The sequence below is a fragment of the Microbacterium sp. BWT-B31 genome (assembly GCF_041379855.1).
Taxonomy (GTDB): domain Bacteria; phylum Actinomycetota; class Actinomycetes; order Actinomycetales; family Microbacteriaceae; genus Microbacterium.
The window spans coordinates 1-56,053 of the sequence record NZ_JBFECU010000007.1 but is presented as its reverse complement, the minus strand read 5'-3'; the positions used below and the strand labels follow the sequence as shown (position 1 = coordinate 56,053).

Genomic DNA, 56,053 nt, shown 5'->3' with positions numbered 1-56,053 from the left:
TGGTCTGCCCAGCGAGCTCGCGCGGGTTCACCGACGGAGCGGCCCCGAGCATCGCCGTCGTCGCGATCCTGTCAGCGTGGCGGTCCCAGACTGCCACCGAGTGCTCCGCCGCGATAAGACTCTCGCTCAACGCCCTGCCCATCGTCCCGAGTCCGACGACTCCGACATGTTCAATGTTCATAGGTATTACCCTTCATGCGCCATTTCTTGCAGGATACAGAACTCGTTTCTGTTCAGCAATCTTCTTGGATTTGGTTGGTGCACCAACGAAGCGCCGATTGACCATAGTTGACAGACGATCTGACGATTGTGTACGTTCTCTGGCTAGAGAAGCTTTCTGTACTGTGACAACCGTGACGAACAGGACAGCACCTGAGGCATTTATGATCCTGGCGAAGGAGCCAGAGAGGAGTTGCGCATGCCTGAAGCGATCTGGATTGCGCTCGGTCAAGCGCTGAGCCCGATGTCGCTCTTGATGCTGCTCGTCGGTGTCGCGATCGGCTTCGTGGTCGGAATCCTCCCCGGCCTCGGAGGAGCCGTAACTCTCGCGCTGCTGATCCCCGTCACGTTCGGCATGGATCCGGTACCGGCGTTCTCGTTGCTGCTCGGCATGTACGTGGTGTCTGCGATCGCGGGCGACTTCACGTCGATCCTCTTCGGCATACCCGGCGAACCGACCTCCGCCGCCATGGTGCTTGACGGTTATCCGCTCAAGAAGAAGGGTCAAGCCGGCCGGGCTCTGGGTGCCTCGCTGTCCAGTTCCGCGATCGGGGCGATCTTCGGCGCACTGTTGCTGATGGCAATGATTCCGGTGATGCGGCCCCTCATGATGGCGGTCAGCGCACCCGAACTGTTCGCCGCGGGCGTGCTCGGCCTGACGTTCATCGCGTCACTCTCCAGTGGAAGCATCAACAAGGGCGTTATCATGGCGGTCATCGGCGTCCTGATCTCGCTCGTCGGGATCGACCCGAACCTCGGCATTCCGCGCTACACCTTCGGCAGCCTCCACCTCTGGGAGGGCATCGGCATCGTCCCGGTCGTCGTGGGACTCCTCGGTGGTGCTGAAGTGCTCCAGACCATGCTCGAGAAGTCGGGCCACACGAAGAACGACGCCCCCCTCCGCCTCGGCGGCGTCCTGCATGGCGTCAAGGACAGCTTGCGCTACTGGTGGCTGACACTGCGTGCGAGCGCGATCGGCGCTGTGCTCGGCATACTGCCGGGTCTCGGCGGCTCTGTGTCGCAGTTCATCGCGTACGGTCACGCCAAGCAGACCTCGAAGCACCCCGAAGATTTCGGCGAGGGATCGATCGAGGGCGTCATCGCCTCCGGTGCGACCACCACTGCAAAGGACGGCGGCCATCTCGTTCCAACAATCGCCTTCGGCGTCCCCGCCGGTGCGAGCATGGCGGTGCTGCTTGGGGCCTTCCTAATCCAGGGCCTGAACCCCGGTCCCGAGATGCTCGACGAGCATCTCGACGTGACCCTGTCCCTCGTGTGGATCATCGTCCTCTCTACAATCGTCGCTGCCATCATCGGCTTTCTGCTTATCCGGCCCCTGGCCAAGCTCACGTCAGTGACCGGTCGCATCTTGGTGCCATTCCTGGTCACGATGCTCACGATCGGCGCCTTCGCTGCGACGGGGGCGATCGAAAACGTCTGGACCATGCTCGTCTTCCTTGCCATCGGTGTCCTGGCGACTCGATTCAAGTGGCCGCGGATCCCGTTGCTTCTCGGGCTTGTGCTCGGCGAGATCCTCGAGCGCTACTTCATCGTCAGCTATTCATTGTTCGAATGGGGCTGGCTCAACCGACCCGGCGTGATCCTCATCGAGTTCATCATCGCCGTGATGATCATCTTCACGGGGGTTCGTATCGCCCGGAAGCGGTATCGGGCACGGCTCGCCCGCAGCATGAACGGAACCCTGGTATGAGCACCGAAGCCATCCACACCGCGAACGACTCTTGGTGGCACCGCGTCAACAAGCCGGACCTCATCGTCACCATCATCATGCTGGCGATCTTCATCGCGGCTTTCGCGACCGCCGCCTCCTGGCCGTCGCTGGCGGCCTACTTCCCTCTCGGAGTGAGCAGCGCCGGCACCCTCTCGAGCGCGATCTTCGTGATCCGCGTCCTGTTCTTCCCCCGGAAGGTGGATGCCCCGAAGACGAACATACCCGAGGCCGCGACGCCGGTCGCCGACCAGGAATACGAGTTCTTCCGCAGCCTCACCCTGAAGGACTGGGTCAACTCGGTCGGCTGGCTGGGAAGCTTCTTCGTCTTCCTCGCGGTCTTCGGCATATATGTCGCGATGGTGGTCTTCACGGTCTGCTATCTGAGGTTCCAGGCCGCCAAGAGTTGGTGGTTCACAGCCATCTACACGGCGACCCTCGTCGGAACGATCTACGTCACGTTCGAACTAGTACTCAAACTCCCTCTTCCCGGCGGGCTCTTCGGCCTCGCTTGACATACACACAACAGAACCCTTGCCCGAACCGGTCGCCTACGACCGGAGTGCATGAACTTGAAAGGACACCCCATGCGCAAGACCGCAGCAGGGCTCGCCGCGCTCGCCGCTGTCGGCGTGCTGGCAGCCTGTACGCCCGCAGGCGTGACGAACGCCGCCGCCTCGCCAGAAGACGCCGTCAAGGCACTCAAGGGCCAGACGATCACCCTCGTGGTCCCGTTCGATCCGGGTGGTGGGTACGACGCCTACGCCCGCATGCTCGCGCCCGAACTCGGCGAAGAACTGGGGGCAACTGTCATCGTCGAGAACAAGCCGGGCGCTGGCGGAATCCTCGCGACAAACGAGGTCATTCACGCCAGGCCCGACGGGAAGACCCTCGTGCTGCTGAATGGCCCCGGTCACCTCGGTGCCGCGCTGGCCGGGGCCGAGGGTGCCTTGTACGACGCCGAGGCAATGAGCTATATCGGACAGATCAGCTCGGAGCCGGACGTCGTGGCAACCAGCAACTCCTCCGGCATCGGCTCCGCTGACGATTTGGCCGGCAAGCGCTTCGCCGCTACGGGCCCCGGCTCGAACGAGTACATCGACGCGGTGGTACTCAACGCCCTACTCGGCCTCGATAACGAGATCGTCACCGGCTTCGCATCAAGCAACGAGGCGAGCCTCAACGTCGTCCAGGGCAACATCGAGCTACACTCGCGGTCGTTCGGCAGCCAACTTCCCGGCATCGACGCGGGCGACCTCGTGCCCGTGCTCGTGATCGGCACCAACACGGGCGAGGAACAGATCGCCGACGTCGATGTCCTCGCCGACGTGGTGCCGTCGTCCAAGGCCAAGCTCGCAGAGTTGCACTCCGCCCTCGTCTCTAGCGGCCGCATTATCGCCGCGCCACCCGCGATGGGCGAGGCGACACTTCAGGTGATACGCGACGCGTTCGAGAGGGTCGTCTCCGACCCCGGGTTCCAGAAGACCGCCGCCGAAGCGGGACGTCCCGTCGTGTTCGCCAGCGGTGAGGACGTGCAGTCCCTCGTCATCGACGTGATGAACTCCTCGGCGGAGTACGTGGCGCTGATCAAGAAGGCCTACGGCAACTGACCAACTCCCCGGAGCGGGGTGACGCCTGGACGATCCAAGCCTCACCCCGCTACGTCGTTTTCACAGCCGGATACAGCGCGCTCCGTTGCCGCGATCTCGTGCTTCGTCGGCGTGTCGGTCGCCGCCCGGTACAGAGTTCTCGCCATCCTTCCGAAGCGGTCAACGACGAGCGGGAGTGGCAACCCAGACTGGCTGCGCACATTCTCGATCTCGACCGCTTCGAAGTCCGCTCGGAACTCCGCGCTGACCGCGTAGTCGATGACGCCCTCGGTCAGATCGACCCCATTGAGTTCGACCCGGGCGCACGCGCCGACGACGCCCATCGGCGTCCTAATGGCGCCGGTCGAGTCGACGCTCGCCTGAAGCCCAAGCTGACGCAACGACGCGAGCGGCCACTCTGCTGCCGCTTCCAGGGAACTCGCCGCACTCCCGGAAGCCAGCCGGCCCAGAGGTGCGATCACGGACCAGAGGATCACTGCCGGGTCCTGAGCGAGCCAGGCCGATCCCGACGTCGGACGCTCGAAGAAGCCGACGCCGCCTCGTTCCCTGTCCCCCTGTCCGTGGCCCACAATAAGGACCGGACGATCCGGCTGCCATACTCGCAGGGTTGGCCCGCGCTCCCCGCTCCCAACTGCCGCCGCGAGAACGCGGTCGAGAGCAATACCCCATGCCGGGTCACACGGCGCAGTGTCGACGATCAGGCTCCACGCAAGTCGCTGCTCATGCGCTGTCACCCTTTGGGTCGACCGACCGTCCTGCATTCCTCAAGTTTAAAGCTCTCCGCGGCGCTCCCGCCCGACTTCGCCCACGCGACGCTCGCGGAGAGGTTCGTGGATCGGGTGCATGCGGCTGGACTCACGACAGAGTCGACCAGCGTTCAGACTCAAACTCCGTCTACGCCGAAGTCATAGTTGTCGCGCCTCAGTCACAAGATCGATCATCTCGAGCGTGTCCATCACGGCCCATTCCTTTCGATCAGGCTGACCCAGAAACTCCGAATAGCAGACAGTCCCCTCTGAGGAGATTCGCTGAGCGCCGTCACACGTGCTCGGTGTCGGGCTGCGCGAAGATCGTGCGAATGATCGACGCAACCATCGGTCCAGCGCTCTTCGGGACGTTGGAAAGCAGGTTGCGCATGAAGTGGACTCGGCATCGCTGCCAACTGGAGCCCTGGAAGACGGTATCGATCGCGGCGATCAGTCCGGTGTGATCGTCGCTGATCACGAGCTTCATGCCATCGAGGCCGCGGGACTTGAGCGACCGCAGAAACGTGATCCAAACGGCTGCGACTCGGTGTCTCCGACTTCGAACCCGAGGACTTCCCTCCGCCCGTCGGCGGCGACTCGATCGCGACCACGACAGCCTGGGACACTGACGGCGCTCAGCGAATCTCCTCAGCGTTGCTCACCGAGGTTCTCCAGGTCGCCGGTCAGGTTAGCGCCGGGTTGTGCCGGTGGTGACGCGGCGGGGTTCGTCGGCTGCGGCGGTGTGGTTGCGGAGTCGGTAGGAGGCTCCGTCGAGGGTGACGACGACGCTGCGGTGCAGGAGCCGGTCGAGCATCGCCGCGGCGACCGTGGTGTCGCCGAGGATCTCGCCCCAGGCGCCGACCGGCCGGTTCGTGGTGATCGCGATCGAGGTCTCCAGGTAGCGCTGGTTGATGACCTGGAACAGCGCCGACGCGGCCTCCCCAGGCAGCGGCAGGTAGCCGAGCTCGTCGATGATGAGCAGGGTCGGGCCGGCGAAGAACCGCATCATGGTTGCCCATTTGCCTTCGATCGCGGCGCGTGGCAACGGGCGGCGAGGTCGGCGGCGGCGGAGTAGACCCGGTAGCCTGCCTTCACCACGGAGAGCGTAGTGTGCGTCGATGAGGGCCTTCCCCGAACCTCGCACGAATAGAAACTCGGCCGGCTCGCCCGTCGACCTTCTCAGAAAGGTCCAGATGGACATCGCGTGGACATTTCACCCGCGAACCGGACATCTCAGAAAAATCCCTACACTACTACTACCCGAAATCCCCCGGCGCCATATCCGCAAACCTCGAGAAGTGCCCCTGGAAGGCGACGGTGATGGTGTCGGTGGGGCCGTTGCGGTGCTTGGCGACGATGAGGTCGGCCTCGCCGGCGCGGGGCGACTCCTTCTCGTAGGCGGCTTCGCGGTGCAGCAGCACGACCATGTCGGCATCCTGCTCGATCGAGCCCGACTCGCGAAGGTCTGACAGGGCGGGCTTCTTGTCGGCGCGCTGCTCAGGGCCGCGGTTCAGCTGCGACAGCGCGATGACCGGCACGCCGAGCTCCTTGGCGAGCAGCTTGAGCGCACGCGAGAACTCCGACACCTCTTGCTGGCGAGACTCGACGCGCTTGCCCGAGGTCATCAGCTGCAGGTAGTCGATCACGACCATCTTGAGTCCGACGCGCTGCTTGAGCCGCCGGCACTTCGCGCGGATCTCGACGAGCGTCATGTTGGGGCTGTCGTCGATGTAGAGCGGGGCCTCGTTGATGCGGCCGCGGGTCGCGGCGATCGTCGTCCAGTCGCGTGAGTCGAGTGTGCCCTTGCGCATCGCCTGCAGCGGGATGGCGCCTTCGGCGCTGAGCAGACGCATCGCGATCTCGCTGCGTCCCATCTCGAGCGAGAAGAAGATCGTCGGCATGTCGTGCTTGATCGCCGCGGCGCGCGCGAAATCGAGAGCGAGGGTACTTTTGCCCATGGCCGGCCGCGCCGCGATGATGATCATCTGCCCCGGATGCAGGCCGTTGGTGAGCTGGTCGAGCCCTTGAAAGCCGGTGGGGATGCCAGTCATCTGACCGTCGCGACCGCGAGCGGCCTCGATCTCGTCGACCGCGGCATCCACCGCGATCGTCAGCGGCACGTAGTCCTCGGACTCCTGCGCGGTGCCGACGGAGTAGATCTCGGCCTGCGCGTTGTTCACGAGCTCGAGCGCGTCGCCCTGGCCCGAGTAGCCCATCTGCACGATGCGCGTGCCGGCCTCGACCAGGCGCCGCAGCAGCGCGCGCTCAGCGACGATCGACGCGTAGTAGCCGGCGTTCGCAGCGGTCGGAACGATGGATGTCAGCGAGTGCAGGTAGTCCGGACCGCCCGCGCGCTGCAGCTCACCGGTCTTGATGAGCTCGTCGGTCACCGCGACGACGTCGGTCGGCTCGCCGTGCGAGTACAGGGTGAGGATCGCCTCGAAGATCAGCTCGTGCTTGGGCACATAGAAGTCGGCGCCCCGCAGCGTCTCGATGACGTCGGCGACGGCATCCTTCGACAAGAGCATGCCGCCCAGCGCGCTCTGCTCGGCCAGCAGATCGTGCGGAGGGGTGCGCTCGTGTTCTCGGGGGCCACCGAGTCGGTCTTCGGAGATGTCAGCGATCGACACAGGCGCCATACCTCCACAATGTTCAGCCGGGTGTGCCCGGGGGTTCTCGACCGGCGCGTCTCAGGATCCGGGGGCCGCGCGACGGCAGGCTGCCGCCGTCGCGCTCAGCACACCACAGACGTACGACATCTGGCGCTGACGGGCCCCCGGACCGTCAACCACGACGGTCGGATCGCGCTCCTTAACGGGCCGACCCCCACCGTAGGGATCCGGTCATCCACACGCAAGACTGCCTGTGGATAACTATGTGGAATGTCTGGGCGAAACGCCGGGAGACCTGTGTACAACGTCTGTGGAAAACGCCCGGGATGATTCAAACGGAAGAATTTTTTCTGTACCCTGATCTGGAATTAATTCATTCACAGCCTGTGGATGAGCATGTGTTTGAAGTCCTCATTGAAGGTTGCTGTCTTGACCCTCGCCTGTGCATAGTTTCGGCGTCGGCGCAACCGGGCTCCACGAGGTGTGCACATCATCCGGCGGGGGCGCCGCGTTCGCAGGTTCAGGTCCCCCTCGGGCGCGCTTCGCGCGGAACGCGAAACGTCGTCGTGAGAGGCGAACGCGGCCGGCGGCGGTGATGCCGTCGCGCCCCGTGTCGCCGACTCCTCCCGCGACCGGCGCACGGGGCCCGTTCCTGACCGTGCGACTCCGGCAGCGTCCGGCGCAGGTCGCGGCATCCGCTGTTGTGATCGCCCGGTCGCCCTCGGTACGGTGCCGACATGAGCATCGCGTCGGATGAACACGCCCCGGTCACCAAGCCGAAGGGCCGCACTCGGCACGAGCTCGATGCGATCGAGACCCCCCTGCTGCGGGACGCGGCGAACTGGCTCGTCGTGTTCAGCGGCACGGCGAACGTCGTCATGCAGCTCGCGAATCGTCCCGTCGCGTACGGCGTCATGCAGAGCACCGTCGACGAGGGCAACCTCTTCAAGAACCCCCACCGCCGCGCCCGCACGACTCTCGCCTACATCGCCGTGTGCGTGCTGGGCACCCCCGCTGAGCGGGCGGCGATGCGCAAGGCGGTCAACGGCTCGCACGCCCACGTGCGGTCCGATGCCGCCGCCGAGGTCGCCTACAACGCCTTCGACCCCGCCCTGCAGAAGTGGGTGGCGGCCTGCCTCTATCGCGGGTCGGTCGAGTCGTACACGCTCGTACACGGGCAGCTTGTCGATGCGGCGGCCGAGGAGTATTACCAGCAGGCGAAGGTCTTCGGCACGACCCTTCAGCTGCGCGCCGAGGACTGGCCGGCCGATCTCGCGGCGTTCGACGAGTACTGGACGAGCACCCTCGCGGGCCTCGAGATCGACGAGCGCACACGCGCGTACCTCATGAAGGTCGTGCGCATGGAGTACGGCCCCCAGCGGCTGCCCGCGTGGTTCGAGCGCCTGCGCACCCGTCAGGTCGCAGGACACCTCGGCCCCGACTTCCGTCGCCTCATGCGCCTGGACTGGTCAAGCGACGACCAGCGCCGCTACGACGCCTTCAACCGCCGCATGCGCACGCTCACCCTGCTGTCGCCGCGCTGGCTGCGCGAGGCTCCGCTGCGGGTCCCGCTGCGCGACCTGCGCCGCCGCATGGCGCAGGGGCGCCCCCTGCTGTGACCATCACGCGATCGCGGAGATGACAGATGCCGCGGCATCCATCATCCGGCTCAATCGGGAGATCTCGGCTCGCCTTTCGAGCCGAGTTCACCCCGATGAGCCGACTCAACCCCGACAGAGCGCCAGAACGAGGGATGCCGCGCCCCGAGCCCTCAGGAGAGGGCCGGGTCGCGGCATCCGTCGTGCGCGAATTACTTGGCGGCGACCACCTGGAGGGTGATCACGGCGGTGAGCTCGTCGCCGAGGCGAACGGTCGCCTCGTGCTCGCCCACCGACTTGATCGGAGAGGTGATCTGGATCTTGCGCTTGTCGAGCTCGCCGAGGCCCGCGGCCTTGACGGCGTCGGCCACGTCGGAGGTCTTCACCGCGCCGAAGAGGCGACCCTCGTTGCCGGCCTTGACGGCGAGCTTGACGGTAGCGGCCTCGAGGGCGTCCTTGAGGGCCACGGCGTCTTCGTGGCTCGCGATCACGCGCGCCTCACGGGCGGCGCGGATCGAAGCGACCTGCTTCTCGCCGCCGCGCGACCACGCGACAGCGAAGCCCTGGGGAATGAGGTAGTTGCGGGCGTACCCGTTCTTGACCTCGACAACGTCACCGGCGCCACCGAGCCCGGCGACCTCGTTCGTGAGAATGAGCTTTGCCATGTCGGTACTCCTTAGCGGCCAGCGCCGGCGTAAGGCAGGAGCGCCATTTCGCGCGCGTTCTTGATCGCCTTGGCGATCAGACGCTGCTCCTGCACCGAGACACCGGTGATACGACGGGCGCGGATCTTGCCGCGCTCCGAGATGAACTTGCGAAGAGTGGCGACGTCCTTGTAGTCGATGACGCCGACACGGATCGCCTTCGCGGGGGCTGCGTTCTTCGCGCCCTTCCGCGGCTTCCGGCGGTCGCCGGTTGCCTTTCCAGCCATGGTGTTTCCTTACGTGTGGAAATCGGATGCCTCGTGGCGAGGCTTCTTGAATGGGGGGTCTCGATACGGCCGCTGCGCGGCCCACTCGACCGTGACCCGACCCGCATCAACGCCGCTGTGCGGCATTGCTCCGGGTCGCGTCAGAACGGGGTGTCGTCGCCGTAGGCGCCGGGCGCGCTCCACGCGTCGGCATTGCCGCTTGCGGTGGTCGAAGAACCAGGAGTCGACCAGGGCTCGTCCGCGACCTGCTGCTGAGGCCGTGACTGACCGCCTCCGGCGGCACGCGTGACCTGAGCGGTCGCGTACCGCAGCGAGGGGCCGATCTCGTCGACCTCGAGCTCGATCGAGATGCGGTTCTGACCCTCGCGGTCCTGGTAGCTGCGCTGCTTGAGGCGACCGGTCGCGACGACCCGCATCCCCTTGGTCAGCGATCCGGCGACATGCTCGGCGAACTCGCGCCAGACGCTCGCGCGAAGGAACAGCGCTTCGCCGTCCTTCCACTCGTTGGCCTGACGGTCGAAGTTGCGAGGCGTCGACGCGATGGTGAAGTTGGCGACGGGAAGCCCGTTCTGCGTGTAGCGCAGTTCGGGGTCGGCAGTCAGGTTGCCGACGACGGTGATGATGGTCTCACCGGCCATGGTCTCAAGCCTTCGCAGCCTTGGCGGTCTTGCGGGCCGCCTTCTCTTCGGTGCGCTTCTGCTCGGCGGCCACCAGCGCGATGGCCTCCTCCGCACGCAGAACCTTGGTGCGCATGATGCGCTCGTCGAGGTTCAGCTGGCGGTCGAGCTCCTGCGTGGCAGCGCTCGATGCGGTGAAGTTGACGACGGCGTAGATGCCCTCGTTCTTCTTCTGGATCTCATAGGCGAGACGGCGCTTGCCCCAGATGTCGACGTTGTCGATCGAGCCACCATCAGTGGTGATGACCTTCAGGAACTTGTCGAGGCTCGGGGCGACCTGGCGCTCGTCGATCTCGGGGCTCAGGATGACCATGAGCTCGTACTTGTGCGTCACTGACCCACCTCCTTCGGACTAGAACGGCTGCAAGGCATCTCCCTGCAGCAGGAGGGTGTTAGCACGTCATCCGCTCGGCGCGCGGGCGCACACCACCACGGACAACCCTCCTATGGTACCGGATGCCTGGTCGCAGGCCGAATCCGCTCCCGCGAGGCATCCCGCCCTCACCCTCACGCCCGCCCCCCGGAATGTCGAAACCGCGGTTTCTCGCCGAGAAGCCCCGCTGTCGACGTCGACGTCATGGTGTTTCGGCGAGTACGCGCGATGTCGACGACGCGGCCGGGGCGAGGAAGTTAACGTGAGCCGATGGAGTGGACTGCGGATGCCTCGAAAGGCGCCTGGCTGCGCGAGCGCATCGACGACCCGTGGCGCGGGACGATGCACGACTTCGTTCCACGGGGCTTCCCGGCGTACGCGCGCGTGTTCCACCCGACGGTGCGCGACCGCCCGGTCGGCCGGGCGTGGCCGCCTGAGCCCGTCGACACGCACCGCGCCGAGTGGGTGCAGTTCTCCCGCGCCGGCGTGCAGATCGAGACCGAGCCGGTGACGTGGGCGGAGGCATCCGTCGCCTTCGGCACCACCATGCACGCGGGCGCCCAGTGGCACCGGCTGGTGCGGAACGACCCGCTCTCCGAGCGGTCGGGGCAGTCGACGGATGCCGCGGGCTGGCGCTACTGGCCGCCGGAGGAGGGCCGGCTCGACGCGGCGGCGCTGGCTGGTCTCGCGGGTGTGCTCGCCTCCCACACCACAACGCCCGACGACGTGTACATCGCGGTGTGGGAGGGGTGGGGCGGGATCGTGGGGTTCACGGGCGAGTCTCCGGCGCGCGCCGTATTCGCGATGTCGTCGTCCGACGAGCAGCCGCAGGATATCGAGTGGGTGAGCCTGCGCGCCGCGGCGGAGTTCGACGTGCTCAACGGCGTGGTTCGCGAGAGGACCTGGCACCGGGGCGTGCTGCCGGACGAGATCTCGCGCGGTCCGCGGCTGTCGTTGCCGAACCGTGATCACGTGCTGTTCCACGGCGCGCTGTCGGAGCTCGCGACGCCCGAGTGGGCCGCGACCGTTCCGTGGGCCGAGGATCAGCCCCGGTGGACGCACTCCCCGAGCTGGATCTGGCCCGCCGACCACACGTTCGCCGTCGCGATCGAGATCGACTCGGACTCCACGATCGTCGCCGGTTCGCCCGAGCTGATCCGCGCGGTGTGCACGCATCCGTCGCTCGAGGCGCTCCCGCTGCGCGAGGGCTCGTCGCTCACGTGGGACTCCGACGACCTCAACCGCTGAGTCGGCCACCGCCTCAGCGGAACGCCGCGATGCCCGTCAGGTGCTGGCCCAGCACCAGGGTGTGCACCTCGTCGGTGCCCTCGTAGGTGCGCACCGACTCGAGGTTCGCGGCGTGCCGGATCGGCGAGTTCTCCAGAAGCACGCCGTCGAAGGCGAGCTCGCACTGGATCGACGTGCGCATCGAGCCCGCGCAGGCGGGGTTCGGTCAGCGCTCGACGGGCTCCGCGTCGGCCCATGCCGCCCGCGCCTCGGGCGAGGGTGCCGCGGGGATCGCACCGGCACCGTCGGGCTCGGGGATCGCGGCGAGCAGGGCGCGAGTGTACGGATGCTGCGGGTCGGTCCACACCAGCTCGGTCGGCCCCGACTCGAGGACGCGCCCGGCGTACATCACGTGGATGCGGTCCGCGATGCGACGCACCACGGACAGGTCGTGCGAGATGAAGAGCATCCCCGCGCCGAGCTCGGCGACGAGGTCGCGCATGAGCTGCGCGACGCTCGACTGGGTCGAGGCGTCGAGCGCCGAGATCGGCTCGTCGGCGACCAGCAGGCGCGGCCGGGCCGCGAGCGCGCGGGCGATCGCGATGCGCTGCTTCTGGCCGCCCGAGAACTGATGGGGGAACCGACGGGATGCCTCGGCCGGCAGACCGACACGCTCCAGCCACTCCTCGGGCCGCGTCGCCGCGTGACCGCGCGCTTTCGCGACGCGGATGCCGTCGGCGACCTGCTCGCCGACGCGGCGGCGCGGGTTGAGTGAGGTCGAGGGATCCTGGAAGACCATCTGGATCGCCGTGAGAGCCTGGGTGCGGCGCCGCAGACCGAGCGCGGGCACCGGGGCGCCGTCGAAGCGCACCTCGCCGCCGGCGATCCGCTCGATGCCGATGACGGCGCGCGCGAGGCTGGACTTGCCCGACCCGCTCTCGCCGACGAGCGCCACCGTCTGCCCGGCCGCGACCTGCATCGAGACGCCGTCCACCGCGATCACGGGCGGACGCCCGGGGTACTGCACGACCACGCGGTCGGCGTCGAGCACAATGCCGGCGATCATGCGTCGGCCTCCTCGTCGCCGGATTCTGCCGCGCGCTCTTTGAGGTCTGTCGATTGCGCGTCGGCCGAGGCCGGTCCGCCCTGCGAAGAGCCCGGCAGAGACGCGAGCAGCTCACGCGTGTACGGATGCTGCGGCCGCGCGAACAGGTCGGCGCGCGGCTGCGCTTCGACGATCAGCCCCTGCCGCATCACCGCGACGTCGTCCGCCACTGCGCTCATCACGCCGAGGTCGTGGGTCACCAGCAGCACGGCCAGATCGCGCTCGACGGTGAGATCGCGCAGCAGTTGCAGGATGCCGGCCTGCACCGTCACGTCGAGGGCGGTGGTCGGCTCGTCGGCCAGCAGCACGTCGGGGTCGCACGCCAGTGCCGAGGCGATCGCGATGCGCTGGCGCTGCCCTCCGGAGAACTGGTGCGGATACCTCGCGAGTGCCCCGTCGGGGTCGGGCACGCGCACGCGTTCGAGCAGCTCGGCCGCGTGCGCGTGCGCGGCCTTCTTCGACAGGCCGAGGTGCGTGCGCACGTGGTCGCTGAGCTGGTGGCCGATGGTCAGCTGCGGATGCAGCGCCGCCGACGGATCCTGGAACACCATCGCCACACGACGGCCGCGGATGCGATTGAGGCGGCGGCGAGGCATCCGCAGCAGCTCTTCGTCGCCGAGCATGATCGACCCGCCCACGCGCGCCTGCCGGGGAAGCAGGCCGAGTACCGCCATGGAGGTGAGCGTCTTGCCTGAGCCGGATTCGCCCGCGAGCCCCTGCACGCGACCGGCCTCGAGGTCGAGCGAGACGCCGCGCACCAGCGGGCGGCCGATGTCGATCGTGAGGTCGCGGAGGGAGAGCACGCTCATGAGGCAACCCCTGTCGGGCTCTGGGTCTGTTCGTGCGCGACCTCGGATGACGGGTCGAGCACGTCGCGCAGCGCGTCGCCGAGAAAGTTGAAGGCCATCACGACGGTGAGGATCGCAAGTCCGGGGAACACTCCCAGCCACCACGCGTCGAAGTTCTGCATCGCGGCTGAGATCATCGACCCCCACTCCGGCGTAGGGGGCTGCGCCCCGAGACCGAGGAACGACAGGCCCGACAGCAGCAGGATCGCCGCGCCGACATCGAGGGTGGCCAGCACGACGATGGGTCCGGCGACGTTCGGCAGGATGTCGGTCCACAGCGTGCGCACGGGCGAGAACCCGAGCAGGCGCCCGGCGACCACGTAGTTCTGCGTGCGAAGGCCCAGCACGACGCTGCGGGTCACACGTGCGTACTGCGGCCACGAGACCACGACCGCGGCGATCACCGCGTTGAACAGCGACGGGCCGAGCGACGCGGCGACCACCATCGCGAGGATCACGGTCGGGAAGGCCATGAACAGGTCGGTGATGCGCATGAGGGTCTCGTCGACCCAGCGCCCGTTGTAGCCGGCGACCGAGCCGATCACCGCCCCGATCACGAGTGCCGCGAGCACCAGGATGAGCGCGAGCGGGATCGTCGTGGTGGCACCGGTCATGAGCCGCGAGAAGACGTCGCGACCATTCGCGTCGGTTCCCATGAGGGTGTCGATGCCGGGCGGCTGCAGGCGCGGCAGCACCTGCGCGTTCGGAGGGTAGGGCACCCACCACTGCGCGGTGAACGCCACGATCACCCAGGCCAGCGCGATGACCGTGCCGATGACACCCAGCGGCGTGCGCCACGCGCGGGGCCAGCGCATCCGCCATCTCACGCTCTTGCGGCCCCCGACTTCGCCGGTCATGCGAGCCTCACCCTCGGGTCCAGCACTCCGTACAGCAGGTCGACGATCAGGTTGATCACGACGTAGATCACCCCGACGACGAGGCCGACGCCCATGATCGCCGACAGGTCGAGGTTCGCCGCGGCGTTGTAGGCGTAGGTGCCCAGGCCCGGCCAGGCGAACACCGACTCGACCAGCACCGTGCCCGACAGCAGCGCACCGAACGCGATGCCCGTCACCGTGAGGGTCGGCAGTGCGGCGCCGCGCAGGACGTAGTCGAAGACGACGCGCCGGCCCGAGAGGCCCTTCGAGCGCGCCGCGCGCACGTAGTCGCTCGAGAGCACCTCGAGCACCGAGGTGCGGATGAAGCGGGTCAGGAGGCCGATCGTCACGAGCGACAGCACGAGCACCGGCAGCGCGAGGTGGGCAAGCGCGTCGAAGAAGCCCACCGGGTCGCCGTCGATCAGATAGTCGACGGTGTACATGCCGGTCACCGTGGGCGGCGGCGAGATCGTCGGCGAGATCCGGCCGGAGCCGGGCGCGACGTGCAGCTGCAGGAAGAACACGTAGAAGCTCACCAGGGCGAGCCAGAACGACGGCACGCTCAGCCCGATGAGCGACACGAGGCGGATGACCTGATCCGACACCAGTCCGCGACGGTAGGCGGCGAGCGTGCCGAGCACGAGACTGACAGCGAAGCTCAGGATGATCGCGCACACCGCGATCTCGAGGGTCGCGGGCACGGCCGAGGCGAGGTCGGCGGCGACCGGCCGGCCGGTGACGATCGAGGTGCCGAGGTCGCCGTGCAGCAGGTTGCCCATGTAGATGAAATACTGCGCGACGAGCGGCTGATCGAGGCCGTGCTCCTCGATGAACGCCTGCCGGGTCGCGGGGTTCGACGCCGCCCCCTCGCCGAGTGCCGCCGACACCGGGTCGCCCGGCACGAGGTTCGTGAGCAGGAAGGTGACGATCGTCACGCCGATCAGCAGCAGCACCGAGATGCCGAGACGGCGCAGCAGGTACCCGGCCAGGGGGGACCTGGCCGGGTACCTGCGCACCGTCGGAGTGGTCGTCACAGAGGCGTGGACTTCAGCCTGCGGGAGTGATCTCGGCGATGTCGATCTCCCACACCGAGTTGTAGACCGCGCCCTGCACTGTGTCGACCGACGAGATGTTGCGACCGGGCACGATCAGCGGCACGAACGGTCCCCGCTCCTGCATCGCCTCGGCAAAGGCCGTGAAGCCGGCGGTGCGCTCGGCGGGGTCGGTCGCCGCCGCGGTGTCGGCCGCCAGTTGCGCGAGCTCGGGGTCGGCGTCCGCCGTCCAGTTGGCACGCAGGCCGACCTTCAGACCTGGGCCGAAGGGGAGGAAGTTCGCTGAGTCGGCGTAGTCCGGACCCCAGAACCACATGCTGAACGCCTCTTGGCCGTTCACGTACTTGTCGAGCTGCGTCGCGACCGGAGCGGGAGCGAGCTCGACGGTCAGACCGATCTGCGAGAGCTGGTCCTGCACGCGCTCGGCGAGCGAGGTGAGGTCGACGCCGCCGACCGGGTAGTCGTTCGGGAACTGCAGCGTGACCGTCTGGCCCGCGTAGCCGGACTCGGCGAGTGCGGCCTTGGCGTGGTCGAGGTCCTGCTCGATCCCGTCGGCAAGCGCGCCTTCGAAGCCGGCCGGGATCACGCCCGTCGCCTGGGTCGCGCCCGCGCCGGCGAGCTCGAGCAGCGAGTCGTAGTCGAGCCCGTAGCGGATCGCCTCGGCGATCTTGACGTTCGCGAGGTCGCCCGCAAGCTCAGGGGACTGGTTCAGCAGCAGGAAGATCGTCTGGCCGGACGGCACGGAGTCGACGGTGAAGCCGTCGCCAAGACCGGCGACCTGGTCGCCGTTGAGGTCCATCGCGACCATCGTGTCGCCGCCGCGCAGGTTGATGAGCTGGGTGGCCGCCTCGGTGACGTTGCGGATGACGACCCGGTCGTACGCCGGCTCCTCGTCGCCGTTGTACTCGGGGTTCTTGGTGAGCACGACCTGCGAGGTCACATCGAGCGTGTCGAGGATGTAGGGGCCGGAACCTGCCGACTCGCCGTCGAGGAACGCCTGCGCCGTGTCGCTGCCGTCGGTCGCGCCGCCGTTGTCTTCGACGACCTTCGAGTTGACGATGCCCAGCGCCGGGTTCGCGAGGATCGCCGGCAGCTGCAGCAGCGGGGTGTCGGTGGTGAAGCGCACGGTCGAGTCATCGACCTTCTCGATCGTCACGCCCGCGAGAAGAAAGTTCGGCTTCGCCTCCTCCATGCCCTGGATGCGCTGGAGCGAGAAGACGACGTCGTCGGCCGTGACGGGGCTGCCGTCCGAGAAGACCCGACCGTCTTCGAGGGTGAAGGTGAACTCGGTGGCGGCGTCGTTCGCCTCCCACGTGGCGAGTCCCGCGACCGGGGTCGAGACATCCGATCCCTCGAAGTCGACCAGGGTCTCGTACATGGCCTTCGCGACCATGTTGCCGGTGGGGTCGTAGGTGTGACCGGGATCCGCCGTCTCGATCGAGAACGCCGCGTCGATGACGAGCGTTCCGGCGGATTCGCCGTCGCTGTTGTTGCCCGAGTTGCCGCCGGAGCAGCCGGCGAGCACAAGAGCCGAAGCTGCCGCGAACGCGATCGCGACGGCTGTGCGGATGCGGGGACGAGTATGCACGGTACCTCCTGGGGATGGAAGGGACGTCGCCCCCTGAAGGTGCTGTGGACGACAGGGGATCAGATTGACACGCAACCACGCCATTTGTCCAAACGAGCGGGCGAGTGCGCGACAATATCGAGGAATGAGTCGCATGGGGGTCGCAATATGTCGACAGATCAGCATGCCGCCGTCACGGTGGCTGGACGAAGTGCGTCATCGCTCGACGCGGTCGGGTATCGCATTCTCGAGGTGCTGCGCGAGAACGGGCGCATCTCGATGGCGGCGCTGGCGGCTCGCGTCGGGATCTCTCGCGCCGGGGCGTACACGCGGGTGGAGGCACTCACGCGCGACGGGGTGATCACCGGCTTCTCGGCGCGGGTCGACCCCGCACGCGCCGGACTCTCGATCTGCGCGCTCGTCTTCGTCACCGTGCATCCGCAGTCGTGGCCCGACTTCCGCGCGGCGCTGGCCGACATGCCCGACGTCGAATACTGCGCGATCACCACCGGTGAGCACGACGCGATGCTCCTCGTGCGGGCGGTGGACGTCGGCGGGGTGCACGTATTCGCGACGGGCGTGGTCGCCCAGGTCCCCGCGGTCAAGTCCGTCGTGAGCGTGGTCGTGCTGGACGAGGTCGTGCGCAAGCCCTTCGTGCTGCCCTCGGACATCCCGGATCGACCCACCGACGTGCGCCTCGGAATGACACGGTGGACACCGGCTGCCGCCGGGCGCGGCGATATGGCGCGCCGGGGCTGACCGACCGGAGCCGCTCAGTCCAGGAGCACCTCTTCGCACACGCTGAGCTGGGCGCTGCCGTTCATCGTGTAGTGCTCGAGCAGCCGCATCCGTCCGTCAACGAAGTCGAGGTCGCTCTCGCCCGCTCCGGTCACGACGGTGCCGTCGGCGACCAGCACGTGAGCGAAGCTGATGCGGATGCGGTCGCCCTCGCGCGAGCCCACGAACCGGCCGATCGTCACCGTGTCGCCGGCGTAGTCGCCCCACACCAGGCTGTCCTGCTCGCGGTAGCGGAAGACGCTCGGGGCCTCGGCATCGACCGCCGAGGTCGTCGACGACACGAGCTTGAAGACGCGTCCGTCCAGCGACGGCAGCATGGGGGCATTCACCCGACGATTATGCATGCTCCGACGCCCCCTCTGCGCGCGGCGCCGTCAGCGTCCCGCGGCCACCGGCTCACGACGCGGTCGCGTTCGGCACAGAGCTCGCGGACGATCGGGATGATACGACTCCGTGTGACGCAATGGGTCAGCGGAACGCCGCGATGCCCGTCAGGTGCTGGCCCAGCACCAGGGTGTGCACCTCGTCGGTGCCCTCGTAGGTGCGCACCGACTCGAGGTTCGCGGCGTGCCGGATCGGCGAGTTCTCCAGAAGCACGCCGTCTCCGCCGAGCACGGTGCGCGCCTCGCGCGCCACGGCGATCGCGCCCCGCACGTTGTCGAGCTTGCCGAGCGAGATCTGCTCGGGACGCAGCGTGCCGGCATCTTTGGACCGCCCGAGGTGCAGCGCGACCAGCGCACCCTTCTGCACCTCGACGGCCATGTCGACGAGCTTTCGCTGCGTGAGCTGGAAGCCGGCGATCTTTCGCCCGAACTGCTCGCGCGCCAGCGACCAGCGCAGCGCCGCCTCGAACGAGTCGCGCGCAGCGCCGACCGCACCCCACGCGATGCCGTAGCGCGCGTCGGCGAGCGCCGCGAACGGGGCGCGCAGCCCTTGCGCGAACGGCAGGCGCGCGGCATCCGGCACCCGCACGCCGTCGAAGGCGAGCTCGCACTGGATCGACGCGCGCATCGAGCCCTTGGGCTCGAGAACCCGGATGCCGAGCCCGGCCGCATCCGTCGGCACCAGAAACCCGCGCACGCCGTCGTCGGTCTGCGCCCACACGACCGCGACCTGCGCGATCGCGGCCAGGCCGATCCAGCGCTTCGCCCCGTCGATCACCCAGTCGCCGCCGTCACGGCGCGCGAACGTCTTCATCGACGCGGGGTCGGACCCGGCGGTCGGCTCGGTCAGTGCGAAGCACGCGATCGCCTCACCCCGCGAGAGGCGCGGCAGCCATTCGGCCTTGTGCTCTTCGGATCCGCACCGGTCGATCGTTCCCATCGCGAGCGAGCCCTGCACCGACGCGAAGGTGCGAAGCCCCGAGTCACCGGCCTCGAGCTCGAGAGCTGCAAGGCCGTACTCGACGGCGGTCCCGCCGGGGCATCCGTACCCGTCGATCGTCATGCCCAGCACGCCCAGCCGTCCGAGTGCCGGCGCCAGTTCGGCGGGGAACACCGCCCGGTCGAACCAGTCCGCGATGTGCGGGCGGATCTCGGCGTCGACGAACGCCCGGACGCGGTCGCGCACGCCGCGTTCGGCATCGGTCAGCAGCGCGTCGATGTCCAGGATGTCGGATGCCGCGCGCAGCGTGTCCAGGTCGTCGGGGTCTCTCTCGGGCATGTCGGCCTCCTTGCGCGATCGGCCGCGGGGTCGCGGCGGTCCTGGGTCGATCATGCCTGACCGGCGGCCCGCGCCACTGCTCGGATGCGTTGCTCACCGCCGCCGATCCCGCCCGCACCGCGATCGCAGGACCGTGAACGCCGCGAATCGCAGCGGTTCTGCAGACGGTCCGCCGCCGCCCGGCGCCCGGGGCCCGCGGGTTCGGCGTCAGGTAGCGTGAATCGCATGACGTCTTCGATGCCGTTCGATGCGCGGCCTCTGACCGAACCCGTCGACCGCGCCGCCGTGACGCAGTTCGTGAGCACGCTGCGCGCTCAAGGCCGCGTTCCGAGCGGCATCCGAGACACCTCGGGCCTCATGATCGTGTTGGTCGTCGGCATGCTGGTCATGATGGGCGGCGGAACCCTGGTCACGCTGATCACCACGGTCACGGCCACCGTGGGGGCCCTCGGCTCAGGCGAGGGCCTGGGGTTCACCTCGTTCTTCGGGTTGCTGCCATTCCTGGGCGTCGGGGGGCTCCTCACCCTGGCGAGCGTCGGGTTCGTGCGCGCCCGGCGCAAGCAGAGGGAGCGCTTCTTCCGGCTCGACCGCTTCGCGCGCGCGAACGGAATGGCATTCGAGCCGCAGCTGGCGAGGCCGGCGCTGCCGGGCATGGTCTTCTCGATCGGCAGTTCACGCCTGTCGACCGACCTCGTGCGCGGAACAGTCCCCCGGTTCGTCGAGTTCGCGAACTACCGCTACACCACCGGGTCCGGCAAGAACCGCAAGACCCACCAATGGGGCTATGTCGCCGTCAAGCTCGACGTGCCGCTGCCGCACATCGTGCTCGACGCGCAGAGCAACAACCTGGCGTTCATGTCGAACCTGCCCGCCACCTTCACGAAGGACCAGCGACTCAGCCTCGAGGGCGACTTCGACCGGCACTTCGCGCTGTACTGTCCCGTCGGCTACGAGGCGGACGCGCTGTACCTGTTCACGCCCGACATCATGGCGCGCTTCATCGACAACGCCGCCGCCCTCGACGTCGAGATCGTCGATGACTGGCTCTTTCTCTATGCGCAGCGCGAGCTGTCGACCCTCGACCCCGCGACCTGGGCGTGGATGTTCTCGGTGGTCGCAGCCCTGCTCGACAAGTTCGCCCAATGGTCGCGCTGGCGCGACAAGCGACTGGCGGATGCCATGGCATCGGTCACCTCGACTCCGGCGGTGTCGCCGCAGGCGCCCGGCAGGACGGTCGGCGAAGGGACGGATGCCACGGCCCCCGCGCTCCCGTTCGCCGCACCGCGCCAGCCGCTCACGCCGCCTCCGCCCGGTGTCGCCCCGCAGGGGCGACGCCTCGCGCGTCGCACGTCGTGGGTGTCGATCGGGATCGCCGCCGTGATCGCGTTGTTCGTCGTGATGCACTTCGTCAGCGGAGGCTTGTTCTCGCTGTTGCGCTGACAGCCGCCCGCCCGCACCTCTTCCCGCCGCTGCGGCCTTCGCCGCCTCCATGCCGTCGACAACGCGGCTTCTCGCCGAGACTCCCCGCTACCGACGTCACCAACGTGGTGTCTCGGCGAGAACGCGGTTACTCGCCGGGCGGCGGGCACGACCGGCCACGCGGCATCCGTCCCCCCGCCCGTCACCGCCAGGTCGCCGGCCGCGGGGATCGACACCTGGATCGTGACCTGACCGACGTGCACCACGGCACCGGTCTCAGACGGTCGCGGCGGCGGCGATCCTGTACCGGTCGCCGCGGTGCTCCGGGGGCAACCGGTCGCTGCGGCCGTGGAGTCTATGCCGCAGTGTGCCCTCGGTGTACTCGGTGTACTCGGTCGAGTACACGCCGCGTCTCTGAAGCTCGGGCACGACCCACCGCACGATGTCTGCTCGACGGAGCCGCCCGCGCGCAAGACGAGCGGCTGCCCCGCGCAGCCTGTCCCGCCGAGGCAACCCGTCGACAACGCGGTTTCTCACCGAGACACCCCGACAGTTGCGTCGACAACGTGGTGCCTCGGCGAGAACGCGGTTACTCGACGCGCGCCTGGGGCGGGCGCAGCGACGGCGCAGCCGGGCGCAGCAGGGCGACCGGGGTCAGACCTTGTTCGCCGCGTTCCACGCCGCGCGGCGCGCGGCCTGCTCGGCCGGGTCGGGCACGGGCAGCGACGCGATGAGGCGCCGGGTGTAGGCATCCGTCGGCTGACCGAGCACTCGCGACGTCGGCCCGGCCTCGGCGATGCGCCCATGGTGCAGCACGACGAGCGTGTGCGCGAGCAGGTCGACCACGGCGAGGTCGTGCGTGATGAACAGCGTCGCGAAGCCGAAGCGCTCCTGCAGCTCGGCGAACAGCTCGAGCACGCGCGCCTGCACCGACACGTCGAGCGCGCTCGTCGGCTCGTCGGCGATCAGCAGCTTCGGGTCCAGCGCGAGGGCGCGCGCGAGGGACGCGCGCTGGCGCTGTCCGCCGGAGAGCTCGTGCGGGAACCGGTCGCCGAACTCTCCGCCCAGCTGCACCGCCCCGAGCAACTCGTCGACACGGTCACGGGTGGAGGCGGCATCCGTCTTCTCGGCGTGCACGATCAAGGGCTCGGCGACGTTCTGCGCGACGGTGAGCAGCGGGTTGAAGCTCGTCGCCGGGTCTTGGAAGACGAAGCCGAGGTCGCTCCGGCGCCCCCGGAACTGGCGTTCCTTCACCCCGTTCATCTCGGTGCCGAGCACGCGCAGCGAACCCCCGGCGACCGGGGTGAGGCCCGCGATCGCGCGGCCGATCGTCGTCTTGCCCGAGCCCGACTCGCCCACCAGCCCCAGCACCTCGCCCGGGCGGATCGCGAAACTCACGCGGTCGACAGCGCGGAACGCGGAGCGGCCGAAGCGGCCCGCGTACTCGATGACCAGCTCGTCGGCCGCCACCACCGGCTCGGCCTTGACCGACGCGGCCGGAAGCTGCCGGTCGGCGATCTCGAGCCGCGGCACCGCGGCCAGCAGTCGCTGGGTGTACTCGTGCTGCGGGGCGGCGAAGAGCTCGGCCACGGGGGCGGTCTCGACGACCTCGCCGTTCAGCATGACCGCGACGCGGTCGGCGAGGTCGGCGACGACGCCCATGTTGTGCGTGATGAGCACGATCGCGGTGCCGTACTGGTCGCGCAGGTCCCGCAGCAGGTCGAGGATCTCGGCCTGCACGGTCACGTCGAGCGCGGTCGTCGGCTCGTCGGCGATGATCACCGTCGGGTCGAGGGCGAGTGCCATCGCGATGACGATGCGCTGCTTCTGCCCGCCCGAGAACTGGTGCGGGTAGTCGTTGACCCTCTTGTCGGGATCGGGGATGCCGACCCGGCGGAGCATCTCGACGGCCTTGGCCTTCGCCGCGGCCTTCGAGTACGAACCGTGCACCCGCAGCCCCTCGGCAAGCTGCCAGCCGACCGTGAACACCGGGTTCAGCGCGGTCGAGGGCTCCTGGAAGATCATCGCGGCCTTCGAGCCGCGCACCTCGCGCAGCTGCTTGCCCGCGAGGCCGACCACCTCGGTGCCATCGAGCACCACCGCACCGCCGACAACAGCCGTCTCGGGCAGCAGCCCGATGATCGCGCGCGAGGTGACGGTCTTGCCGCTGCCGGACTCGCCGACGATCGCGAGCACCTCGCCTCGGCGCACATCCAGGCTCACGTGACGCACGGCGCGCACGTCGCCGCCGTCGGTCGCGAACGTGACGTCGAGGTCGCGGATGTCGACCGCGACGGAATCGGATGCCGCAGCCATCACTCCACCTCTCCCATGCCCTCGCGCGCGACCGGCTGCGTCGCCGCCAGGGCGTCGGCCGGAGTCTGACCCTTGCCGGCGCGGCGCCGAGCGCGCAGGCGCGGGTCGGCCAGGTCGTTCAATCCCTCGCCGATGAGCGTGATGCCGAGGATCGCGATCACGATCGCCAAGCCCGGGGGGATCGCCGTCCACCAGATGCCCGCCGACACATCGCCGATCGACTCCTTGAGGTCGTAGCCCCACTCGGCCGCGGCCGTCGGCTCGATGCCGAAGCCGAGGAACCCGAGCGCAGCGAGCGTAGAGATCGCCTCGGAGGCGTTGAGCGTCACGATCAGCGGCAGCGAGCGCGTCGAGTTGCGCAGCACGTGGCGGAACATGATGCGCCACGTCGAGGCGCCGATCACCTTCGCAGACTCGACGAACGCCTCGGCCTTCACGCGCACGACCTCGGCGCGCACGACGCGGAAGTACTGCGGAATGAACACGACCGTGATCGCTACGGCCGCCGCCATCACGCCCGGCACCAGTCCCGACTGACCGCCCGAGATGGCGATCGCCGCGACGATCGCCAGCAGCAGCGACGGGAACGAGTAGATCGCGTCGGCGATGACGACGAGCACCCGGTCGAGCCAACCGCCCAGGTATCCCGACACGAGTCCGAGCAGCACGCCGATGAACACCGAGAGGATGATCGCGACCACGATCACGAACAGCGCGGTCTGCGCGCCCCAGATGGTGCGCGAGAGCACGTCGTACCCGCCGACCGTGGTGCCCAGCAGATGCTCGGGGCTCGGCGGCTGCTGCGCGCCGAACAGGCCGTCAGGGCCGCGCAGCTGGTTGAAGCTGTACGGCGCGATCCACGGCGCGAGGACCGCCACCAGCAGGAACAGTGCCGTGAGCACGAGACCCGTCATGAGCATGCCGCGCTGCAGGCCGACACTCTGCCGCAGCTGGTGGACGACGGGCAGACGCGAGATGAGACTCTGCTTCGCCATGTCAGTACCTCACCCTCGGGTCGAGGAAGGCGGCTATCACGTCGACGATGAAGTTCGTCAGCGCGACGATGATCGCGATCATCGCGACGATCCCCTGCACCGCGACGAAGTCGCGAGACCCCAAGTATTTGGCGAGCTGGAAGCCGATGCCCTGCCACTCGAAGGTGGTCTCGGTGAGCACCGCTCCCGACAGCAGGATCGCGACCTGCAGGCCGATCACCGTGACGATCGGGATGAGCGCCGGCTTGTAGGCGTGCTTGCGAACGAGCCGGAACTCGCTCACTCCGCGCGATCGGGCCGCGTCCACGTACGGCATGTTGTACGTGCCGATGACGTTGGTGCGCACGAGCCGCAGGAACACGCCGCCGATCGCGAGGCCGAGGGTCACCGCGGGGAGCACGGCGTGCAGCAGGACGTCCTGGACGTACGCGGGGTTGCCCGAGACGATGGCGTCGATCAGATAGATGCCCGTGCCGTCGCCGCGGGTGAGGGCGAGCTCGGTGCGCACGCTCGCGCGGCCCGACACGGGGAACCACCCGAGCCACACCGAGAAGATGAGCTTCGCGACGAGGCCGGCGAAGAACACCGGGATGGCGTAGAAGAGGATCGCGGAGACGCGGAGGGCGGCATCCGGAGCCTTGTCGCGCTTGGCCGCGGCCACCAGGCCCAGCGGGATGCCGACGATGAAGGCGACGATGAGCGCGTAGACGGCGAGCTCGAGCGTGGCCGTGCCGTAGCGGATCAGCACGTCGGTGATGGACTGGTTGTCGGTGAGGGTCGTGCCGAAGTTGCCGGTGAAGACCTGGCCGAGGTACTCGAGGTACTGCACGATGATGGGTCGGTCGAAGCCGGCTTCGTGGATGCGCTGCTGCAGCTGGTCGGCCGGGAGACGGCCGCCGAGAGCGGCGGTGATCGGGTCGCCGGTGAGGCGGATCAGGAAGAAGACCACCGTGACCAGGATCAGCACGGTCGGGAAGATCAGCAGGAACCGCACGAGCAGGTAGCGGCCGAGCATTCCACCGCCGGACTTGGTCCGGTGGGCGGCGAGCAGCGGCGGTGGCTGATCGACCGGTGCGATGTCGCTGGTCGTGGTCATGGCAGGAGCCTATCTATCGGGATGGTGGCGCAGTGCGAGGGAGCGTGCGACGCGAAGGGGCGGCCCGGCGACCCGGACCGCCCCTTCGTCGATGCTCGTCCTACTTGGCCAGCGGCGCGAAGCGGAGCTTGAACGACGCGTCGAGGATGACCCCGTCGACGTCGGCTCCGGCAACAGCCACCTGAGCGCCCTGCAGCAGCGGGACGGTCGAGAGCAGCTCGGCGACACGCGCCTGGATGTCTTCGATCTCCTTCGTGCGGGCATCCGGGTCAGGGTTGACGGCCTGGTCGAGGATCATCTGCTCGACCTGGTCGTCGCTGAAGTGGTTGCCCAGGAAGTTCTCCGACAGGAAGAACGGCGTGAGGTAGTTGTCGGCGTCGGAGTAGTCCGGGAACCAGCCGAGCTGGTACGCGGGGTAGACGTCGGCCGTGCGGTCCTTCGAGTACTGCACCCACTCGGTCGACTTGAGGTCGACGGTGAACAGCCCGCTCTCCTCGAGCTGCGACTTCACCATGGCGTACTCGTCGCCCGACGAGGGGCCGTAGTGGTCCGGGCTGTACTGCAGGCTGAGTGCCACCGGCGTGGTGACACCGGCCGCCTCGAGGGTTGCCTTCGCCTTGGCGGCATCCGGGCCGCCGTCGCCGTCGCCGTACAGGCCCTTGAGCGCGTCGGTCGCACCGGCGAAGCCGGCGGGGACGTACGAGTACAGGGGGGTGTAGGTGCCCTTGTAGACCTGCTGCGAGATCGCGTCGCGGTCGATGAGGTCGGCCACCGCCTGGCGCACCGCGAGGGCCTTGGCCGGGTCGGCCTCGGCCGTGGTCGCACCGTACGGCTGCGTGTTGAAGTTGAACACGATGTAGCGGATCTCGCCGCCGGGGCCGTCGACGACCTTCACCTTGTCGTTGCCGCGCAGGTCATCGACGTCGGTCGCCGACAGGCTGCGGTACGCCACGTCGATGTCGCCCTCCTGGACGGCGAGCTTCAGGTTCGACGACTCGGCGTAATAGCTGAGGATGACACCGTCGTTGACGGGGGCGTCCAGCAGACCCTGGTAGTTCTCGTTCGGAGTGAACTCGACGGTCTTGTTGAAGTCCCACGACGTGATCGAGTACGGCCCGCCGAAGGCGTTCGCGTCGACGATGTCCTGGTCGGGCGTGACCGCGTCGGCCGAGAAGACCTCCTCGTCGACGATCGCGCCGGGGAAGCTCGTCAAGATGAAGGGGAAGACCTGGTCATTGGCGGTCTTCAGTTTGAACACGACGGTGGTGTCATCCGGCGTCTGGACGCTGTCGAGGTTGTAGAGCAGGCTGGACGCGCCGTTCGGGTCGGCGATTGCGATGTTGCGGTCGAACGAGAACTTGACGTCAGAGGACGTGAGGTCGTGGCCGTTGGCCCACTTGAGGCCTTCGGGAAGCTTCACCGTGTACTCGGTGTCGGAGGTGAACTCCGCGGACTCGGCGAGGTCGGGGACGACCTCGGTGCTGTTGTAGTCGGTGTTGACGAGGTACGGGAAGACCTGCGTCTGAACCGCGAGCGAGCCGTTGTCGTACGAGCCGGCCGGGTCGAGCGTGGTGACCTTGTCGGTGGTTCCGACGATCAGCGGATCGCCCGAGGCGTCGCCGCCTTTGTCGGTGTCGGTGCCGCCTCCGGCGCAGCCGGCCAGGAGGATGGCCGAGGCGCCGAACGCCCCGAGCGCGAGGCCGAGACGGCCGCGCGCGCTGTGATGCATTGACATACTGTACACCTCTGCTGTATAAGACAACCTCGCCGATGCCGACGCGGTCCAGGCCAATCATCACCCCGCCCCAGGCTGCGGGGCAATTCGGTGAAGATTTCGTAACCAGACTGAAACCGAGTCGCACGTCCGGTGAGATCGAGGACGGCTGCTGCGCGACGGCGCGCGCGCACGGCTCAGGCGTCGGCCGGACCCAGCCCGAAGTACTCCAGCTCGGCGGGGTTCAGCATCCGCGACCGGATGATAAACCGCTGACCAGTGGGCCCTTCCACCGAGAAGCCGGCGCCGCGACCGGGAACGACGTCGATCGTGAGGTGCGTGTATTTCCAGTACTCGAACTGCGCCTGCGAGATGTACACCTCGATCGGGTCGAGGCCGGGCACTTCGAGCGCGCCGAGGTTCACGTCGCTCGGGCCGGTGAGGAACATCCCCACGGGGTAGCACATCGGCGCGCTGCCGTCGCAGCAGCCGCCGGACTGGTGGAACATGAGGGGGCCGTGCTGCACGGTGAGTTCGCGCAGCAAGGATGCCGCGGCATCTGTCACATCGACGCGCTGATATTGCCCGATGCTGACCATGGTGACCTCCTTGTGAGCCCCTGCCGACGAGCATGGCCCGAAACAACGATTGCAGGGGCGGTCCGGGCAAAGCGAGACACGCAGCCGAAAGACCGGGACATGCCCCATCAGGGATGAAGGTGGCCGAGCGGGTGGCCTGGGGGCCACACCCGCCCGGCCGGTGCCGGTCCCCTGCAGGAGTCGACCGGCGCGCGCCCCGGGCCCCCCGGACCGGGACGACGCCTCTGGTTTCAGAAGAAGCCCATGGCTCCTTCGGCATATGAAACCAGCAGGTTTTTGGTCTGCTGGTAGTGGTCGAGCATCTTGAGGTGGTTCTCACGGCCGATGCCGGACTGCTTGTACCCGCCGAACGCCGCGTGCGCGGGGTACTGGTGGTAGGTGTTCGTCCAGACCCGGCCGGCTTCGATCGAACGCCCGGCGCGGTAGGCGATGTCTCCCGAGCGGCTCCAGACACCGGCGCCGAGGCCGTAGAGGGTGTCGTTGGCGATCGAGATCGCGTCGTCGAAGTCGTCGAACGACGTGACCGAGACGACCGGTCCGAAGATCTCCTCCTGGAAGATGCGCATGTCGTTCGTGCCCTCGAACACCGTCGGGGCCACGTAGTAGCCCTCGCTGAGGTCGCCCCCGAGGTCGACGCGCTCACCGCCGGCCAGCAGCTTCGCGCCGCCCTGCTTGCCGATGTCGATGTAGCTCAGGATCTTCTCGAGTTGGTCGTTCGAGGCCTGCGCGCCGATCATCGTGCTGAGGTCGAGGGGGTTGCCCTGCACGATCTTCGACACGCGGTCGAGGCCGTCGCCGAGGAACCGGTCGTAGATGGAGCGCTGGATCAGTGCGCGCGAGGGGCACGTGCACACCTCGCCCTGGTTCAGTGCGAAGAACGTGAAGCCCTCCAGCGCCTTGTCGTAGTAGGCGTCGTCGTTGCGGGCGACGTCTTCGAAGAAGACGTTCGCGCTCTTTCCGCCGAGTTCGAGGGTCACCGGGATCAGGTTCTGCGACGCGTACTGCATGATGAGCCGGCCGGTCGTCGTCTCGCCCGTGAAGGCGACCTTGCGGATGCGGCGGTGCTGCGCGAGCGGAGCGCCCGCTTCGATGCCGAAGCCGTTCACGATGTTCACGACGCCGGCCGGCAGCAGGTCGCCGATGATCTCGAACAGGAACAGGATCGACGCCGGCGTCTGCTCGGCGGGCTTGAGCACGACGCAGTTGCCGGCGGCGAGCGCGGGAGCGAGCTTCCACGTGGCCATCAGGATCGGGAAGTTCCACGGGATGATCTGGCCGACCACGCCCAGCGGCTCGTGGAAGTGGTAGGCGACGGTGTCGTCGTCGATCTGGCTGAGCGTGCCCTCCTGGGCGCGCAGCACCCCGGCGAAGTAGCGGAAGTGGTCGATCGCGAGCGGGATGTCGGCGGCCAGCGTCTCGCGCACGGGCTTGCCGTTCTCCCACGTCTCGGCGACGGCGATCTTCTCGAGGTTCTGCTCGATGCGGTCGGCGATCTTGTTGAGGATCACCGCGCGCTCTGCCGGAGTCGTCTTCTTCCAGCTCTCGAACGCCTTCCACGCGACCTCGACCGCGCGGTCGACGTCTTCTACGGTGCCGCGGCCGACCTCGCAGAACGGCTTTCCGGTGACCGGCGTGATGTTCTCGAAGTACTGGCCCTTCACGGGCTCCACGAACTCGCCGCCGATGTAGTGGCCGTAGCGGGCGCGGTACTCGGCCTTGGCGCCGGGCTGGCCGGGGGCGGCGTAGGTCGTCGACGTCTCTTCGACGATGGTCATTGTGAGTCTCCTTCGACTGACACGCGACGGCCGTCGCCGCGTTGGTCCGAAGGTAGGGCGGGTGAGGTTGCAACACGTTGCAGGGTGGCGAACGGATGCCCGGCAGGTCGGCCCGAGCAGCTCAGCGCCGGCGCAGCACCTCCTCGACCGCGCCGGTCAGGGCGACGAAGCGCGCGTTCGCGGCGAGGTCGTCCAGCAGCACGACCGCACCGGAAGAGTCCGCGAGCGGCACCTTCCAGTTCGGGTACTCCTTGTCGGTGCCGGGCTGGTTCTGCACGCGACGCTCCCCCACGGCGTCGACGAGCGCCACGCCGAGCAGCTCGGACGGTGCGGCCGCCAGGTAGGCGTGCAGGGCCGCGACGATCTCTTCGACGCTCGGGCTGTCGCCGATCAGGCCCCGCTCGCGAAGCACCTTCAGCACCGCGTCGCGCTCGGCGACGGCATCGGCCCGCTCCTGCTGTTCGGTGCGCGTGAGCAGCCCGAGCCGCGCGCGCAGGGTGACGTGCTCGCCCGCGAGGTACCCGGCCGTGGGCGGAAGGTCATGCGTGTTCACGGTCGCAAGCACCGCCCGGCGGTACTGCTCGGGCGGAGTGAGGCCGCCGCCCTCGAACCACAGCACCGACGTGCCGAGAATTCCGCGCTCCGACAGGTAGTCGCGCACCCACGGCTCGACGTTGCCGAGGTCCTCGCCGATGACGACCGCGCCCGCGCGGTGCGCCTCGAGCGCGAGCACACCGATCATCGCCTCGTGGTCGTAGCGCACGTAGGTTCCCGCGTCGGCACCGAAGCCGGAGGGGATCCACCACAGGCGGAAGAACCCGAGGATGTGGTCGACCCGCAGCGCCCCCGCGTGCCGCAGGAGGCCCCGCACGGTGTCGCGCAGCGGCGCGTACCCGACGCGGGCGAGGGCGTCGGGCAGCCACGGCGGCTGGTTCCAGTTCTGGCCCTGCTGGTTGTACATGTCGGGCGGGGCGCCGACCGTGGTGGCTGGCGCGTACAGGTCGCGCTGGGTCCAGGCATCCGCCCCTGAGGTGTTCACGCCCACCGCGAGGTCGTGCATGATGCCGATGCGCATGCCGGCTTCGCGCGCGTCGCGCTGCGCCCGCTCGAGCTGCTCGTCGGCGACCCACTGCAGCCACTGGTGGAAAGCGATGCGGGCCGCGAGCGTCTCGCGCAGACCCGCGACCAGGTCGGAATGCAGATCGGATGCCTCGCCCGGCCGGTCCTCGACAGGGGTCTGCGCGAAGTGCTCCTCGATCGCACACCACAGCGCGAAGTCCGCGAGCGCCTGGCCCCCGCGCGCGACGAAGGCCCGCAGCGACGCCTCGCGCGCCGGCGAGCGCGCAGCGGCGAACACCGATTCGAGCGCATCGCGCTTGGCCGCCCATACCAGGTCGCGGTCGATGAGATCGGGGTCGGTGTTCATCGCGGAGGTCTGCTCGCGGCGCACCGTCACCGCCGCGCGGGCCGACGGCGACAGGTAGGCGACCTCGCGGATGTCGTCGGGCCGCACGTACAGCGCCGCCAGGAAGCGCCGGGTCGAGGGACGGTACGGCGATGCCTCCACCGGCGAGACCACGTCGGCCGCGTGCACGGGGTTGATGAGCAGGAAGTCGGCCCCGCGCGCGCCCGCGATCGCGGCGAGGTCGCCGAGGTCGGCGAAGTCGCCCATGCCCCATGAGCTGCGCGAGCGCACCGAGTACAGCTGCGCCATGAGTCCCCACGCGCGGCCGGGCCGGCTGGGGGGCGGTGCGAGGGCCGGGGTGACGGCGAGCACTGCGGTGGCGGTGCGATCCTCGGCGCCGGCGCGGTCCCATTGGCGCGCGTGCAGCGTGTGCCAGCCGAGCGGAAGGTCGGCGGGCAGCGCCACGCGCAGCCGCCACACGCGAGCGCCGTCGACCTCGCGCGCCTCCGGCTGCTGCTCGGGGATCGGGATGTCGCGCCACGAGCCGTCCTCGAGACCGACGCTCACCGCCGCGTCGTGCGCGTCGGCGACATGGGCGAAGAACTCGCCGCCGCCCTCCCGCACGACGATCGACGGCGGCAGCAGCTCGCGCCACGGCGCGGTCTCGCGCTCGGCGAGCGCGGCTTCGACGGACTCGTCGGTCGAGGCATCCGCCCCCATCGCCCGCAGCACGGCCTTCAAGGTCGTGGCCGGCACCTCGACCAGGTCACCGAAGAACGACCAGTACGAGGTCGCGACCCCGTACGACTGGGCGAGCGCGGCCAGCGCGGGAGTGGGTGTGTCGTCGCCTGTCATGCAGCCCCCTCCGCCGTTGCTCCCGATCCTGCCAGCCCGTCGGCCCGAGCGCGCGGTGAGTTTCGATTCTGAGGAGATCGGGCGTTTCGAGGACGAATCAGGGACGGATGCCCTCACCTCGGCGAATCCCCTCAGAATCCCCTGCTCATTCGAGGCGCTCGATGCGCGCCACGATCCCGGCGCGCTTGGGCGAGCGCGCCGGAAGCATCGACAGGCACAGCCGCAGCACCTCCTCGTCGTCGGCGCCTGCTTCGGTGTCGGCGTACGCGAGAAGCACATCGACGGATGCCTCGGCCATGAGCGCCTCGCGCAGCGCCGTGGCGACGGCATCCCGGAACTCCTCGACGCCTGGAGCGACCGAATCCGGAAGCACGGCCCCGCGGTACGCGGCGAGCGCCACGCGGTGCGCGCCCCGGTCCAGGAGCGACAGCATCTGGTGCGCGTCGGTCTCGAGGTCGCCGCCGAGGCGATACGGGCGCGACTCGGGCACCAGCGACGGCGCGATCTTCTCGAGAGACTTGCGCAGGCGCACCATCTCGGCGCGCAACGTCACGGCGGCTTCGCCCTCGCCGTAGACGAGCGCCCCGAGCTGCTCGGCCGAGACGCCCTGCCGATGCGTGGCGAGCATCAGCAGCAGCTCAGCATGCCGGGTCGAGACCTCACTCACCGTCTCGGAGCCGTCGGCGTCGATCTCGAGCAGCGCGCGGTCCCGTCCGAGCACGCGCAGGGTCGCGCGGGCGGTCTGGCGGGGTGCGCGCCGTCGCGCGGGGCTGCGTCCCGCGGGCGCCTCGGCCCTGGCCCGCAGACGCGACAGCAGCAGCTCTCCTTCGATCGCGCGGGCCGTGGCATCCACCAGCAGCTGCGCCTGCGGGGTGATGATCTGCTCGCCGCCGGTCACGTCGATGACCCCGAGGATGCGTCGCGTCTCGGGATCGTGCACGGGCGCGGCAGTGCACGACCAGGGCTGCACGAGCCGGTTGAAGTGCTCGGCGCCGTGGATCTGCACCGAACGGTCGAGCTGCAGCGCGGTGCCGGGGGCGGCGGTGCCGACGGCGTTCTCGGACCAGTCCGCGCCGGGCACGAACCCCATGTCGCCGGTGAGCGCGCGCACGCGGTGGTCTCCCTCGACCCACAGCAGGCGCCCAGCGGCGTCGCCGACCGCGATGACGACCCCCGACTCGGCACTGTCGCCGGGCAGCAGCAGAGTCCGGATCATGTCGATGGCCTCCGAGAGCGGATGCTGCCGCCGATGCTCCTCGAGCTGCTCGGGCGTGAGCCCCACCGGCGGGAGTGCCTCCACCCCGACGAGCAGGTCGAGCGAGCGCCGCCAGCTGTCGCGCACGATGCCGCGCACGTCTTCGAGGCGAGGATCACCCGCGTTGCCCCGCACGAACTCCTCATGGGCGCGCTCGACCAGCAGCCGCGAGTTGCCAGGGGTGATCTCGCGTCGAGGCGACCAGGGCGATGCCACGGGGCTCCGTTCGTCATCGGGGAGCGTGGCACCAGTGTAGAGGCCGGGTTGGCGCGTGTCTCGGGTGGCGGGGTCCGGTTTTTCCGGCTCGGCGGCGGGTGTCGGCGGCGGGCCGCCTGCAGAACTCCTCCAATTCGGCGCGGCGCGGCCGGGAATCGGCCGCTCACGCCGAATCGGCGCTGATTCGAAGGAGTTCTGCACCTTCGCCGGCCGGGCACTCTTGTCGCAGTGCCGGGCATCCGACAGGCTCGGGGCATGCGCATCGCCGGTGTTCCCCCGGATGCCCCGGATCCGCGCGACGAGGCCGCCGCGTTCGTGCGAACGCTGGACTTCCCGGTGTCGCGGTGAGCGGATGCCGTCATTCGCGCTCCCTCGACAGGATCGGCTGAGACGAACGACGACGAGGCGACACTCTCGGAGTGAGCCCCGGCCGCGGGAGAACGTTCGAGGAGGACTGTTGCGCACGACGAGCGGGTGGACGACGGCGATGCTGCTCGGCTGCTGGGCCGCGGCATCCGTCACGGGGTGCTCGTCTGCGCCGGCCGCGCCTTCTGAAATCCGGGAACAGCTCGAGCGCAACGGCGAGGACCTCGCGCTGCCACCGCTCGACCTCGAGACGATGCAGTGGGTGAACGAGCTCGACCGGGCGCTGCACGGCGACCCGTCGTTCGGCGCCGTGGCGATCGACGGGCCGGCCGTCACCATCACGTGGTACGGGCCGCGCAGCGCGCTGCTCGACACGCTCATCGCGTCGGCGCCCGACGGTCTCGATGTGATCGTGCAGCCCGCCGACTTCTCGCCGGGCGAGTTGCATGACCTCGTGCTCGCCGCGATGGCGCCCGGCGCCGTGCCCGGCGTGCAGCTCGCGATGGGGCACGTGCGCAACGACGGGTCAGGGCTTCACTTCGGGATCGTCGAGCTTCCGCCCGGAGTCACCGAGGAGTATGTCGCACACCTCATCGGCCAGGCGATGGGCCGGTCCGACGTGCCGATCACCGTCGAGGTGTCGGGCGCCGTCATGCCGGTCTCGGGCTGAGGCGTGTCAGCGGGGGGATGCCGCCCCCGCTGTGCCTTCCGCCGGCATACGCGCGCGGCGGCCGATCGAAAGCCATGCAAGCGGCCCCGCCGCGGGCACCAGCAGCACGACCAGGGTCCAGGCCACTGCCTGACCGGCGGCGAGCCTGCGGGCCGACCGCGCGAGTGAGACCAGCGCGATGACCAACAGCACGAGGAACACGACCGTCACCGACGACCATGCGATGTCGTACGTCGCAGGGATCAGGGGGTTCTCGTCCATGCCTTCACCCTAGAACGCCGCGGTGGCCGACGGTCGGGGTACCACCACGTCATGCTGCGGCTCGTACCGCAGCGGTGACGCGAAGAAGGCGGCGGCGAGCACGACGGCGACGATCGTGCCGATGAGCAGCACCCGCGTCATCACGACGGCCGTTCCGGCGCCGAGCCGACCGCGGATGAGCGCGAGCAGCGCCAGCCCGGCGAGCCCGCCGGCCGTGTTGACGATGATGTCGGTCGTGTCGAAGCTGCCGATCGACAGCAGCGGCTGAAGGGTCTCGAAGACCAGACTCGACCCGGCGATCACTCCCGCCGCCGCGAACCACCGCCACGACGGGGCGAGCACCCCGAGGAACAGCCCGAAGGGCACGAAGATCGCGAAGTTGATCGCGACCTCGACGGGCGAGCTGGCGCCGGCCTCGGCATCCGGAACGAACGGGATCAGCTTGATCGGATGCGGCAGAAATGCCGCCGCGCCCACCCACGGCACGGCCAGCTTCCACAGCACGATCCATGTCAGCAGCGCGAGGTAGACGACGAAGAGAGCGACCAGCAGGGTGTGCGTGCCCCGAGTGAACGGCCGCTCCCTCAGCCGCGGGCGGCCCACCATTCCCGCAGGCGCTGCTCGGCGGCATCCGCACCGATCAGCCCCTCGTCGAGCCGCACATCGAGCAGGAACCGGTACGCCTCGCCGACCTCGCGCCCGGGCTTGAGGCCCAGCACCTCTTGAATCCGGTTGCCGTCGAGCTCGGGGCGCATCGCGTCGAGCTGCTCCTGCGCCGCCAGCTCGGTGATGCGCCGTTCGATGTCGTCGTAGGCGGCTGCGAGCCGCTTCGCCTTGCGGACGTTCCGGGTCGTGACGTCCGCGCGCGTGAGGATGTGCAGCCGTTCGAGCTCGGCGCCGGCGTCGCGCACGTACCGACGCACCGCCGAGTCGGTCCAGACGCCGTCGCTGTACCCGAAGAACCGCAGGTGCAGTTCGATCAGCCGCGCCACCACGCCGATCGTGTCGGTGTCGAACCGCAGCGCCTGCAGGCGCTTGCGCGCCATCCGCGCGCCCTTGAGGTCGTGGTGGTAGAACGTCACTCCGCCGCCCGGCTCGAGCTTGCGGGTCGCGGGCTTGCCGATGTCGTGCAGCAGGGCGGCAAGACGCAGCGGCACATCGGGGGCGGCATCCGGATGCCGCGTCCGCTCCAGCTCGATCGCCTGGCGCAGCACCGTGAGCGAGTGCTCGTAGACGTCCTTGTGGTGGTGGTGCTCGTCGACCTCGAGCCTGAGCGCGGGGATCTCGGGGAGGAACTCGTCGATCAGCCCGGTCTCGACGAGGATCCGGATGCCTCGCACCGGGTCATCCGTCTGCAACAGCTTCACCAGCTCGCCCTGCACCCGCTCGGGGCTGACGATCTCGAGCGTGGCGCGCAGCGCGGCGATCGCCGCTTCGGTCGAGGGGTCGATCCCGAAGCCGAGCTGCGCGGCGAACCGCGCGGCGCGGAGCATGCGCAGCGGATCGTCGCCGAAGCTCACCGCGGGGTCTGCGGGGGTCTTGAGCCGCCCGGCGACGAGGTCTTCGACGCCGCCCGTCGGGTCGACGAGGGTGCGCCCCGGCACACGCAGCGCCATCGCGTTGACCGTGAAGTCACGGCGCACGAGGTCACCCTCGAGCGTGTCGCCGAACTCGACCGTCGGCTTGCGGGTGACGCCGTCGTAGCTGTCGGCGCGGAACGTCGTGATCTCGACCTGCTCGCCCTGGACCCGGGCGCCGATGGTGCCGAACGCGCGCCCGATGTCCCACTGCGCGGTGCTCACCGGCTTCACGATCCGCAGGATGTCGTCGGGCCGGGCATCGGTGGTGAAGTCGAGGTCGTTGACCGCGCGGCCCAGCAGCGCATCGCGCACCGGACCGCCGACGATCGCCAACTCGAACCCGGCGTCTTGGAACGTGCGCGCCAGCGTGTCGACGACGGGGGACTCGGCGAGCGCGCCGAGGCGCGCGACGCCCTCGGCCATGTTGAGCATGCTTCGAGCCTACCGAGCGGCGGGAGGCGGCATCCGTCGCGTGCCCGGCCTTCGCGGCGGCGAGTGCGGCGCTTTCGTGCGAGTGCTGCACTTCGATGCACCGCAGCCGCACCGAAGTGCAGCACTCGCGGCAACCGCGCCGCTCACGCGAACGCGAGGAACCCCGTGAACACCAGTTCGCGCAAGCGCGGGAGCAGATCCGCGCGCAGCGCGGCCGCGTCGACCTCGAGCAGTTGCGCGATCGCGTCGATGAGCACCCCCACCGGGCAGCTCGCCGTCGCACGCGCCGACGAGTGCGGCCAGAGCCGGGTCGACCGACAGCGCCCGCGCGAAGCCGCCGCCCTGGCGCAGCTCGATGACCGTGGGGTGCTCGTGGCCTGGCAGGTGGTGGCGCGCCTCGGTCACATCGGGTGCGACCAGAAGCACGGATGCCTCGACCCCCGCATCGTCGAGCATCGCACACCGATCGTGGGCGGCGAGCGCCGCGGCCAGGTGCGCGCCCAGCCCGCTCTGGTCGGCCAGGGCGCTGGGCACCTGCTCGTACCGGGCGAGCGTCGGAGCCCCCGCGAGCGGGCGGCGCAGCAGCACGTACCCGAAGCCGATCTCGCTCACCCCGCGCGCGGCGAAGTCGTCGAGCCAGGCGCCGACGAGCCGCGCGAAGGCGGGGGTTCCGGGCACGGTCCCGCCGTCGCGCACCCACAGTTCGGCATACGCGAGCGGATCGAGCGCCTCGCGTTCGACGACCCACGCGTCGAGGGGAACCTCCGACGCCGAGACCCACGCCCGCACCCGCTCGAGTCCGTCGACGCCGTCGCGCGTCTCCCAGTTGCCGAGCAGCTGCGCGACCCCGCCGGGGGCGAGATGCGCCCCGACACCCGTGAGGAAGGCCTCGACGAGCGCGTCGCCCACCATTCCCCCGTCGCGGTACTCGTACTCGGGCACGTCGTCGCGGCGCGGGGTGATGACGAACGGAGGGTTCGAGACGATCCGATCGAACTCCTCGCCGGCGACCGGATCGAAGAGCGACCCGGCGCGCGTCTGGATGCCGTCGATCCCGTTGATGAGCGCGTTCAGTCGCGTGAAGCCGAGGGCGCGCGCCGAGATGTCGGTCGCGACGACGTGCGAGACCGCACGCCGGGCCCGCAGGGACTGGATGCCGCAGCCCGTCCCGACGTCCAGCCCGCGCCCGGCCGGAGTGGGCAGCTGCAGCGCGGCGAGGGTGAGCGAGGCGCCGCCCACCCCGAGCACGTGGTCCTCGGGGAGCGGCCCGCCCACCGCGGCCTCGTCCAGATCGCTCGCGACCCACCACTCGGTGTCGCCGGAGGCGTCGCCGAACGACTGCGGCCGGATCAGCGCGAGCGGTCGCACGGTCGCCGCTGCGTCGCCGGCGCGGACGACCTCGGCAAGCGACAGCGCCACGAGCCCGTCGACCCCCAGGCGCGGGAGCGCGCGGGCGACGAGCTCGGCGGGCTGGGGCATCCCCAGCACGAACAGCCGTGCGAGAACCGCGACGGCGTCCTCACGGCCGGCGATCGCCTGCAGCGCCGGCCCGCGCAGGCCCCGCACGACCGCGTCGTCGGCGGTCGCGCCCCACGCGCCGCGCACCGACTCGGACGTGAAACCCGCCGCGCGCAGATCGTCGGCGAGGGCACGGCAGAGGTCGGCGTCCGGTGTCACGGTTCCATTCAATCGCCCCGCCCGCCCGCACGGCCACCGGCCCACGCCCGCCGGCCGTCTGCGGCGCCCGGCCCGCCGCGCCCGCGCCGCCCAGATCGGGACCGTAGAATCGCACCAGATCGTGCGGTCGTGAATCGCACACGAGCGAAACCACCAGCATGACCGTGACCACCCCTGCCCCGCGACGCCCCGAGTCGCGCGCGCGCCGCCGGATCGCCGGCCTGTTCGCCGCGCTCGCGATCGTCGGCGCTGTCGTCGCGGGCGCGCTGGCGCCGCTGGCTCCGGATGCCGCGGCCGCTGCCTCCCCGACCCCCAGCCCTTCCCCCACGCCCACGCGCTCGGGACTGGCCGTGCTCACGCTCGCGCCCGTCGGCAACGGCATCGTGCGGGCGGGCGACGCGCTCACCGTGTCGGCGTCGGTGCGCAACGAGACGCCTGCGGAGCTGCCCGCGTCGACGGCGACCCTGGCGATCGGCGACGGCGCGATCGGCGATCGCGCGGCGCTGCGCGCCTGGCTCGCGGGCGATGTCGGCGGAGTGACCACCCAGCCCGTCGCGCAGGCGGCGTTCGAGAGCGTCGAACCCGACGGCATCCAGACCGTCGCGATCGTGGTGCCCGCCGACAGCCCCGCTCTCTCCGCGCGGGGCCCCGGGGTCTACCCGCTGCTGGCGACCTACGACGGTCCCGCGGGCACGGTCGCCTCCACGAGCGTCATGATCGTGCCGAACGACGCCGCCACCCCGGTCGGCGTCGGTGTGGTGGTGCCGATCACCGCCCCCGCGCTCGGCGAGGGCCTTCTCACGTCGGACGAGCTCGCCGAGCTCACGGGCCCGACCGGGTCCCTCACGAACCTGCTCGACGGCGTCGACGGCACCTCGGCCATCCTCGCCGTCGACCCCGCGGTCGTCGCGGCGATCCGCGTGCTCGGCGCGTCCGCGCCGAGCACGGCGACGGCGTGGCTCGAGCGGCTGTCGGCCCTGACGAACGAGCGTTTTGCGCTGCAGTTCGGCGACGCGGATGCTGCCACCCAGGTCAACGCCGGCTTCGCGAAGCTGCTCGCGCCGACGTCGCTGGGCGCGTACCTGGCGGCGGCGGACTTCCCGCCGGGTTCGGCCACAGCGTCTCCTGCCCCCGTCACCCCCTCGCCGTCGCCCACCGCGACAGTCGACCCGAACGCGCCCGTGTATCCGACCCTCGAGGAGCTGCTCGACGTCGAGGCGAGCCGCGCGAACGTGTTCTGGCCGGCGACGGGCACCGCCGGCGCGAACGTCGTCGCCGGACTCGTCGAGGGCGGCACCCCCGAAGAGCCCGCACTCACGCTCGTCGACTCGCGCACCACCACGGCCGGACGCACCGGCGCCACGGTGCCGGCCCGCGCCCGCGCCGCCGACGCCGACGTGCTCGTGTACGACGCCGATGCGAGCGCGGCGCTGCGCACGGCCTCCACCGTCGACGGGGTGGGCGAGCGGGGTGCCCCGCTCACCGCGGCCACCGCCTTCCTCTCGTTCGCCACCGCCGACGCCGCCGGTGCGCCGCTGCTCGTCACCGTCGATCGCGCCGATGCGCGCTCCCGCGTCGCACTGCGCGCGGCGATCAACGCGGCCACCCACGCCCCGGGAGCGGTCGAGGCGACGCTGGAGGCGATCGTCGGCGCCGCGCCGCAGCCGGTCCAGGTCGCCGACGTCGCCGCCGACGAGGCGCGCGTGGCAGCGGCATCCGCCCTGTCGTCCGGTGAGGCGAGCGTGTCGCGGTTCGCGACGATCCTCGACGACCCGAGCCTGCTGACCGGTCCGCAGCGGGCAGACACCCTGCAGCTGCTGGGCCTCGCATGGCTCGCCGACGAGGGCGCATGGGGCGCGGCGATGGCGGCGAACGCCGAGGCGACGACAGCCACCCTGGACTCAGTCGGGATGCTGCAGCCGAGCACGATCCAGCTCATCGCGTACGACGCGGGCGTGCCGGTGTGGGTGCGCAACGAGCTTCCCTACCCCGTCCACGTCATGCTCTACGCGACGCCCGACGACCTGCGGCTGGACGTGCAGGAGGCCACCGAGGTCACCGCCGGCCCGTCGAGCAATACGCGCGTCGACGTGCCCGTTCAGGCGCGCGTCGCCAGCGGCGAGGTCACGATCGAGCTGCAGCTGCGCAGCCGCACGTTCGAGCCCATCGGCGCGACGCAGTACGCCGAGGTGCACGTGCGCGCCGACTGGGAGACCATCGGCACGATCGCGCTCGGAACGATCGTGGTGGCGCTGCTCGCCTTCGGCGTCGTGCGCACCATCCGCCGCCTCCGCAGGGCGAAGGCCGCACAGGCGGATGCCGCGACCGACGAATCCTCCGCGACCGACGATTCGGCCCCCGGACCTGCCGAGTCCACGCGATGAGCGGCATCGGGCGGGCGAGCGTCATGATCGCCGCGGGGACCATGGTCTCTCGCGCGACCGGGCTTCTGCGCTCGGTGCTGCTGGTGACCGCGATCGGCGCGGCGGCGTCAGCCGACGCGTTCGCCGTCGCCAACCAGCTGCCCAGCAGCATCTACATGATCGTGTCGACCGGCATCCTCACGGCGGTCATCGTGCCGCAGATCGTCTCGGCCAGTCGCGCCCCCGACGGGGGCGGCGCGTTCATCTCGAAGCTGTTCACGCTGGGCACCGTGATCCTCCTCGCTGTCACCGCCGTCGCCGTCCTGTGCGCGCCGCTGCTGGTCGACCTGTACGCGAACGAGTTCACTCCCTCGCAGACGGCGCTCGCGACGACGTTCGCGTACTGGTGCCTGCCGCAGATCTTCTTCTACGGCATCTACGCGCTCGTCGGCGAGACGCTCAACGCACGGCGCATCTTCGGCCCGTTCACGTGGGCGCCGATCGTCAACAACATCGTGTCGATCGCCGGCTTCGGCCTCTTCATCGCGCTGTTCGGCTCGGGGCAGAAGTCCCCCTTGGCATGGACTCCCGCCATGACCGCGACGATCGGCGCGAGTTCGACGCTCGGCATCGTGCTGCAGACCGTCGTGCTGCTGGTGTTCTGGCGGCGCACCGGTCTGCGGCTGCGCGCGGACTTCCGCTGGAAGGGCATGGGACTCGGACAGATCGGCCGGCTCGCGGGCTGGACGTTCCTCATGGTGCTCGTCACCCAGCTCGCCGCGATCGTGCAGTCGAGCATCCTCGCGACGGCGTCCGCGGTCGAGGCCCCCGCTCAGATAATCGCGGGCAATGCGAGCCTCATCTTCATCCTCCCCTACTCGATCATCGCCCTCTCCATCGGTACGCCCTACTTCACCCAGCTCAGCGGGAACGTCGCCGCGGGCCGGTTCACCGAGGTTCCCCGTGACGTGTCGACGAGCGTACGGGTGATCTCTCTGCTCATCGTGCTGTCGACCGCCGCGCTGGTGGCGGCATCGGTGCCGGTCTCGCGCGTGTTCACGACCTCGCACGACCAGGCGATCAGCATGGCGCTCGTGCTTGTCTGCTACCTCGCCGGACTCATCCCGATCGGCGTCCTGTTCACGGTGCAGCGCACGTTCTACGCCTACAACGACACGCGTACGCCGTTCGTGTTCACCCTGGTGCAGGCGGGGATCGCCGCCGCTCTCGCGCTGGCGGCGCTCGCCCTCCCGCCCGAGCTGCGCGCAGCGGGCGTCGCCCTGGGTCAGTCGTTCTCGATCCTCGTGCAGGTCGTGCTCGCGACGATCCTGCTGCGTCGCACGGTGGGCGCGCTGCGCGTGCGGACCTGGATGCTGTCGCTCGCGCGCTTCGTGATCGCGGCGATCCCCGCGGGCGCCGCCGGGTGGGGCGTGTTCCTGCTCCTCGGCGGGATCGACGGATGGACGGTGTCGTCGCAGCTGCTCGGCGCGGTCGGAACGGTGATCATCGGGGCTGTCGCCGTGGCGGTGTACTTCCCCGTGCTGGTGCTCCTGCGCACCCCCGAGCTCGCACCCGTCTTCGCGCTGCTTCGCCGCTTCCTCCCCGCGGGCCGTTCCTGAGCCTCGCGGGTCGTTCCTGAGCCTCGCGGGTCGTTCCTGAGCCTCGCGGGTCGTTCCTGAGCCTCGCGGGTCGCTCGAAACCACCGCGGGTCGCTCAGCGAGCCGCAGGCCAGGCGAGACGACTGCCGCAGGCCTCCGGTACCCGCCGCGGCGCGGCATCCGTTCTTTCACTCCTCGGCAATCGCGCAGGGCTCAGGAATGCCCCGCGGTTACGATGTGTTGGAGCACTCGGAGTCAGTGAAGGGGGCGCTCGTGCGTCAGGTCATCATCATCGGATCGGGTCCGGCGGGCTACACCGCCGCCATCTATGCGGCGCGCGCGAATCTCGCACCGCTCGTCGTGGCCAGCTCGGTCGAAGCAGGCGGCGAGCTCATGAACACGACCGAGGTCGAGAACTTCCCGGGCTTCCCCGAGGGCATCCAGGGGCCCGACCTGATGAGCAAGATGCAGCAGCAGGCGGAGCGCTTCGGCGCCGAGGTGCTGTACGACGACGCGGTCGAACTCGACATCGACGGCCCGGTCAAGCGCGTCACGCTCGGCAGCGGCAAGGTCGTCGAGGGCGACAGTCTGGTGTTCGCCACCGGATCGGCGCCCCGCAAGATCGGCATCGAGGGCGAGACGCGGCTGTCGGGTCGCGGCGTGTCGTACTGCGCGACCTGCGACGGGTTCTTCTTCCGCGAGCGCGTGATCGCCGTCGTCGGCGGCGGCGACTCGGCGATGGAAGAGGCGACGTTCCTCACGAAGTTCGCCTCGAAGGTGTACGTGATCCACCGCCGCGGCGAGCTGCGCGCATCGAAGATCATGCAGGAGCGCGCTTTCAAGAACGACAAGATCGAGTTCGTCTGGAACAGCGAGATCATCGACATTCTCGGAGAGGATGCCGTCACCGGCGCCGTGCTCCGTGACACGGTCGACGGCTCGACGCGCGAACTCCCCCTCGAGGGCGTGTTCGTCGCGATCGGCAACGACCCGCGCACGCACCTCGTGCACGGCAAGCTCGACCTCACGCCCGAGGGCACGGTCCGGGTCGACGGGCGCACCTCGCGCACGTCGGTCCCCGGGGTCTTCGCGGCAGGCGACGTGATCGACCCGACGTATCGCCAGGCGGTCACCGCGGCCGGCAGCGGCACGGTGGCCGCACTCGACGTCGAGCACTACCTCGCCGCGCTCGGCGAAGCAGGCGCGCCCGCGGCATCCGTCTCAGAGATCGACGAACTGCCCGACGCCGACGCGGCGTAGCCGCACACCCCGCGCAACCCCCCGCGCCCGCTCAGGAACAATCCGTAGCGTGGATGCGTTCCAGCACACGACAGACTTCCGATCGAAGGAGTAGATATGACCGCCAAGGCGACGACGTCGGCGACGTGGGAGCAGGACGTTCTTCAGGCCGAGGGCCCGGTGCTCGTGGACTTCTGGGCCGCATGGTGCGGACCGTGCCGCATGGTGGCGCCGGTGCTGGACGAGATCCAGTCCGAGAATCCCGACAAGATCACGATCCTCAAGCTCAACGTCGACGAGAACCCCGACCTGGCGATGAAGTACCAGATCACGTCGATCCCGGCGATGAAGGTGTTCCAGGGCGGCGAGGTCAAGACGACCATCATCGGCGCCAAGCCGAAGTTCGCGCTCGAGCAGGATCTGGCCGCTTTCATCGGCTGAGCCCCTCGTCTGTGAATCAGCCCCGGTCCGCATCTCACGCGGGCCGGGGCTTGTTCGTGCGGGTTCTTCGTGCGGGGTTCTTCGTGTGCGGGGGTGTGCAGGTGACGGATGCCTCGTCCCCCGCTTTCGGTCAGGACGCGTCGACGCGCACCGTCGCATCCCAGCGGCGGTGCTTCTCGTTCTCGCCGAGCAGACGCCACACTGCGCGAGTCAGCGGCGGATAGTCGAGCGCGATCTGACGCAGCACCCGGTAGTTGCGTGCGGCGTTGGGTCGGGACCCCCCGTTGGCGGCGATGTTGTCGGCCCGCAGGATCAGCACGACCAGCTCGTCGACGGTCGGAAGGTCCTCCATGAACTCCCACGGGTCTTCACCCGCGCGCAGTCTCTCGTGCACGAGCACCGACAGTTCGTCGGCCGCCTCAGCGCGCAGCAGTTCGAGGCTGGCCCGGCGCCTCGGGGTGTACTCGTGCGTTGTCACCACTCAAGGGTAAACGCCTCTCGCCCACCGCGCGCCCGTGCGGCGCGCGCTCGGTGGAGTCCTCGACCGGTGAGCGGGAGTGCGCCCGGATACAGCGCGAGGCGAGGGCCGGGTACGGTCCGGCTCAGCCCTGGCCGTAGCCCGACTCGCCGAGTTCCCCCAGGATTCGATTCAGATCCTGGATGCTCGCGAAATCAATGTTGATCTGGCCTTTTCTTGCACCCAGAGCGACCCTCACGCGGGTGTTGAGCCGGTCCCCGAGACGGTCGGCGACCTCGTCGAGGTGCGCCCGTCGCGAGCCGGCCTGGGGCTTCGGGATGCGCCTTCCCGGCGCATCCGTTCCCTTCGCGGCCGCTTCGGCACCTCGCACCGAGAGATCCTCGTTGACGATCTTGTCAGCGAGTCGCTGCATCGCCTCGGGGGTGTCCAGCGACAGGATCGCGCGGGCGTGCCCCGCCGTGAGAACGCCCGCCGCGACTCGCTGCTGCACGGGAACGGGCAGCTTCAGCAGGCGGATCGTGTTGCTGATCTGCGGACGCGACCGTCCGATGCGGGTGGCGAGCTCTTCCTGCGTGATGCCGAAATCCTCGAGCAGCTGCTGGTAGGCGGATGCCTCCTCGAGCGGGTTGAGCTCGGATCGGTGCAGGTTCTCGAGCAGGGCGTCGCGCAGCAGGTGCTCGTCGGCGGTGTCGCGGATGACCGCGGGGATCTCGTCGAGCCCCGCCTCGCGCGCAGCCCGTGTGCGACGCTCGCCCATGATGAGCTCATAGGTTCCGTCGCCCTTGTCACGCACGACGACGGGCTGCAGCACGCCGAACTCGCGGACGCTGTGCACGAGCTCGGCGAGGTCGTCGGCGTCGAAGTGGGTGCGCGGCTGGCGGGGGTTCGGCACGATCGACTGCGGGTCGATGTGCACGAGACGCGCACCGGGCACCGCGACGAGCTGAGGCCCGGGCTCGGTGCCTTGGCTTGTGCTCGTCTCTGTCTCTATGTCTGTTTCGGGCTCTGTCTCGGTGGCCGCAGCCACCTCTTCGTCAGTGACGACCCGGGGGAAGAAGACGTCCGAGGGACGCTCCTCCGCCGGCTCGCTCGTTGGAATGAGTGCTCCGATTCCCCGACCCAGACCAGTGCGCTTCGCCATCAGGAGCCTCCCTCGCTCACCGCGGGCGCGGCAGATCGCCGCACCAACTCAACCGCCGCTTCGCGGTATGCCACTGCGCCTGCGGACTGCCCATCGTAGGCGATGACCGTCTGGCTGAAGCTCGGGGCCTCCGACACGCGCACCGACCGCGGGATGACCGTCTCGAGAACCTCGTTCGGAAAGTGCTCCCGCACCTCATCGGCGACCTGCTGCGCGAGGCGTGTGCGGGCGTCGTACATCGTGAGCAGGATTGTCGACAGCTGCAGCCTCGGGTTGAGGTGCTTCTGGATCATGCGCACCGTGCCCAGCAGCTGGCTCAGACCTTCGAGTGCGTAGTACTCGCACTGGATCGGTATGAGCACCTCGGTGGCTGCCGTGAACGCGTTGATCGTCAGCAGTCCAAGCGACGGCGGGCAGTCGATCAGCACGAAGTCGAGTCGTTCGTCGAGGTCGGCGAGGTAGGTGCTGAGTGCAGTCTTGAGACGGTGCTCACGCGCCACTTGCGACACGAGCTCGATCTCGGCGCCCGCGAGGTGGATGGTGCTCGGCGCGCACAGCAGATTCGGCGACTCGGGGCTGGTCTGCACGATGTCGGCGAGCGGAAAGTCGTCGATCAGCACGTCGTAGACGCTCGGGATCTCGGCGGTGTGCGGAACGTTGAGCGCCGTCGATGCGTTGCCCTGCGGGTCGAGGTCGATCACGAGCACGCGCGCGCCCAGTGAGGCGAGCGCCGCGGCGAGGTTCACGGCGGTCGTCGTCTTGCCGACGCCGCCCTTCTGGTTGGACACGGTGAGCACCCGGGTCGTGCCGTTCAGGTCGAGGCTGATCTCCTCGAGCGCGCGTCGGCGGGCCGTCAGATCGGCGAGCTCGCGGGCTAGCGGGGTGTCGTCATCGTCGAGCGAGAAGGATGTCGCGCCTCCGGTGTTCTCGGGCTGTTTCACGTGAAACACCTCTTCGTCGCGCTCGTACATAGCCGCTGTCTACTCTAGTCACCCCCGTCGACACCAACCGCTTGGACGCGGCACCGACCGCGCTTCAGTTCGGGGTTCTCACCCGGCACATCCCCGCCGGTCGAGTCGCCGCCGCCGCCATGTCGAGACCACCCCGCGAGCACCCCCGCCCCGCCGGTCGAGTAGGCGGCGCAGCCGCCGTATCGAGACCAACCCCAACGTTTCACGTGAAACCCACACCACCCGCTCCGCAAAACCCCGCACCCCACCCCGCCGGTCGAGTAGGCGGCCCAGCCGCCGTATCGAGACCAACCCCAACGTTTCACGTGAAACCCACACCACCCGCTGCCGCAAACCCCGCACCCCACCCCGCCGGTCGAGTAGCCCGCGCAGCCGCCGTATCGAGACCACCCGCGAGCACCGCTACACCTTCGCGACCTCGCAGACCCCCCGACCCCCGCCGGTCGAGTAGGCGGCGCAGCCGCCGTATCGAGACCAACCCCAACGTTTCACGTGAAACCCACACCAGCCACTGCCGCAACGCCCGCAGCCCTCCCACCCACCACCCCACCGGCCAAGCGGGCGACCCCACCGCGATATCGGGTCCCTCACCTACACTCCGGTCGAAACACGTAATCCTCGAAGCTTGTCTCCCCAACACCGGCGCCACCACCTTCTGGCTGGTGCCGTGGCGTTACGTCACCATGTCCGAGGCACGTCCGAAGGCGGCCGCTACGGCGCGCACCGACACTCTCGCGCCAAACAACGACTGGTAAAGCTTCTCAGTCGCAAGTCAGGCGCCCTCGAGAATCCGCGCGAACGTCGCTACCCACGGTTCCTGGCCGGTGCTCTCTCTGAACGTCGCACGATCGCTCGCCGAAGGTCACCGGGACCGGGCCGTCTCCATCACGCGATACACCTCACTCCTCGCGCGCTCCTTCCGCACTCGGCTTGAAGCTCTTCTTGCTCAATCCCGGCAGCTCGTGCGCGCGCTCGTGGACCAGCGCGAGACGCTTGGCTCGACTCCAGTTCTGAATCTGCTTCTCTCGAAGGTACGCATCGGCGATGCGAGCGAACTGTTCGAAGTAGAGCAGGCGTACTGGCCTCCGCCGACGCGTGTACTCCGCACCTTCACCTTCCTGGTGTTGCGCGAGCCGATGCTCCAGGTCGCGCGTGCTCCCAACATAGAGACTGCGGTCCGCGCACTCGAGTATGTACATGTAGCCCATGCGAAGAGACTGCTCTCACGGACGAACGGTGTCCTCCAGACTCGGGCAGTCTGTGCATGACCGGCACGAATCCGCTCCTGGGGAGGATGGGTCGGTGTCTTGTCGTCGCGCGTTCCCCAGTTCGCCAGTTCGCCGAGTCGACGTACTTGACAGGAACGTTGAATCACCTCTTCACCCCAGGCCCTGCCCGGGCGCTGAGATTCGCGGAGAGGTTGAGTGGGCCATCGGGATGGCGGGATCTCGGCGGGCTCGTTGCCATTTCCGCGCGAAGCGGGCGACGGTCTCGATACAGCGGTTTCGTCGTCTCTTCGACCAGCGGGATGAGGACCGCGCTCCAGGCATACGCGAGACGCACGTTGAGGAAGCCGGCTTGCTCCTTTTCACGTGAAACGTGGGGAGTCATACCGCTATCAGCCTGCGGCACCCCGAACCTGCGTACGAACTACGGCGCGGGGGGGGCGGCTCGCCCTCTCGTGACACACCGGGTGGATGGTCTCGATACGGCGGCACGGCCGCCTACTCGACCGGCGGGCAGGCGGCTGCGTCACGTACGCTACAGGCGGGTCGAAGCATCCGTCGCCTCGGAACACGGCGGACGCACACAGAACTCGGTTACCGCCGCCGTTTCACGTGAAACACCGGATGGATGGTCTCGATACGGCGGCGCAGCCGCCTACTCGACCGGCGGGCACGCGGCCGCGTCGCGTACGCTACCGGCGGGTCGAAGCATCCGTCGCCTCGGAACACGGCGGACGCACACAAAACCCGGTTACCGCCGCCGTTTCACGTGAAACACCGGTGGATGGTCTCGAGTAGGCGGCTGCGGCGCAGCCGCCTACTCGACCGGCGGGCGGGCGGGTGCGTCACGTACTCGATGGGCGAGCCGAAGCCCCGGCGTCGCTGAACACGGCGGTGCACGCGAACTCCGGTTACCGCCGTTTCACGTGAAACACCGGATGGATGGTCTCGATACGGCGGCGCAGCCGCCTACTCGACCGGCGGGAGCAGTGCGCCGTGATTGAAGTCCGCGCGGGCGTCCTGCGCCTGAGTGGAACACCGCGGGGAATGGGGTCTGCGGCGAGGGCGTCGCCTGCCCGACCGGCGGATGCGACGGCCGTGATCCGGGTATCGATGGAGGCCCACCGACGGCCCCCTTTGCCGCCGTTTCACGTGAAACACGGGGTTGGCCGCCACGGCGGAGGGCCGGGACCGACCAGCGAACGGCCGTCGGCGAGGTTCCCGCGCGGTGTCACCTTGACATTCCCACAGCGCGCGCGTAAGCACCGGGGGGAGCGAGCTCGATACGGCAACTGCCGGCGGAGTGCGACGTCGACCGGTTGCCGCCGTCTCGAGACGCCCGGCTCGTATCGGACCAGCGTCGGGTTGGCCGGGCCCCGCCGCCACGTCTGCATGACGATTCGCGGTCGGGGGAGGCGCGCAGGGCCGACACCCGCGAACGATATCGTCGCGACGTGGACCGCGCTCTCTCACGCACCTACCGCCGCTTCGCCGACATCGAAGCGGCGGGGGTCTCTCGCACGTACGACGAATGGGCGAGTGCGATTTCCGACGACCCCTCGGTCCTGGGACTGATCACTCAGTTACCGGGTATCAAGCGTCAGCCGAATCTCGTGTTCGCGGCCGCCCGATTCGCCGGGTCGCCCGTGGGTTCCTACAGCACGTTCCGTTCGTGGCTGCTCGACCACTGGGCAGAAGTGGTGCCGATCATCCTGACGCGGTCCACGCAGACGAACGAAGCCGGCCGGTGCGCGGTGGTTGTTCCCCTGCTCGCCCAGCTCGACGGACCGCTCGCGCTCGTGGAGGCCGGCGCGTCGGCGGGATTGGTGCTGTACCCGGACAAGTGCAGCTATCACTACACCGAAGGTGACGCCACGACGACAACCCTGCATCCCCGGTCCGGTCCCAGCGAGGTGGAACTGCCCTGCCGGATCGACTCGGCCAGTGTTCCGGCGCAGCTCCCCGAGATCGCGTGACGCGCGGGCGTCGACCTGAACCCCGTCGATCTGCGCGACGAAGACCACCTCACTTGGTTGGAGACGCTCATCTGCCCGGAGCACAGGCAACGACGAGAGCGCCTGCATCGAGCCGCCTCCATCGTCACCGCCCACCCGCCGCACCTCGTCGCCGGCGACATCGTCGAGCAGATGCCCGCACTCGTCAGCCGTGCGCCGGCCGGTTCGCACGTGGTCGTCTTCCACAGCTCGGTCCTGGTCAACCTCACACCTGAGCACCGCGCGGAGTTCATCGAGTTGATGCGGTCGATGAGCAACGTCACGTGGGTCAGCAACGAAGGTGCCGGCGTCCTGCCTGGGGTCGCTGACAAAGTCACGGCAGACATCCGGGGTCGCACGATCCTCGCCCGCGACGGCGAGCCCTTCGCTCTCGTCGGCCCCCTCGGGCAGAGCTTCGAGCGACTGTCATGAGTCCGGTCCGCGCCCGTTTCACGTGAAACACTGCGCACACGGTCTCGTCATCGTCATCGTCACAGCCGAGTTCCGACGGGATAGCGTCGTGGGGTGATCCATCTCCTCGCGCGCCGCATCCATCCCACCCATCGTGCGCGGGTGCTCGAGTGGTTGGCGGAGGTCGACGGCGCACGGCGTGATGAAGCGCTGCAATCCCTGCACGCCGAAGGCATCGATCACGAGACGGCGATCATCCTCGACACCAGCGACGGGCCGATCCTCGTCTACGCGATGCAGACAGACGACGTGGAGCGATCTCGGAGGATTGCCGACGACTCGCCTCGATCAATCGATTCCGAGCATCGTGCCGTCATGAGCGCCGCGGACGCCGGATCGGCTGACGCGCGTATCGTGCTCGATCTTCGCCCCGACCCCCGCTGAAGAGTCAGGCCCTCCCAGCGTTTCACGTGAAACAGCCCGCCTCAGCGAACCGTCGCGCGCACCACCCGAGTGGGCTCTTCCAGCACGCCCTCGCCGACGACCTCGACGCGGACGTCGCTCAGCTTGAAGCGGCGGATCTGCTTCTGGGCCGCCTCGATCTCGTTCGGCGCGGCCGTGCCCTTCATCAGGATCAGCTCACCGCCGTCACGCACGAGAGGAGCCGTCAGCGGGATGAGCATGCGAAGGGCGCTGACCGCGCGAGCCGTCACCCCGTCGAGGATCGCTCCTCGACTCCAGTCCTCGGCGCGCGCGCGCACTACCTCGACGTTCGACAGCCCCAACGCGACCGCCTGCTCCTCCAGCCACGCGACGCGCCGCACCATCGGCTCGATGAGGATCCACTCGACGTCCGGCCGGGCGATGGCCAACACCAGTCCGGGCAGTCCCGCGCCCGAGCCGATGTCAGCGACTCGACCTGAGAACAACGGCGCGATCACCGCACAGTTGAGCACGTGTCGCGACCACAGGCGCGGCAGTTCGAGCGGTCCGATCAGCCCCCGCTGTTCGCCGTGCGTCGCCAGCGATTCGGTGAACGCCCGCGCGACATCGATGCGATCGCCGAAGAGCTTTTCGGCGACAGAGGGTTCAGGTTCAATCATCCACTGCTCCGGGTGTCTGCCACGTGCCGACTGGAAAGATCAGGCTCGACGGATCACCGTGTGACGGTCGGCACCCTCACCGTACGACTCCGACACATAGCCCCGGTCGGCCACCAGATCATGCACGACCTTGCGCTCGTAGCTGGTCATCGACGGCAGCGACGCCTGCGATGCGCCGTCCTCGAGACGCGTGATCGCCGTGTCGACCAGGCGCCCCAGCTCGTGCGTGCGGGAGTCTCGCGAGCCGCCGATATCGAGGATCAGGCGCGAGAACCGGCCCGTGCGGTTCTGCACCGCGATGCGCGTGAGCTCTTGCAGGGCCTGGACGGTGTCGTGGTCTGACAACGTGCGGACGGCGGCGGGATCCTCCGCCTCCACCGACACATAGGCGCGGCCCGCGCGTACGTCGAGCGCCAGATCGCCCTCGATGTCGGCGATGTCGAGCAGGCCTTCGATGAAGTCCGCGGCGTAGTCGCCCTCCTGCTCGAGCTGCTCGACGGTGGCCGGCTCGCGATCGTACGATGCCGAACCGGTGTGGGCGGGAGTGCTGGTGGTCATGGAATTCCTCTGGTGGATGACGCGATGATCAGCGGGTCGTGGCGGCGACGCTCAGGATCCGGCGGGTGTCGGCGGGGTTCCCGTGCCCTTCTGAGACTGCTTCTTCGCGCGCTGTTTGCTCACCGGCTGCTGCCGCTTGGGGGCGGCGGCCTTGGCCCGTTCGGCTTCTTCGAGAAGGCGCTGCTGCTCGGCCTGGTACTTCTCCATCGGGATGACCTTGCCCTTGGCGTCGAGGGCCTTCCCCTTGCGCGCCAGACGCTCCTCGCGTGCCTTGGCGGCGTCCGATCCGGGGGTCGGCATCTCGCGGATCACCAGGAACTGCTGGCCCATCGTCCAGAGGTTCGAGATGAACCAGTAGATGACGACGCCGAGCGGGAAGAACACGCCCGAGAAAATGAAGCCGAGCGGGAGGATGAAGAGCATGATGCGCTGCATCTGGTACGCCTGGCCGGTCTTGGCCTCGGGCGACAGGTTCTTCGAGATGATCTGCAGCTGGGTGTAGAACTGCGAGCCGATCATCAGCACCACCAAGACGATCAGGATGATGATCGCCGGCATGTTCTGAGTGTCGAAGGCGTCGATGAGCGTCTCGTGCAGCGACGCGACGCCGAAGAGCCTCGCGTTGTAGAACTCCTGTGTCAGCTCGGGAGTGAGCAGTCCGACACCGCCGAGCCCCTGCTCCGCGTGCAGCTTGATCGAGCTCAGCACGCTGTAAAGCGAGAAGAACACCGGCATCTGCACGAGTAGCGGAAGACAGCTCGAGACCGGTGTCGTGCCGTGCTTCTTGTACAGCGCCATGGTCTCGCGGCTCATGGCCTCGCGCGAGAGCTGATCCTTCTTGCCCTTGTACTTCTCTTGAACTTTTCGCAGTTCAGGGGCGATTTCCATCATCTTGCGCTGGCTCTTGATCTGCCGCACGAACAGAGGGATGAGCGCTGCGCGCACGACGACCACCAGCCCGACGATCGCGAGCACCCACGTGATGCCCTCGGCCGGTGCAAAGCCGACCGCCGTGAAGAGCCAATGCCACGCGACGAGCACGAGTTCGACGAGCCACTTCAGCGGCCACAGGATGAATCCGATGAGATCCGGCACGGATCAGTCCTTTCCAGGAGGAGCAGGTACGACGAAACCGCGACGGGTGAGGCCGTACCGGAAGTTCTTGCGAAGCGGCACGTCGTCGACGCCGCCCTTCGCCCACGGGTGGCATCGGGCCAGCCGCGCAGCCGTGAGAGCCGTTCCGATGATCGCGCCGTGCTGTTGCACAGCGCCGACCGCATACGCGGAACAGGACGGGTAGTACTTGCAGACATCGCCGTAGGTGTGCGAAATGGTAGCGCGATAGCCGTGCAGCAGCGCGAGAGCCGCGTTGCGGGGCAGCAGCGGAATCGCTGCGAGAGCGGCGGATGCCTCGAACCGGTCGTCTCCGAGGGCGTATGCGGGCAGGACGCTCATGCCGCGCTCCGCGCCAGGCACCGCGAGACCTCGGCGCGCAGATCGCGGAACGAGGCTCCCGCAGAACTGGGGAGCGCCCGGATGACGATGTCCGTCCCAGGACGAACACCGGGGAGCGCTTCGGCGCACACGGCCTTGAGGCGACGGCGAACCGTATTGCGGACGACGGCGGAACCCACCTGCTTGCTCACGATGAAGCCGAAGCGGACGGCGCCGGCCTCGGCGGCCGCACCGCCGGAGACATAGCTCACGGTATGGGCCGCGGCGCAACGGCGGCCCCGACGGACGACGGCCTTGTAATCCGATCCACGGGTGATCCGGTTCGGCCTCGCGAGCACCGCTTGTACGGGCCTGGACTCAGGCCGAGAGCTCGGTGCGACCCTTGGCGCGACGCGCCGAGAGGATCGCACGGCCGGCACGCGTGTGCATGCGCGCGCGGAAGCCGTGCTTCTTGGCGCGGCGGCGGTTGTTGGGCTGGAACGTGCGCTTGCTCATAGGGATCTCTTCCGGATCGGTGTGTCACCGGACAGGCGACCAGCGACATACTGGCCATGTGGAAACCGGAGACGGCGTACAGGGACTGCCTCGAAGGCATAAGTCAACCGATTAAGGCTACGTCGAGACGCCCCAGAACTCAAACCGGGCACGCGCGCGCGGCATTATCCCCAACCTGGGGATGACCCGTCGCAGTGACACGCGGGCCGGAACTACAGTGGAGTTTGCCCCTTCCGCGTGACGTGACTACCGTGGTCCCGGCAGTTATCCACAGGCTCGCAGACCCACCGCGACGTCTGACAAACACCCGGGGGGGCCATGTCGTCGCACGAAGTTCCAGATGTTCCTGTCTGGAGCGCTGTGCTCGACGAGCTCACCGCCGACGACCGTGTGACTCCCCAGCTGTGGGGGTTCCTCAACCTCGCCGTGGCCCAAGGCGTGATGGCCGGAACTCTCTACCTCGACGTTCCGAACGATCTGACGCAGGCGCAGCTGAACAAACGCCTGCGCACCTCGATCCTCGAGGCGATCGCCCGCGTGGGCGAACCGTCGGTGGCGAACTTCCGGGTGGTCGTGAACCCAGACCTCGCCGACGCTCATCTGACGGCCCCGATCCCGGTGCAGTCCCCGATCCCGCCGCAGACGGTCGTGCAGGCATCGCCCCAGACCAGGCCGCGCATCGATGAGATGCCGGATGCGGCATCCGTCGTCTCGCGCAGCGACACGCGACTGAACTCGAAGTACACGTTCGACAACTTCGTCATCGGCCAGTCGAACCGCTTTGCGCACGCGGCCGCGGTCGCCGTGGCCGAGGCGCCGGCGAAGGCCTACAACCCGCTCTTCATCTACGGCGATTCGGGACTGGGCAAGACGCACCTCTTGCACGCGATCGGCGACTACGCGCTCAGCCTCTACGCCGGCATCCGAGTGCGGTACGTCTCGAGCGAGGAATTCACGAACGACTTCATCAACTCGATCGCCAACAACCGTGGGTCGGCGTTCCAGGCGCGGTACCGCGATGTCGACATCCTGCTGATCGACGACATCCAGTTCCTGCAGGGGCGCGCCGAGACGCAGGAGGCGTTCTTCCACACCTTCAACACGCTGCACGACCACGACAAACAGGTCGTGATCACCAGCGATGTGCCGCCCAAGCACCTCACCGGCTTCGAGGACCGCATGCGCAGCCGGTTCGAGTGGGGCCTGATCACCGACGTGCAGGCGCCCGACCTCGAGACGCGCATCGCGATCCTTCGCAAGAAGGCGCAGAGCGAGCGGCTTCTCGTGCCCGACGACGTCATGGAGTACATCGCCACCGTCGTGTCTTCGAACATCCGCGAGCTCGAAGGCGCACTCATCCGCGTGTCGGCGTTCGCGAGCCTCAACCGCTCGACCCTCGACATGTCACTCGCCCAGACGGTGCTTCGCGACATCGTCGATCAGGATGACGCGAACGTGGTCTCTCCGACCGACATCATCAACGCCACGGCGCACTACTTCAAGCTCACCGTCGACGACCTCTACGGATCGAGCCGGTCGCAGGCCGTCGCGACGGCGCGGCAGATCGCGATGTACCTCTGCCGTGAGCGCACGAGTCTCTCGCTTCCCAAGATCGGGCAGCTGTTCGGCAACCGTGACCACACCACGGTGATGTACGCCTACAAGAAGATCAGCGATCTCATGAAAGAGCGCCGCTCGATCTACAACCAGGTCACCGAGATCACCGCGCAGCTCGGTCGCGCCACGCGCTGATCGCCCCGCCGGATGACCCGGCGCTCTCGCACGCACCGCCTTCGTTCGCGAGCGTGGTGGCCCTGTCGCGCGCCGAAATATGCCGCAAGAGTCCCTTGACACGCCCAGCGAGCCGGGCCATCATTCTCGTTCTGCACATGTGGAAAACTTGTGGATAACTCGGGACGATCCCTCAAAGTCTGTGCACTTCCGACGCCTTCCTGTGGACGACAGCCGCACGATGCCGGCACCGGTGATTGCAAGGCGACAGCGCTCTCCGCAGCCCGTCCACAAGTCACAGACGTGTAGTTCCCATGTGCCGATTGGGCAGCCGCGAGTTATCCACAGTTTCCACAGCGGTTAACACCATGACGTTAATTCCCTTGAACCTTGGCTCATGCGATCACCTTCGAGATCCGGGCTCCGCGCGAATCACAAACCACTCGCGGACAGCAGTCGGGCACTAGCTGTTCTTCCCATTGACGTTGTGGACGCGGTCGATGGGTGCTTGGCCTCCGATGCCGGTGTGGGGTCGATGGTGATTGTAGTGGTGCAGCCAGGCGGGGTAGCTTGCGGCTCGCTGCTG

Annotated in this window: 52 protein-coding genes and 4 pseudogenes (1 of these 56 cut by a window edge); 15 read left to right on the top strand and 41 right to left on the bottom strand. The window is 68.8% G+C overall.

Going from position 1 to position 56,053, the window contains the following annotated elements; all coding sequences use genetic code 11:
- Positions 1-181 carry the beginning of an NAD(P)-dependent oxidoreductase gene (locus AB1K54_RS09120; RefSeq protein ID WP_371202430.1) on the bottom strand. Its footprint begins 713 nt before the window's first position, so only the first 181 of its 894 coding nucleotides appear in the window; it begins with the start codon at positions 179-181; its stop codon lies beyond the left edge, outside the window.
- A gap of 237 nt (positions 182-418) precedes the next feature.
- On the opposite strand from AB1K54_RS09120, the gene AB1K54_RS09115 reads away from it, so the two are divergent.
- The 3 genes from AB1K54_RS09115 (at position 419) to AB1K54_RS09105 (ending at position 3,558) form a co-directional block, all read left to right on the top strand.
- Positions 419-1,930 (top strand): tripartite tricarboxylate transporter permease, encoded by a 1,512-nt coding sequence (locus tag AB1K54_RS09115; RefSeq protein WP_371202429.1) that lies wholly within the window; start codon positions 419-421, stop codon positions 1,928-1,930.
- Positions 1,927-2,463, top strand: coding sequence for a tripartite tricarboxylate transporter TctB family protein (locus AB1K54_RS09110; RefSeq protein WP_371202428.1), 537 nt, complete (start codon positions 1,927-1,929; stop codon positions 2,461-2,463). The genes AB1K54_RS09115 and AB1K54_RS09110 overlap by 4 nt, the downstream gene beginning before the upstream one ends.
- A gap of 72 nt (positions 2,464-2,535) precedes the next feature.
- Positions 2,536-3,558, top strand: coding sequence for a tripartite tricarboxylate transporter substrate-binding protein (locus AB1K54_RS09105; protein ID WP_371202427.1), 1,023 nt, complete (start codon positions 2,536-2,538; stop codon positions 3,556-3,558).
- Between the two features lie 41 nt (positions 3,559-3,599).
- Here the strand turns inward: AB1K54_RS09105 and AB1K54_RS09100 are convergent, their stop codons facing one another.
- The 4 genes and pseudogenes from AB1K54_RS09100 to dnaB form a co-directional block, all read right to left on the bottom strand.
- Positions 3,600-4,319 carry a hypothetical protein gene (locus tag AB1K54_RS09100; RefSeq protein WP_371202426.1) on the bottom strand — a complete coding sequence of 240 codons (720 nt, stop codon included), beginning with the start codon at positions 4,317-4,319 and terminating at the stop codon, positions 3,600-3,602.
- Between the two features lie 286 nt (positions 4,320-4,605).
- Positions 4,606-4,901: pseudogene (locus AB1K54_RS09095) on the bottom strand (transposase); the annotation flags it as partial.
- Between the two features lie 91 nt (positions 4,902-4,992).
- The gene (locus AB1K54_RS09090; protein ID WP_371202425.1) at positions 4,993-5,313 is read right to left on the bottom strand and encodes an ATP-binding protein; all 321 of its coding nucleotides are present in this window, start codon (positions 5,311-5,313) and stop codon (positions 4,993-4,995) included.
- 247 nt (positions 5,314-5,560) lie between these two features.
- Entirely contained in the window at positions 5,561-6,943 is a 1,383-nt protein-coding gene (dnaB, locus tag AB1K54_RS09085) for a replicative DNA helicase (protein WP_371202424.1), read from the bottom strand.
- A 710-nt stretch (positions 6,944-7,653) separates the two neighbouring features.
- Between dnaB and AB1K54_RS09080 the strand changes: the two genes are divergently transcribed.
- Positions 7,654-8,535 (top strand): oxygenase MpaB family protein, encoded by an 882-nt coding sequence (locus AB1K54_RS09080; RefSeq protein ID WP_371202423.1) that lies wholly within the window; start codon positions 7,654-7,656, stop codon positions 8,533-8,535.
- A 191-nt stretch (positions 8,536-8,726) separates the two neighbouring features.
- On the opposite strand, the gene rplI is transcribed toward AB1K54_RS09080, so the two are convergent.
- The 4 genes from rplI to rpsF form a co-directional block, all read right to left on the bottom strand.
- Positions 8,727-9,179 carry a 50S ribosomal protein L9 gene (gene rplI / locus AB1K54_RS09075; RefSeq protein WP_371202422.1) on the bottom strand — a complete coding sequence of 151 codons (453 nt, stop codon included), beginning with the start codon at positions 9,177-9,179 and terminating at the stop codon, positions 8,727-8,729.
- An 11-nt stretch (positions 9,180-9,190) separates the two neighbouring features.
- Positions 9,191-9,445 carry a 30S ribosomal protein S18 gene (gene rpsR, locus AB1K54_RS09070; protein ID WP_005054609.1) on the bottom strand — a complete coding sequence of 85 codons (255 nt, stop codon included), beginning with the start codon at positions 9,443-9,445 and terminating at the stop codon, positions 9,191-9,193.
- Between the two features lie 140 nt (positions 9,446-9,585).
- Positions 9,586-10,083, bottom strand: coding sequence for a single-stranded DNA-binding protein (locus tag AB1K54_RS09065; RefSeq protein WP_371202421.1), 498 nt, complete (start codon positions 10,081-10,083; stop codon positions 9,586-9,588).
- Between the two features lie 4 nt (positions 10,084-10,087).
- On the bottom strand, positions 10,088-10,456 hold the full coding sequence (gene rpsF, locus AB1K54_RS09060) for a 30S ribosomal protein S6 (protein ID WP_371202420.1): 369 nt from the start codon (positions 10,454-10,456) through the stop codon (positions 10,088-10,090).
- 309 nt (positions 10,457-10,765) lie between these two features.
- Here rpsF and AB1K54_RS09055 point away from each other — a divergent pair, with 309 nt between their 5' ends.
- Entirely contained in the window at positions 10,766-11,743 is a 978-nt protein-coding gene (locus tag AB1K54_RS09055) for a hypothetical protein (protein WP_371202419.1), read from the top strand.
- Between the two features lie 13 nt (positions 11,744-11,756).
- Here AB1K54_RS09055 and AB1K54_RS09050 read toward each other — a convergent pair.
- The 6 genes and pseudogenes from AB1K54_RS09050 to AB1K54_RS09025 form a co-directional block, all read right to left on the bottom strand.
- Positions 11,757-11,900: pseudogene (locus tag AB1K54_RS09050) on the bottom strand (acyl-CoA dehydrogenase); the annotation flags it as partial.
- 48 nt (positions 11,901-11,948) lie between these two features.
- Positions 11,949-12,788, bottom strand: coding sequence for an ABC transporter ATP-binding protein (locus AB1K54_RS09045; RefSeq protein WP_371202418.1), 840 nt, complete (start codon positions 12,786-12,788; stop codon positions 11,949-11,951).
- Positions 12,785-13,636, bottom strand: a complete 852-nt coding sequence (locus tag AB1K54_RS09040; protein ID WP_371202417.1) for an ABC transporter ATP-binding protein — start codon at positions 13,634-13,636, stop codon at positions 12,785-12,787. Before AB1K54_RS09040 ends, AB1K54_RS09045 begins: the two co-directional genes overlap by 4 nt.
- On the bottom strand, positions 13,633-14,532 hold the full coding sequence (locus AB1K54_RS09035; RefSeq protein ID WP_371202416.1) for an ABC transporter permease: 900 nt from the start codon (positions 14,530-14,532) through the stop codon (positions 13,633-13,635). Before AB1K54_RS09035 ends, AB1K54_RS09040 begins: the two co-directional genes overlap by 4 nt.
- Positions 14,529-15,569: an ABC transporter permease gene (locus tag AB1K54_RS09030; protein ID WP_371202415.1), complete on the bottom strand. Its 1,041-nt coding sequence runs from the start codon at positions 15,567-15,569 to the stop codon at positions 14,529-14,531. The genes AB1K54_RS09035 and AB1K54_RS09030 overlap by 4 nt, the downstream gene beginning before the upstream one ends.
- Before the next feature lie 31 nt (positions 15,570-15,600).
- Entirely contained in the window at positions 15,601-17,193 is a 1,593-nt protein-coding gene (locus AB1K54_RS09025) for an ABC transporter substrate-binding protein (protein ID WP_371202414.1), read from the bottom strand.
- 177 nt (positions 17,194-17,370) lie between these two features.
- Here AB1K54_RS09025 and AB1K54_RS09020 point away from each other — a divergent pair, with 177 nt between their 5' ends.
- A complete protein-coding gene (locus AB1K54_RS09020) occupies positions 17,371-17,931 on the top strand; it encodes an Lrp/AsnC family transcriptional regulator (protein WP_371202413.1) in 561 nt (186 codons plus the stop codon).
- 14 nt (positions 17,932-17,945) lie between these two features.
- Here AB1K54_RS09020 and AB1K54_RS09015 read toward each other — a convergent pair whose 3' ends face one another.
- Both AB1K54_RS09015 and AB1K54_RS09010 read right to left on the bottom strand, forming a co-directional pair.
- Positions 17,946-18,299: a hypothetical protein gene (locus AB1K54_RS09015; RefSeq protein ID WP_371202412.1), complete on the bottom strand. Its 354-nt coding sequence runs from the start codon at positions 18,297-18,299 to the stop codon at positions 17,946-17,948.
- 139 nt (positions 18,300-18,438) lie between these two features.
- Complete coding sequence (locus AB1K54_RS09010) at positions 18,439-19,632, bottom strand: acyl-CoA dehydrogenase family protein (RefSeq protein ID WP_371202411.1); 1,194 nt, start codon at positions 19,630-19,632, stop codon at positions 18,439-18,441.
- Positions 19,633-19,857: 225 nt separating this feature from the next.
- Here AB1K54_RS09010 and AB1K54_RS09005 point away from each other — a divergent pair, with 225 nt between their 5' ends.
- Positions 19,858-21,072 (top strand): hypothetical protein, encoded by a 1,215-nt coding sequence (locus tag AB1K54_RS09005; protein ID WP_371202410.1) that lies wholly within the window; start codon positions 19,858-19,860, stop codon positions 21,070-21,072.
- A gap of 255 nt (positions 21,073-21,327) precedes the next feature.
- Here AB1K54_RS09005 and AB1K54_RS09000 read toward each other — a convergent pair whose 3' ends face one another.
- The 9 genes from AB1K54_RS09000 to AB1K54_RS08960 all read right to left on the bottom strand — a co-directional run bounded on the left by AB1K54_RS09000 (position 21,328) and on the right by AB1K54_RS08960 (position 33,277).
- Positions 21,328-21,492: a hypothetical protein gene (locus AB1K54_RS09000; RefSeq protein WP_371202409.1), complete on the bottom strand. Its 165-nt coding sequence runs from the start codon at positions 21,490-21,492 to the stop codon at positions 21,328-21,330.
- A gap of 213 nt (positions 21,493-21,705) precedes the next feature.
- Positions 21,706-23,367 carry a dipeptide ABC transporter ATP-binding protein gene (locus tag AB1K54_RS08995; protein WP_371202408.1) on the bottom strand — a complete coding sequence of 554 codons (1,662 nt, stop codon included), beginning with the start codon at positions 23,365-23,367 and terminating at the stop codon, positions 21,706-21,708.
- Positions 23,367-24,362, bottom strand: coding sequence for an ABC transporter permease (locus tag AB1K54_RS08990; RefSeq protein ID WP_371202407.1), 996 nt, complete (start codon positions 24,360-24,362; stop codon positions 23,367-23,369). Before AB1K54_RS08990 ends, AB1K54_RS08995 begins: the two co-directional genes overlap by 1 nt.
- A gap of 1 nt (position 24,363) precedes the next feature.
- Complete coding sequence (locus AB1K54_RS08985; RefSeq protein WP_371202406.1) at positions 24,364-25,458, bottom strand: ABC transporter permease; 1,095 nt, start codon at positions 25,456-25,458, stop codon at positions 24,364-24,366.
- A gap of 100 nt (positions 25,459-25,558) precedes the next feature.
- Positions 25,559-27,193 (bottom strand): ABC transporter substrate-binding protein, encoded by a 1,635-nt coding sequence (locus AB1K54_RS08980; RefSeq protein ID WP_371202405.1) that lies wholly within the window; start codon positions 27,191-27,193, stop codon positions 25,559-25,561.
- A gap of 176 nt (positions 27,194-27,369) precedes the next feature.
- Positions 27,370-27,771 carry a DUF779 domain-containing protein gene (locus AB1K54_RS08975; protein ID WP_371202404.1) on the bottom strand — a complete coding sequence of 134 codons (402 nt, stop codon included), beginning with the start codon at positions 27,769-27,771 and terminating at the stop codon, positions 27,370-27,372.
- Positions 27,772-28,001: 230 nt separating this feature from the next.
- Positions 28,002-29,546: an aldehyde dehydrogenase family protein gene (locus AB1K54_RS08970; protein WP_371202403.1), complete on the bottom strand. Its 1,545-nt coding sequence runs from the start codon at positions 29,544-29,546 to the stop codon at positions 28,002-28,004.
- Positions 29,547-29,667: 121 nt separating this feature from the next.
- On the bottom strand, positions 29,668-31,806 hold the full coding sequence (gene malQ / locus AB1K54_RS08965) for a 4-alpha-glucanotransferase (protein WP_371202402.1): 2,139 nt from the start codon (positions 31,804-31,806) through the stop codon (positions 29,668-29,670).
- Between the two features lie 145 nt (positions 31,807-31,951).
- Positions 31,952-33,277: a GAF domain-containing protein gene (locus AB1K54_RS08960; protein ID WP_371202401.1), complete on the bottom strand. Its 1,326-nt coding sequence runs from the start codon at positions 33,275-33,277 to the stop codon at positions 31,952-31,954.
- A 457-nt stretch (positions 33,278-33,734) separates the two neighbouring features.
- On the opposite strand from AB1K54_RS08960, the gene AB1K54_RS08955 reads away from it, so the two are divergent.
- Entirely contained in the window at positions 33,735-34,313 is a 579-nt protein-coding gene (locus AB1K54_RS08955; RefSeq protein WP_371202400.1) for a hypothetical protein, read from the top strand.
- A 6-nt stretch (positions 34,314-34,319) separates the two neighbouring features.
- Here the strand turns inward: AB1K54_RS08955 and AB1K54_RS08950 are convergent, their stop codons facing one another.
- From AB1K54_RS08950 to AB1K54_RS08935, 4 genes and pseudogenes are all read right to left on the bottom strand, one after another.
- A complete protein-coding gene (locus AB1K54_RS08950; RefSeq protein ID WP_371202399.1) occupies positions 34,320-34,574 on the bottom strand; it encodes a PLD nuclease N-terminal domain-containing protein in 255 nt (84 codons plus the stop codon).
- A gap of 9 nt (positions 34,575-34,583) precedes the next feature.
- A complete protein-coding gene (locus AB1K54_RS08945; protein WP_371202398.1) occupies positions 34,584-35,180 on the bottom strand; it encodes a VanZ family protein in 597 nt (198 codons plus the stop codon).
- Positions 35,159-36,586, bottom strand: a complete 1,428-nt coding sequence (locus AB1K54_RS08940; RefSeq protein WP_371202397.1) for a CCA tRNA nucleotidyltransferase — start codon at positions 36,584-36,586, stop codon at positions 35,159-35,161. Before AB1K54_RS08940 ends, AB1K54_RS08945 begins: the two co-directional genes overlap by 22 nt.
- Positions 36,587-36,729: 143 nt before the next feature.
- Positions 36,730-38,275, bottom strand: a pseudogene (locus tag AB1K54_RS08935) (methyltransferase).
- A 146-nt stretch (positions 38,276-38,421) separates the two neighbouring features.
- Between AB1K54_RS08935 and AB1K54_RS08930 the strand changes: the two are divergent.
- The 4 genes from AB1K54_RS08930 to trxA all read left to right on the top strand — a co-directional run bounded on the left by AB1K54_RS08930 (position 38,422) and on the right by trxA (position 43,904).
- Positions 38,422-40,647, top strand: a complete 2,226-nt coding sequence (locus AB1K54_RS08930; RefSeq protein WP_371202396.1) for a DUF6049 family protein — start codon at positions 38,422-38,424, stop codon at positions 40,645-40,647.
- Positions 40,644-42,245 (top strand): murein biosynthesis integral membrane protein MurJ, encoded by a 1,602-nt coding sequence (gene murJ / locus AB1K54_RS08925; RefSeq protein WP_371202395.1) that lies wholly within the window; start codon positions 40,644-40,646, stop codon positions 42,243-42,245. Before AB1K54_RS08930 ends, murJ begins: the two co-directional genes overlap by 4 nt.
- A 252-nt stretch (positions 42,246-42,497) precedes the next feature.
- Entirely contained in the window at positions 42,498-43,484 is a 987-nt protein-coding gene (gene trxB, locus AB1K54_RS08920; RefSeq protein ID WP_371202394.1) for a thioredoxin-disulfide reductase, read from the top strand.
- A gap of 96 nt (positions 43,485-43,580) precedes the next feature.
- Positions 43,581-43,904: a thioredoxin gene (trxA, locus tag AB1K54_RS08915; RefSeq protein WP_371202393.1), complete on the top strand. Its 324-nt coding sequence runs from the start codon at positions 43,581-43,583 to the stop codon at positions 43,902-43,904.
- A gap of 130 nt (positions 43,905-44,034) precedes the next feature.
- Here the strand turns inward: trxA and AB1K54_RS08910 are convergent, their stop codons facing one another.
- The 4 genes from AB1K54_RS08910 to AB1K54_RS08895 form a co-directional block, all read right to left on the bottom strand.
- On the bottom strand, positions 44,035-44,382 hold the full coding sequence (locus AB1K54_RS08910) for a tryptophan synthase subunit alpha (RefSeq protein ID WP_371202392.1): 348 nt from the start codon (positions 44,380-44,382) through the stop codon (positions 44,035-44,037).
- Between the two features lie 124 nt (positions 44,383-44,506).
- On the bottom strand, positions 44,507-45,523 hold the full coding sequence (locus AB1K54_RS08905) for a ParB/RepB/Spo0J family partition protein (protein WP_371202391.1): 1,017 nt from the start codon (positions 45,521-45,523) through the stop codon (positions 44,507-44,509).
- The gene (locus tag AB1K54_RS08900; protein ID WP_371202390.1) at positions 45,523-46,494 is read right to left on the bottom strand and encodes a ParA family protein; all 972 of its coding nucleotides are present in this window, start codon (positions 46,492-46,494) and stop codon (positions 45,523-45,525) included. Before AB1K54_RS08900 ends, AB1K54_RS08905 begins: the two co-directional genes overlap by 1 nt.
- An 899-nt stretch (positions 46,495-47,393) precedes the next feature.
- Positions 47,394-47,702 (bottom strand): GIY-YIG nuclease family protein, encoded by a 309-nt coding sequence (locus tag AB1K54_RS08895; protein ID WP_371202389.1) that lies wholly within the window; start codon positions 47,700-47,702, stop codon positions 47,394-47,396.
- Between the two features lie 1,472 nt (positions 47,703-49,174).
- Here AB1K54_RS08895 and AB1K54_RS08890 point away from each other — a divergent pair.
- A pseudogene (locus tag AB1K54_RS08890) lies at positions 49,175-50,146 on the top strand (DUF2332 domain-containing protein).
- A 93-nt stretch (positions 50,147-50,239) separates the two neighbouring features.
- Complete coding sequence (locus AB1K54_RS08885; protein WP_371202388.1) at positions 50,240-50,569, top strand: DUF6176 family protein; 330 nt, start codon at positions 50,240-50,242, stop codon at positions 50,567-50,569.
- A 41-nt stretch (positions 50,570-50,610) separates the two neighbouring features.
- Here the strand turns inward: AB1K54_RS08885 and rsmG are convergent, their stop codons facing one another.
- Genes rsmG through rpmH form a run of 6 tightly spaced genes read right to left on the bottom strand, consistent with a single transcriptional unit; the run spans position 50,611 to position 53,736 of the window.
- Positions 50,611-51,228 carry a 16S rRNA (guanine(527)-N(7))-methyltransferase RsmG gene (gene rsmG / locus AB1K54_RS08880; protein ID WP_371202387.1) on the bottom strand — a complete coding sequence of 206 codons (618 nt, stop codon included), beginning with the start codon at positions 51,226-51,228 and terminating at the stop codon, positions 50,611-50,613.
- 39 nt (positions 51,229-51,267) lie between these two features.
- The gene (locus tag AB1K54_RS08875; protein ID WP_371202386.1) at positions 51,268-51,786 is read right to left on the bottom strand and encodes a protein jag; all 519 of its coding nucleotides are present in this window, start codon (positions 51,784-51,786) and stop codon (positions 51,268-51,270) included.
- 51 nt (positions 51,787-51,837) lie between these two features.
- Positions 51,838-52,881 carry a membrane protein insertase YidC gene (gene yidC, locus AB1K54_RS08870; RefSeq protein ID WP_371202385.1) on the bottom strand — a complete coding sequence of 348 codons (1,044 nt, stop codon included), beginning with the start codon at positions 52,879-52,881 and terminating at the stop codon, positions 51,838-51,840.
- 3 nt (positions 52,882-52,884) lie between these two features.
- Positions 52,885-53,241 carry a membrane protein insertion efficiency factor YidD gene (gene yidD / locus AB1K54_RS08865; protein WP_371202384.1) on the bottom strand — a complete coding sequence of 119 codons (357 nt, stop codon included), beginning with the start codon at positions 53,239-53,241 and terminating at the stop codon, positions 52,885-52,887.
- Positions 53,238-53,579 (bottom strand): ribonuclease P protein component, encoded by a 342-nt coding sequence (gene rnpA / locus AB1K54_RS08860; protein ID WP_371202383.1) that lies wholly within the window; start codon positions 53,577-53,579, stop codon positions 53,238-53,240. Before rnpA ends, yidD begins: the two co-directional genes overlap by 4 nt.
- A gap of 19 nt (positions 53,580-53,598) precedes the next feature.
- The gene (gene rpmH / locus AB1K54_RS08855; protein WP_026302947.1) at positions 53,599-53,736 is read right to left on the bottom strand and encodes a 50S ribosomal protein L34; all 138 of its coding nucleotides are present in this window, start codon (positions 53,734-53,736) and stop codon (positions 53,599-53,601) included.
- A gap of 318 nt (positions 53,737-54,054) precedes the next feature.
- Between rpmH and dnaA the strand changes: the two genes are divergently transcribed.
- Positions 54,055-55,488 (top strand): chromosomal replication initiator protein DnaA, encoded by a 1,434-nt coding sequence (gene dnaA, locus AB1K54_RS08850; protein WP_371202382.1) that lies wholly within the window; start codon positions 54,055-54,057, stop codon positions 55,486-55,488.
- A gap of 442 nt (positions 55,489-55,930) precedes the next feature.
- Here the strand turns inward: dnaA and AB1K54_RS08845 are convergent.
- Positions 55,931-56,053: integrase core domain-containing protein (locus AB1K54_RS08845; protein ID WP_371202544.1), on the bottom strand; the 123-nt coding region annotated here is incomplete at its 5' end.

Coding starts and splice junctions, on each gene's coding strand:
- AB1K54_RS09115 (WP_371202429.1), top strand. CDS start 419: ATGCCTGAAGCGATCTGGATTGCGCTCGGTCAAGCGCTGAGCCCGATG.
- AB1K54_RS09110 (WP_371202428.1), top strand. CDS start 1,927: ATGAGCACCGAAGCCATCCACACCGCGAACGACTCTTGGTGGCACCGC.
- AB1K54_RS09105 (WP_371202427.1), top strand. CDS start 2,536: ATGCGCAAGACCGCAGCAGGGCTCGCCGCGCTCGCCGCTGTCGGCGTG.
- AB1K54_RS09100 (WP_371202426.1), bottom strand. CDS start 4,319: ATGCAGGACGGTCGGTCGACCCAAAGGGTGACAGCGCATGAGCAGCGA.
- AB1K54_RS09090 (WP_371202425.1), bottom strand. CDS start 5,313: ATGATGCGGTTCTTCGCCGGCCCGACCCTGCTCATCATCGACGAGCTC.
- dnaB (WP_371202424.1), bottom strand. CDS start 6,943: ATGGCGCCTGTGTCGATCGCTGACATCTCCGAAGACCGACTCGGTGGC.
- AB1K54_RS09080 (WP_371202423.1), top strand. CDS start 7,654: ATGAGCATCGCGTCGGATGAACACGCCCCGGTCACCAAGCCGAAGGGC.
- rplI (WP_371202422.1), bottom strand. CDS start 9,179: ATGGCAAAGCTCATTCTCACGAACGAGGTCGCCGGGCTCGGTGGCGCC.
- rpsR (WP_005054609.1), bottom strand. CDS start 9,445: ATGGCTGGAAAGGCAACCGGCGACCGCCGGAAGCCGCGGAAGGGCGCG.
- AB1K54_RS09065 (WP_371202421.1), bottom strand. CDS start 10,083: ATGGCCGGTGAGACCATCATCACCGTCGTCGGCAACCTGACTGCCGAC.
- AB1K54_RS09055 (WP_371202419.1), top strand. CDS start 10,766: ATGGAGTGGACTGCGGATGCCTCGAAAGGCGCCTGGCTGCGCGAGCGC.
- AB1K54_RS09045 (WP_371202418.1), bottom strand. CDS start 12,788: ATGATCGCCGGCATTGTGCTCGACGCCGACCGCGTGGTCGTGCAGTAC.
- AB1K54_RS09040 (WP_371202417.1), bottom strand. CDS start 13,636: ATGAGCGTGCTCTCCCTCCGCGACCTCACGATCGACATCGGCCGCCCG.
- AB1K54_RS09035 (WP_371202416.1), bottom strand. CDS start 14,532: ATGACCGGCGAAGTCGGGGGCCGCAAGAGCGTGAGATGGCGGATGCGC.
- AB1K54_RS09010 (WP_371202411.1), bottom strand. CDS start 19,632: ATGCCCGAGAGAGACCCCGACGACCTGGACACGCTGCGCGCGGCATCC.
- AB1K54_RS09005 (WP_371202410.1), top strand. CDS start 19,858: ATGACGTCTTCGATGCCGTTCGATGCGCGGCCTCTGACCGAACCCGTC.
- AB1K54_RS08995 (WP_371202408.1), bottom strand. CDS start 23,367: ATGGCTGCGGCATCCGATTCCGTCGCGGTCGACATCCGCGACCTCGAC.
- AB1K54_RS08990 (WP_371202407.1), bottom strand. CDS start 24,362: ATGGCGAAGCAGAGTCTCATCTCGCGTCTGCCCGTCGTCCACCAGCTG.
- AB1K54_RS08985 (WP_371202406.1), bottom strand. CDS start 25,458: ATGACCACGACCAGCGACATCGCACCGGTCGATCAGCCACCGCCGCTG.
- AB1K54_RS08980 (WP_371202405.1), bottom strand. CDS start 27,193: ATGTCAATGCATCACAGCGCGCGCGGCCGTCTCGGCCTCGCGCTCGGG.
- AB1K54_RS08975 (WP_371202404.1), bottom strand. CDS start 27,771: ATGGTCAGCATCGGGCAATATCAGCGCGTCGATGTGACAGATGCCGCG.
- AB1K54_RS08970 (WP_371202403.1), bottom strand. CDS start 29,546: ATGACCATCGTCGAAGAGACGTCGACGACCTACGCCGCCCCCGGCCAG.
- malQ (WP_371202402.1), bottom strand. CDS start 31,806: ATGACAGGCGACGACACACCCACTCCCGCGCTGGCCGCGCTCGCCCAG.
- AB1K54_RS08950 (WP_371202399.1), bottom strand. CDS start 34,574: ATGGACGAGAACCCCCTGATCCCTGCGACGTACGACATCGCATGGTCG.
- AB1K54_RS08945 (WP_371202398.1), bottom strand. CDS start 35,180: ATGGTGGGCCGCCCGCGGCTGAGGGAGCGGCCGTTCACTCGGGGCACG.
- AB1K54_RS08940 (WP_371202397.1), bottom strand. CDS start 36,586: ATGCTCAACATGGCCGAGGGCGTCGCGCGCCTCGGCGCGCTCGCCGAG.
- AB1K54_RS08930 (WP_371202396.1), top strand. CDS start 38,422: ATGACCGTGACCACCCCTGCCCCGCGACGCCCCGAGTCGCGCGCGCGC.
- murJ (WP_371202395.1), top strand. CDS start 40,644: ATGAGCGGCATCGGGCGGGCGAGCGTCATGATCGCCGCGGGGACCATG.
- trxA (WP_371202393.1), top strand. CDS start 43,581: ATGACCGCCAAGGCGACGACGTCGGCGACGTGGGAGCAGGACGTTCTT.
- AB1K54_RS08905 (WP_371202391.1), bottom strand. CDS start 45,523: ATGGCGAAGCGCACTGGTCTGGGTCGGGGAATCGGAGCACTCATTCCA.
- AB1K54_RS08900 (WP_371202390.1), bottom strand. CDS start 46,494: ATGTACGAGCGCGACGAAGAGGTGTTTCACGTGAAACAGCCCGAGAAC.
- AB1K54_RS08895 (WP_371202389.1), bottom strand. CDS start 47,702: ATGGGCTACATGTACATACTCGAGTGCGCGGACCGCAGTCTCTATGTT.
- rsmG (WP_371202387.1), bottom strand. CDS start 51,228: ATGATTGAACCTGAACCCTCTGTCGCCGAAAAGCTCTTCGGCGATCGC.
- AB1K54_RS08875 (WP_371202386.1), bottom strand. CDS start 51,786: ATGACCACCAGCACTCCCGCCCACACCGGTTCGGCATCGTACGATCGC.
- yidD (WP_371202384.1), bottom strand. CDS start 53,241: ATGAGCGTCCTGCCCGCATACGCCCTCGGAGACGACCGGTTCGAGGCA.
- rpmH (WP_026302947.1), bottom strand. CDS start 53,736: ATGAGCAAGCGCACGTTCCAGCCCAACAACCGCCGCCGCGCCAAGAAG.
- dnaA (WP_371202382.1), top strand. CDS start 54,055: ATGTCGTCGCACGAAGTTCCAGATGTTCCTGTCTGGAGCGCTGTGCTC.